The organism is Desulfitibacter sp. BRH_c19 (genome assembly GCA_001515945.1).
In the GTDB taxonomy this organism is placed as follows: Bacteria; Bacillota; DSM-16504; order Desulfitibacterales; family Desulfitibacteraceae; genus Desulfitibacter.
Genome location: LOER01000003.1, coordinates 57,672 through 115,342, shown reverse-complemented (window position 1 = coordinate 115,342; position 57,671 = coordinate 57,672). Strand labels below are relative to the sequence as shown.

Annotated in this window: 53 protein-coding genes (2 of these 53 cut by a window edge); 12 read left to right on the top strand and 41 right to left on the bottom strand. The window is 36.2% G+C overall.

Annotated elements, in window-relative coordinates; translation table 11 throughout:
• From APF76_12435 to APF76_12415, 5 genes are all read right to left on the bottom strand, one after another.
• Positions 1–84: the 5' portion of a molecular chaperone DnaJ gene (locus APF76_12435; protein ID KUO53609.1), read on the bottom strand. Its footprint begins 711 nt before the window's first position; the window shows 84 of its 795 coding nt (coding positions 1–84); it begins with the start codon at positions 82–84; its stop codon lies beyond the left edge, outside the window.
• 51 nt (positions 85–135) lie between these two features.
• Positions 136–528, bottom strand: coding sequence for a hypothetical protein (locus tag APF76_12430; protein ID KUO53608.1), 393 nt, complete (start codon positions 526–528; stop codon positions 136–138).
• 655 nt (positions 529–1,183) lie between these two features.
• Positions 1,184–3,847 carry a phosphoenolpyruvate synthase gene (locus tag APF76_12425; GenBank protein KUO53607.1) on the bottom strand — a complete coding sequence of 888 codons (2,664 nt, stop codon included), beginning with the start codon at positions 3,845–3,847 and terminating at the stop codon, positions 1,184–1,186.
• A 577-nt stretch (positions 3,848–4,424) separates the two neighbouring features.
• Complete coding sequence (locus APF76_12420) at positions 4,425–4,832, bottom strand: hypothetical protein (GenBank protein KUO53606.1); 408 nt, start codon at positions 4,830–4,832, stop codon at positions 4,425–4,427.
• A 396-nt stretch (positions 4,833–5,228) separates the two neighbouring features.
• Positions 5,229–5,975: a hypothetical protein gene (locus tag APF76_12415; GenBank protein ID KUO53605.1), complete on the bottom strand. Its 747-nt coding sequence runs from the start codon at positions 5,973–5,975 to the stop codon at positions 5,229–5,231.
• On the opposite strand from APF76_12415, the gene APF76_12410 reads away from it, so the two are divergent.
• A complete protein-coding gene (locus tag APF76_12410) occupies positions 5,959–6,288 on the top strand; it encodes a hypothetical protein (GenBank protein KUO53604.1) in 330 nt (109 codons plus the stop codon). The two genes, APF76_12415 and APF76_12410, sit on opposite strands and share 17 nt — an antisense overlap.
• 71 nt (positions 6,289–6,359) lie before the next feature.
• Here the strand turns inward: APF76_12410 and APF76_12405 are convergent, their stop codons facing one another.
• The 5 genes from APF76_12405 to APF76_12385 all read right to left on the bottom strand — a co-directional run bounded on the left by APF76_12405 (position 6,360) and on the right by APF76_12385 (position 11,690).
• Positions 6,360–7,079 carry a hypothetical protein gene (locus APF76_12405; GenBank protein KUO53603.1) on the bottom strand — a complete coding sequence of 240 codons (720 nt, stop codon included), beginning with the start codon at positions 7,077–7,079 and terminating at the stop codon, positions 6,360–6,362.
• 45 nt (positions 7,080–7,124) lie between these two features.
• Positions 7,125–8,624, bottom strand: a complete 1,500-nt coding sequence (locus APF76_12400; protein ID KUO53602.1) for an FAD-dependent oxidoreductase — start codon at positions 8,622–8,624, stop codon at positions 7,125–7,127.
• Complete coding sequence (locus APF76_12395; protein KUO53601.1) at positions 8,624–9,199, bottom strand: TetR family transcriptional regulator; 576 nt, start codon at positions 9,197–9,199, stop codon at positions 8,624–8,626. Before APF76_12395 ends, APF76_12400 begins: the two co-directional genes overlap by 1 nt.
• 495 nt (positions 9,200–9,694) lie before the next feature.
• Positions 9,695–10,615, bottom strand: a complete 921-nt coding sequence (locus tag APF76_12390) for a resolvase (protein KUO53600.1) — start codon at positions 10,613–10,615, stop codon at positions 9,695–9,697.
• A gap of 142 nt (positions 10,616–10,757) precedes the next feature.
• Entirely contained in the window at positions 10,758–11,690 is a 933-nt protein-coding gene (locus APF76_12385) for a transcriptional regulator (GenBank protein KUO53599.1), read from the bottom strand.
• 117 nt (positions 11,691–11,807) lie between these two features.
• On the opposite strand from APF76_12385, the gene APF76_12380 reads away from it, so the two are divergent.
• Positions 11,808–12,317, top strand: coding sequence for an isochorismatase (locus APF76_12380; GenBank protein KUO53598.1), 510 nt, complete (start codon positions 11,808–11,810; stop codon positions 12,315–12,317).
• A gap of 39 nt (positions 12,318–12,356) precedes the next feature.
• Entirely contained in the window at positions 12,357–12,995 is a 639-nt protein-coding gene (locus tag APF76_12375; protein KUO53597.1) for a glutamine amidotransferase, read from the top strand.
• Between the two features lie 621 nt (positions 12,996–13,616).
• On the opposite strand, the gene APF76_12370 is transcribed toward APF76_12375, so the two are convergent.
• A complete protein-coding gene (locus APF76_12370) occupies positions 13,617–14,954 on the bottom strand; it encodes a hypothetical protein (GenBank protein KUO53596.1) in 1,338 nt (445 codons plus the stop codon).
• A 135-nt stretch (positions 14,955–15,089) separates the two neighbouring features.
• Between APF76_12370 and APF76_12365 the strand changes: the two genes are divergently transcribed.
• A complete protein-coding gene (locus APF76_12365; GenBank protein KUO53595.1) occupies positions 15,090–15,713 on the top strand; it encodes a hypothetical protein in 624 nt (207 codons plus the stop codon).
• 11 nt (positions 15,714–15,724) lie between these two features.
• On the top strand, positions 15,725–16,831 hold the full coding sequence (locus APF76_12360) for a hypothetical protein (GenBank protein ID KUO53594.1): 1,107 nt from the start codon (positions 15,725–15,727) through the stop codon (positions 16,829–16,831).
• A 2-nt stretch (positions 16,832–16,833) separates the two neighbouring features.
• Here the strand turns inward: APF76_12360 and APF76_12355 are convergent, their stop codons facing one another.
• Positions 16,834–17,526 (bottom strand): hypothetical protein, encoded by a 693-nt coding sequence (locus APF76_12355; protein ID KUO53593.1) that lies wholly within the window; start codon positions 17,524–17,526, stop codon positions 16,834–16,836.
• A gap of 284 nt (positions 17,527–17,810) precedes the next feature.
• Between APF76_12355 and APF76_12350 the strand changes: the two genes are divergently transcribed.
• Complete coding sequence (locus APF76_12350; protein ID KUO53592.1) at positions 17,811–18,524, top strand: hypothetical protein; 714 nt, start codon at positions 17,811–17,813, stop codon at positions 18,522–18,524.
• Positions 18,517–20,100 carry a glycoside hydrolase gene (locus APF76_12345; protein KUO53591.1) on the top strand — a complete coding sequence of 528 codons (1,584 nt, stop codon included), beginning with the start codon at positions 18,517–18,519 and terminating at the stop codon, positions 20,098–20,100. The genes APF76_12350 and APF76_12345 overlap by 8 nt, the downstream gene beginning before the upstream one ends.
• Before the next feature lie 87 nt (positions 20,101–20,187).
• Here APF76_12345 and APF76_12340 read toward each other — a convergent pair whose 3' ends face one another.
• From APF76_12340 to gatC, 6 genes are all read right to left on the bottom strand, one after another.
• Complete coding sequence (locus APF76_12340; GenBank protein KUO53590.1) at positions 20,188–22,659, bottom strand: hypothetical protein; 2,472 nt, start codon at positions 22,657–22,659, stop codon at positions 20,188–20,190.
• A gap of 12 nt (positions 22,660–22,671) precedes the next feature.
• Positions 22,672–23,952: a glycosyl transferase family 1 gene (locus tag APF76_12335; protein ID KUO53589.1), complete on the bottom strand. Its 1,281-nt coding sequence runs from the start codon at positions 23,950–23,952 to the stop codon at positions 22,672–22,674.
• A gap of 106 nt (positions 23,953–24,058) precedes the next feature.
• Positions 24,059–24,427 carry a carbohydrate-binding protein gene (locus APF76_12330; GenBank protein ID KUO53588.1) on the bottom strand — a complete coding sequence of 123 codons (369 nt, stop codon included), beginning with the start codon at positions 24,425–24,427 and terminating at the stop codon, positions 24,059–24,061.
• Positions 24,428–24,516: 89 nt separating this feature from the next.
• Positions 24,517–25,965, bottom strand: a complete 1,449-nt coding sequence (locus APF76_12325; GenBank protein ID KUO53587.1) for a glutamyl-tRNA amidotransferase — start codon at positions 25,963–25,965, stop codon at positions 24,517–24,519.
• A gap of 15 nt (positions 25,966–25,980) precedes the next feature.
• Positions 25,981–27,444 (bottom strand): glutamyl-tRNA amidotransferase, encoded by a 1,464-nt coding sequence (gene gatA, locus APF76_12320; GenBank protein KUO53586.1) that lies wholly within the window; start codon positions 27,442–27,444, stop codon positions 25,981–25,983.
• Positions 27,445–27,459: 15 nt separating this feature from the next.
• Positions 27,460–27,744 (bottom strand): glutamyl-tRNA amidotransferase, encoded by a 285-nt coding sequence (gene gatC, locus APF76_12315; GenBank protein ID KUO53585.1) that lies wholly within the window; start codon positions 27,742–27,744, stop codon positions 27,460–27,462.
• 194 nt (positions 27,745–27,938) lie between these two features.
• Between gatC and APF76_12310 the strand changes: the two genes are divergently transcribed.
• The 3 genes from APF76_12310 (at position 27,939) to APF76_12300 (ending at position 29,725) form a co-directional block, all read left to right on the top strand.
• Entirely contained in the window at positions 27,939–28,628 is a 690-nt protein-coding gene (locus APF76_12310; GenBank protein ID KUO53584.1) for a rhomboid family intramembrane serine protease, read from the top strand.
• Positions 28,629–28,736: 108 nt separating this feature from the next.
• A complete protein-coding gene (locus APF76_12305; GenBank protein ID KUO53639.1) occupies positions 28,737–29,423 on the top strand; it encodes a hypothetical protein in 687 nt (228 codons plus the stop codon).
• Positions 29,423–29,725 carry a branched-chain amino acid transporter gene (locus APF76_12300; protein ID KUO53583.1) on the top strand — a complete coding sequence of 101 codons (303 nt, stop codon included), beginning with the start codon at positions 29,423–29,425 and terminating at the stop codon, positions 29,723–29,725. Before APF76_12305 ends, APF76_12300 begins: the two co-directional genes overlap by 1 nt.
• Here APF76_12300 and APF76_12295 read toward each other — a convergent pair.
• From APF76_12295 to APF76_12200, 20 genes are all read right to left on the bottom strand, one after another.
• Complete coding sequence (locus APF76_12295) at positions 29,710–31,728, bottom strand: aromatic ring-opening dioxygenase LigA (GenBank protein ID KUO53582.1); 2,019 nt, start codon at positions 31,726–31,728, stop codon at positions 29,710–29,712. The two genes, APF76_12300 and APF76_12295, sit on opposite strands and share 16 nt — an antisense overlap.
• A 34-nt stretch (positions 31,729–31,762) precedes the next feature.
• Positions 31,763–33,925: an ATP-dependent DNA helicase PcrA gene (locus APF76_12290; GenBank protein KUO53581.1), complete on the bottom strand. Its 2,163-nt coding sequence runs from the start codon at positions 33,923–33,925 to the stop codon at positions 31,763–31,765.
• Positions 33,926–34,060: 135 nt separating this feature from the next.
• Positions 34,061–34,423 carry a hypothetical protein gene (locus APF76_12285; protein ID KUO53580.1) on the bottom strand — a complete coding sequence of 121 codons (363 nt, stop codon included), beginning with the start codon at positions 34,421–34,423 and terminating at the stop codon, positions 34,061–34,063.
• Between the two features lie 304 nt (positions 34,424–34,727).
• A complete protein-coding gene (locus tag APF76_12280) occupies positions 34,728–35,078 on the bottom strand; it encodes a hypothetical protein (protein ID KUO53579.1) in 351 nt (116 codons plus the stop codon).
• 498 nt (positions 35,079–35,576) lie between these two features.
• Complete coding sequence (locus tag APF76_12275) at positions 35,577–35,840, bottom strand: hypothetical protein (GenBank protein KUO53578.1); 264 nt, start codon at positions 35,838–35,840, stop codon at positions 35,577–35,579.
• A 43-nt stretch (positions 35,841–35,883) separates the two neighbouring features.
• Complete coding sequence (locus tag APF76_12270; protein ID KUO53577.1) at positions 35,884–36,465, bottom strand: hypothetical protein; 582 nt, start codon at positions 36,463–36,465, stop codon at positions 35,884–35,886.
• Positions 36,466–36,661: 196 nt separating this feature from the next.
• Positions 36,662–37,675, bottom strand: coding sequence for a hypothetical protein (locus APF76_12265; protein ID KUO53576.1), 1,014 nt, complete (start codon positions 37,673–37,675; stop codon positions 36,662–36,664).
• A gap of 19 nt (positions 37,676–37,694) precedes the next feature.
• Positions 37,695–40,952, bottom strand: coding sequence for a hypothetical protein (locus tag APF76_12260; protein ID KUO53575.1), 3,258 nt, complete (start codon positions 40,950–40,952; stop codon positions 37,695–37,697).
• Positions 40,953–40,976: 24 nt separating this feature from the next.
• On the bottom strand, positions 40,977–41,972 hold the full coding sequence (locus tag APF76_12255; GenBank protein ID KUO53574.1) for a hypothetical protein: 996 nt from the start codon (positions 41,970–41,972) through the stop codon (positions 40,977–40,979).
• Positions 41,950–43,002 carry a hypothetical protein gene (locus APF76_12250; protein ID KUO53573.1) on the bottom strand — a complete coding sequence of 351 codons (1,053 nt, stop codon included), beginning with the start codon at positions 43,000–43,002 and terminating at the stop codon, positions 41,950–41,952. Before APF76_12250 ends, APF76_12255 begins: the two co-directional genes overlap by 23 nt.
• A gap of 43 nt (positions 43,003–43,045) precedes the next feature.
• Positions 43,046–44,083 carry a hypothetical protein gene (locus APF76_12245; protein ID KUO53572.1) on the bottom strand — a complete coding sequence of 346 codons (1,038 nt, stop codon included), beginning with the start codon at positions 44,081–44,083 and terminating at the stop codon, positions 43,046–43,048.
• A 41-nt stretch (positions 44,084–44,124) separates the two neighbouring features.
• The gene (locus APF76_12240) at positions 44,125–45,123 is read right to left on the bottom strand and encodes a hypothetical protein (GenBank protein KUO53571.1); all 999 of its coding nucleotides are present in this window, start codon (positions 45,121–45,123) and stop codon (positions 44,125–44,127) included.
• A gap of 31 nt (positions 45,124–45,154) precedes the next feature.
• Positions 45,155–46,300 carry a hypothetical protein gene (locus APF76_12235; protein KUO53570.1) on the bottom strand — a complete coding sequence of 382 codons (1,146 nt, stop codon included), beginning with the start codon at positions 46,298–46,300 and terminating at the stop codon, positions 45,155–45,157.
• Positions 46,301–46,331: 31 nt separating this feature from the next.
• Positions 46,332–47,063, bottom strand: a complete 732-nt coding sequence (locus APF76_12230; protein KUO53569.1) for a hypothetical protein — start codon at positions 47,061–47,063, stop codon at positions 46,332–46,334.
• A 39-nt stretch (positions 47,064–47,102) separates the two neighbouring features.
• The gene (locus APF76_12225; GenBank protein ID KUO53568.1) at positions 47,103–48,302 is read right to left on the bottom strand and encodes a hypothetical protein; all 1,200 of its coding nucleotides are present in this window, start codon (positions 48,300–48,302) and stop codon (positions 47,103–47,105) included.
• A 137-nt stretch (positions 48,303–48,439) separates the two neighbouring features.
• On the bottom strand, positions 48,440–49,195 hold the full coding sequence (locus APF76_12220; protein KUO53567.1) for a hypothetical protein: 756 nt from the start codon (positions 49,193–49,195) through the stop codon (positions 48,440–48,442).
• Positions 49,196–49,207: 12 nt separating this feature from the next.
• Positions 49,208–50,311 (bottom strand): transcriptional regulator, encoded by a 1,104-nt coding sequence (locus APF76_12215; protein KUO53566.1) that lies wholly within the window; start codon positions 50,309–50,311, stop codon positions 49,208–49,210.
• Positions 50,308–51,054, bottom strand: coding sequence for a hypothetical protein (locus tag APF76_12210; GenBank protein ID KUO53565.1), 747 nt, complete (start codon positions 51,052–51,054; stop codon positions 50,308–50,310). Before APF76_12210 ends, APF76_12215 begins: the two co-directional genes overlap by 4 nt.
• A 13-nt stretch (positions 51,055–51,067) precedes the next feature.
• Positions 51,068–52,093, bottom strand: coding sequence for a hypothetical protein (locus APF76_12205; protein KUO53564.1), 1,026 nt, complete (start codon positions 52,091–52,093; stop codon positions 51,068–51,070).
• Between the two features lie 212 nt (positions 52,094–52,305).
• Positions 52,306–53,664: a UDP-N-acetyl-D-glucosamine dehydrogenase gene (locus APF76_12200; protein ID KUO53563.1), complete on the bottom strand. Its 1,359-nt coding sequence runs from the start codon at positions 53,662–53,664 to the stop codon at positions 52,306–52,308.
• Between the two features lie 585 nt (positions 53,665–54,249).
• Here APF76_12200 and APF76_12195 point away from each other — a divergent pair.
• On the top strand, positions 54,250–54,801 hold the full coding sequence (locus APF76_12195) for a hypothetical protein (protein KUO53562.1): 552 nt from the start codon (positions 54,250–54,252) through the stop codon (positions 54,799–54,801).
• 692 nt (positions 54,802–55,493) lie between these two features.
• Here the strand turns inward: APF76_12195 and APF76_12190 are convergent.
• The 3 genes from APF76_12190 to APF76_12180 form a co-directional block, all read right to left on the bottom strand.
• Positions 55,494–55,709 (bottom strand): hypothetical protein, encoded by a 216-nt coding sequence (locus APF76_12190; GenBank protein ID KUO53561.1) that lies wholly within the window; start codon positions 55,707–55,709, stop codon positions 55,494–55,496.
• A gap of 190 nt (positions 55,710–55,899) precedes the next feature.
• A complete protein-coding gene (locus tag APF76_12185) occupies positions 55,900–56,481 on the bottom strand; it encodes a hypothetical protein (GenBank protein ID KUO53560.1) in 582 nt (193 codons plus the stop codon).
• A gap of 48 nt (positions 56,482–56,529) precedes the next feature.
• The gene (locus APF76_12180; protein KUO53559.1) at positions 56,530–57,165 is read right to left on the bottom strand and encodes a transcriptional regulator; all 636 of its coding nucleotides are present in this window, start codon (positions 57,163–57,165) and stop codon (positions 56,530–56,532) included.
• A 448-nt stretch (positions 57,166–57,613) separates the two neighbouring features.
• On the opposite strand from APF76_12180, the gene APF76_12175 reads away from it, so the two are divergent.
• Positions 57,614–57,671, top strand: partial view of a hypothetical protein gene (locus tag APF76_12175; GenBank protein KUO53558.1) — the start only. Its footprint extends 284 nt past the window's final position; only the first 58 of its 342 coding nucleotides appear in the window; it begins with the start codon at positions 57,614–57,616; its stop codon lies off the right edge, out of view.

The window sequence follows — 57,671 nt, the reverse complement described above, 5'->3', positions numbered from 1 at the left end:
CTGTATTAAAATTTCCATTATTATAGATAATGTCCTAGCTATTGCATATAAAATTTTCCCTGATAACTTCTTAATTAGTCTCATCTACAGCTAACCTCTCCCTATTGCATTAAGTTTTGCTAAACACTATTTTTCTTATTTCTTTGTAGTAAACTTTGTTTTACATTTGGGGCATGTAACCAAGATTTTTCCTTTGCCTTTTGGAACCCGCAGAATCGTCTTACACTTGGCACACTTAAAATATTTATGTGTCTTTGAGCCTTTAATACGATTTTGGGCTTTTTTTAACTTAGAGTAAATAGGACTTACAAGCATGGCAAACTTATAATTCTCCATTCTGCGCTTTTGCACGTCGTTTGAAAGGATTCTGTAGATAGCCACAAATAAAGGAATATAACTTATTGTCATTAATATTGGTATTTCAGCAAGTTGACCTATCAATGTTAAAACTATTGATAACACAAATAAAAAAATAGAGAGCTGATCCCCTCCATATCTCCCAACCATAAACTTCCTTAACCAATTCATCATAATCACTCCAATTAAATATAAAGTATAAAAAAACTCTTATGTTAAGACAAAACATACTTAACAAAACGAGAAATCATTTTTATAAATACCATTAGTATACAACAACTTAACAGAATAAAGTAGTGAGCCTAACAAATTTTTTCTTATAAGGGGGTCGTTTTCCTTTATTACTATAAACAGTACACAAAAAGCTTATTCTTTTCGCTTATTTGTTTTATGCGTAAAAGTACGACCCCATAAAAGAACAATTCCCCCAAACCATAAGTTAGAGAGAACATGAAAATACTATTCAATATTAACTTAAAATTCTTCAATGCCCTTATATCAACCTATTTCCTCTCTATCAATACGACTTAGTAAAATAAATACTTCAGAAGCTATAAATTAGTTTCCGCCAAAATGGTATCGCATACCCTAAGTGTACTCTTTGTAAATTGGCCGTAGACCGATTGAACAAATCTAAACGTATTGCTGCTTGAATTTTCAACAAAGTTATGTGAAATTCTGGGGGACTAATCTTTAGCTATTGACAACATAATGAATTTGCTCATGTAATTACTTTTTTCCTTCTGAGAAAGCGACCCTGATTGGGCCGCCTTCCTAGCTTTCATCTTTTATTTTACTCCTCAGGAGGAAGACAACATCTTCCCCATTATAGGATTTCTACATACCCTTCTGTTCCATGCACGCGAATTCGTTGCCCATCTTTTATCAGTTTGGTGGCATTTTCCACTCCGACAACTGCTGGCAAGCCATATTCACGGGCGATAACTGCTCCATGGGTCATCAGTCCGCCAACTTCAGTGACTAGACCTTTTATGGATACAAACAATGGTGTCCAGCTAGGGTCAGTAAAGGAGGTGACTAATATATCTCCATCTTCTAGATAAGCATCTTCCATGTTTAAGATGACACGTGCCCGTCCCTCTATAATTCCGGAAGAAACAGGCAAACCTATAATAGCTTCGGCTGGGAGATTTTCTCGTTGGTACTGACCTGTAATTATTTCACCATCAGAGGTGATCACCCGGGGGGGAGTTAATTTTTCATATAATTTGTACTCGTCTTTTCGAATCCTAAGGATCTGGCGATCCAGTTTATGGGTGCCTACGACTTCGCGAAGTTCTTCAAAGGTGAGGTAGTATATATCTTCTTTTTCATGAATAACGCCCACTTGTACGAGTTGTTCGGCTTCTTTCATTAAAGCCTGCTTATAAACAAAGTAGCGATTAATCATGCCGTATTTTGGATATTCACGATAACCGAGGTAATTCCGCATTAGGTCGATCATTCCTTTGGTTTCTTTGGCTTTTTCTTCACCCTCCGGCAATTGCTTCAATCGCTCTAATAACTCTTCTTCTTTTTGCAAAGCAACACGCTGCCCTTGCTCAAATTTCCGCTGGCCAGCCTTAGGCTCAAAGTTTTTGACATTACTAAGAATCAAGGGGACAAGTGTCGTTGGTTTTTCACTCCAACGAGTTTTCGTAATATCGATTTCTCCGGCACATCGCATTCCGTATTTGTTGAGATAAGCATAGATAGCGTCTTGGGTAACTTGTCCACCATCAAACTTAACCAGTTCATCTAAAAAGTTATCATCTTTAACATGTTGTAAATAATCAATTACTTCCGGATAAGGACGAATCACATCTGCGACACCCAGTAGCTCCATACCCATTTCCGAAGTAATATTGTCTGGTACAGATTGAGAAAGTGTGTCTGCTACGTTCTTTTCACCTAGCCACTCATCCATTTTTTCATTGATCCATGATGAAGCATCTATAGCGGCCATAATCACACCTAAACTTTGTGGGTCAAATAAAATCTTCTTTAACACCTGGATATCTTCTAGGATAAAATCAAATAAATCTGATCCTGATTTCGTTTGGATGTTCTGTTTTAACTCTTTTATCGACGTTTGACTATTCTTTATCAAATCTGCAACGATTGTCGGATCGTTTTCGATTTGTGCTTGAGACCCCGAAGACGAAATACCTTTATTGCTTTTACTGGGACTCTGTTCTTTCTTATCTTCTGGTAACGATTTTATAAAATCTCCTCGCTCTACTATGGCTATGAGTGCGTCTTTTATGAGCGGATTGTGTTGTCCCATGGTATTTAATAACGTTTTTCTGCTTTCAGGGAAAGCCAGCATATGTGTAACATCAACAAACAACCTTCCACCAGCTTTATACATGGGTCGAAAAGCTGTTAACTGGAATATCGACATTCCCAATGGTTTCATGGAGTCAGTCATCATTTGTTGATGACCGACAGATACATAGACGTGATTTTCTTGATCATTCGCTTCAGGGATGGGGTATAAAGTAGTGATTGGCCGACTCTGGACAACAAAAAAGGTAAGGGGACATACCTCATCTAACTGGCCGGCTTCTAGGTCGGAGGAATGTCCCCTGGCCAAACACCATTCGATATCTTGTGGGCAACCGAAATAAGCTTCGATCTTTCTTCCTAGGCGTGCCAGTTGTAAAATTTGTTGATCAGTAAGTGTTTGAGTCTTTTGCTGATCAGGATGGATCTGCTGAGTCTCTGTTCCGCCTTCTTTAAGTCCATAGATAGCCATTTTTTTGGTTCCTATCATCTTATCGACGATTTCCTCTTCCTGTACTTTATAACAATCGGCAGATACCAAGCCGGAGACTAGTGCTTCTCCAAGTCCAAAACTGGCATCGATTGATAGCAGCTTTCGGTTAGAAGTAATCGGATCAGCGGTAAACAAAATCCCTGAAGCCTGTGGGAAAACCATCTTTTGAACGATAACGGATAAGTAAACTTGGCTGTGGTCAAATCCGTTTTGCATTCGGTAAATTACCGCACGACCCGTAAATAGGGAAGCCCAACATTTGCTGATATGCTTTAGGATTGCCTCTTTTCCGATAATGTTTAAATACGTATCCTGCTGGCCGGCAAAGGAGGCCGTCGGTAAATCCTCTGCTGTTGCGCTGGATCGTACTGCATAGGCATCTTTTTCTCCAAGCCTGGATAGGTGACGGGTGATCTCTTCATTAATGTCCTGAGGGATGGCTATCCCTTCGATGACCCTACGAATCTCACCGCAAAGTTCACCGATTTTATTTCGGTCTTCCACCTTTAGAAGGGATAACTGATCAAGTAATTCGTTAATCGACAACGTTTCCCCAATAATTCTTTTAAAGGCTTCAGTAGAAATACAAAAGCCATCTGGTACGCGTATTCCTTCAATCTTGGAAAGTTCCCCCAGGTTGGCGCCTTTACCCCCAACAACCATGAGTTTTGTTTTGTCAATATCCTGAAAACCAAGCACAAAGGAACTCATTAGTTTCCCTCCTCCTCTAAGGCTTTTTTACTGCATTTAGTTTTGTTTCTGGAATCATATTATTTCCTTTGGATTCCATAATAATGCCCCTCCAACAAATCGCATAACGTGCTATTGCATTTTAGCAGTAGCAACTGGGAACAAATAGTCTATTTTTACAATTTTTTATATTTTATAATTAAAGTGGAGATAATTCAATTTTTAAAGAAGTAAACCTTAAACGATAACCCAATGCCAATGTACATCCTTTTATAAGCAAATGAAACTGTCTTTATGATAATCCCCTGAAACCCTTGATTTCTCAAGCTATTTTCTCTCCAGCAGTACGACCGTCTCAACGTGGCTCGAGTTGATGGCATTGATGTCAGAGGGTGATTTTTATACCCGGCGTATGAGGAAACATATCAACCGGTTTTTTGCTGTTTTTAGAGAAACCGTCGTATGAGGGAACATGTCAATCAATTTAAGTGTAGCCTATCCAACACTTAACTATCCTGTATCTAGCTAATCAGGCATAGTCTCAATTAATGTAATATTGCAATATCGGTAAGTCAAACAAAGCCCTAATTTTGCTCACCTACTTTTCTGGTTCAAATGAACAATGTACATGCTTTATCTTCCATTTCCATCCATTTTTCTCTAAATACATTGTTGTTCTTACTGCTGGTTTTGGAAAACTCTTATACCTAGCGTAAAAACACATACAAGCAGCACTTTCTGTCTTAAAATAATGAACATTTTCCATTGTCAGCTCTTCAACTGCTCCTGATTCTGTTTCTTTTCCTTTTTGAAAAAAATCATTTAATAATTTTAAATGCTCATCTACCGAATATGTATCATTATTTTTATGATTATCAAAATATACTAATTCACTACTATCGTCAGGATAAAATAATTTCAATTTTTCTATATTTCTTTCTAGAAAGCACTTATCATATTCTTTTATAAAATTATTCAGTTCAACATCCTCAATTTTATTCAACATTTTTATACCTCCAATACCATTAAAGTTTCCGGAAAAGTGTCTTTTTTAACATATAAACATCTGCTTTATGTTCTTGTATATTACACTAAACCAGACCTACTGACAGAGATTTTACTGAATCCAAGCTACCATGAAGATGGCGGAGCACAATAATACCGCCGTCTTTTATTACACAGTAGATATTATTTAAGCTTGTTATATCTTCTGATCCTTTTCAAAATGTAGAAAAAAGCTTTTGCAACAAGTGGTCCTCAGCTGTCTTGACATCAGGATCTCTTTCTTTAATAATATCTTCAATCTGCCAATCCACCAAAATATAGGGTTTAAAGCCTACGCCCTCTATTCTAGGGCCATCTATCCTGTGAAGATCTCCGGTGGAAAACCGTGCTTGACCACCTAGGTTACAGGGTTACCACTAGAGCCAGCGGTAGGGCGTCCTATAATTGTAGCTCGCCCAGAATCTTTCATGGCAGCAATGAAGTTTTCTGCCGTACTCATGTTACTTGTGTCTACTAAAACAGCTATGGCTCCTTCATAAGTATCTCCCCGGGGCCTTACTCCAAATTCATACTCCTTTGCCCATCCTCTTAATGGCAACCGATTTTTATAATACTCTACACCATAAATAAAAGGTTCCGCAAAAAAACGCCCGGCTATTGGGTGAGCTATAAAAGTACTACCACCACCGTTACCCCTGAGATCTATTATAATTCCGGGAGCATCCAAAAGGTTACCTAATGCATCATCAAGCTCCTTGATCATCTTACTTCTATCCCCTTGAAATGTAGGGATTTCAATTAAGCCAATACCTGAAGAAAGCCTTTCTCCTTTAATATTATGAGTGTATTGAGATACTGCATCCCTTTTTGCTGTTTCGGGATTAATAATATGAATAAGCTCTTCATTTAGAACAATTTCATATATTTCTCCATCTAATGCCTTTAAGGTAACTACTTTCTCTTCCTCTAAAGTGACAGTTAAAAGATGAGTAAATGCTCTATACCGTTGTTGTCTAGCTGTTGACCCTGATCGCAGCCAAGGAGGCATCTCTTTTATATATAATTCAATATCCATACCATCTATCCGCTTAATAACTGCACCTTTTTCCAACCCGGGGATGTTGGGTTTGATAATCGAAAGCATTACCGGTGAACCATTTCATGCTGCATTAACAAAATACATTTTTGAATCTCTTGATATGAGGCACTCATATATGTATCACTATTCCGAGCCAACGGAAAAACCCCAGTTTCCTACTGCTGATTTTTTTATTAAAGAAACCAGATTAAATGATATTAAAGGGTATGCCGGCCTTGACTATTCCGGTGGTGGAGTAGTGGCTACTACCCAAGACTTGTTAAAATTCATGAAAGCTTTGGTGACATATCAAATAGTGACAAAAGATACCATGCCGATAATTGTTGAAGTAAACAATTTTCCCACACTAGCCATATAATTTGGCTGCTGTGGGTGGGCAGGCATATTACCCGTAGATGCATTATGTCAAAATCTGCTTAACTGAGATTCTCAACCACATTTTTTGCCCTTAGGTGAAACCGTTCCAAAGCGGGTGGTCACAACTGCTCCCAGAGCAACAATAAGAAGAACCAAGGCAAGGAGCCAACCTAGTACTGGAACGATGGTCAATACTCCCACAAGTAGCACTCCCACTGCTGTAGCGACGATAGAGTTGCTACCTCTCAGCATCTTTTCACCTATAATCCAAGCGATGGCAGTATAACCCATGATGCTAGCAGCCCCAAAGAGCAGCATTACCGCAGGAATACCTATAATTGTAATTGCGAGAAGTAGCATTGCGGGACCCATCAGAATAGCAGCTAAAAGCCCCCTTCCTAACACCAGGCCAAGATCCGTCGTTATAGCCTGCCCCACTAATTTGACGTTACGTGGGAAAAAAGTAATATTTAGGACGGCCAGGGCTAAAAAAATCACCATAAAGAAAAAATTTGCTGCCAGGAACCAGTACCAGTTAATAAATGGTATGAAGGGGCGTCCCAGGTAAAAAAACAGCTCATTACCTGAAATAGACGTAATCTCATGAATAGCACCATCGACAGATTGGGTAATGTTAGAGAAAAAATCTTCGATAATTGCCTCTGAGGAATTCTCTAGGTCATTCGTCTGTGTGTTATCTCCCTGCGTAACTTGATTTTGCGCAGCGACGTTTACCGCCCCAACCAGGACTAACACCACGCACAACACTAACGTTAATAGTAAGTTTCTCATCAATAATCACTCCTTGGTTTCTATATCATTTTAAGATAAGTATATTTAAGCACAAATAAAAGGCTGTTTTACTTTCTTACAAAGTCGCATAATTGTGTCTTTTCCAGTAATCAACGCTATGGGAAGCCCTCCTGGTGGCTGCAACCACTGCCCACTTAAGACTATGTTACTTAGACCCTTTATGTAGCCGGTGTGAGCCAATGACTTCCCGGGAATGGTAGGCCAAAAGCCCATGAAGGCACCGCGGTAAGCGTTGCAATACCGTTCGTAGGTTTGCGGGGTGGCCACATCAAGTAATTTGAGCTTCCCAGTCATATGTGGAAAACGAGTTTCCATTGCCTGGATTACTACTTCACCTATCCGGGTTTTTTCCCAGGTGTAAGCTTCCCTGTCTTTTGCCAAGACTTCCCACGCATCTAATTCCGCCTGGAACTGATTAATGGCAAAGGTTATCACGGTATGTCCCTTTGGAGCAAAGCCTGGCTCGTAAGCGTAATGAGTCATCTGTAGATGCTCTACTGGCTTCTGGTTTTGGTTGATATCCAGTGAATCTACAGGAAATTTAAGGGTCCGGGGAATATCGTCCATTGTACCCTCGTACCCAATTCCAACATAGATATTTGAGGCCAAAGGATGAACCTCGGGATTGTTGTACCGTTTCTGAAACTCTGGATCAGGATATTGTCCCTTTAGCAACCGCTCATATAACACCTGGGCATCGCAGGCCACAATAACGTAATCGGCATCGAAGGATTTGCCGTTCTTACATTTCATACGCCGTACTGTATCCCCTTCAATATCTAAATCCACCACTTCATTGGAGGCTTCGACAGTTCCACCCAGGGAGAGATATCTTTCCACCATGCGCATGGCTAAGGCCTTAGAACCCCCAATAGGAATGGAAGACTGCCCCCCGGTAAAGGTCCCGAGAGGAAAAATAACTGAGGAAGCACTGTATTCTCCTTCCGGCATAAAGGAAGATATGGCTTCTCTCAGCGCCGGGTGCTTGAACTTCTTGGAGAGTTCCTGGACACTGATCTTATCATATTTTTGCATGATTGGGCCAACATCCTTCATTGAAAGGATATACTTTATCTTTTCAATTATATTCATCATATCCATTGGCTTTTCAACTGGAAGGGAAAAGGATTGCAACTGCTTGATGTCCTTGCAAAACTCCTCTATGGTGTCTTTGTCTTCCGGTGATATCTCCAGCCAGCTCGACTTGATTCTATCAATATCACGATGGAAGTGTACAGTAACGCCGTCGTGTTCAACAGCCATAAAGCTCTCGGGGTCATAAATATCCACTCCATCCAAAGCACCTACAGTTTCCCAAAGCTTTTTGATAGGAGTTCCTTCCTTTGTGCCTACTAGCCAATGTATACAGCCATCGATATGATAACCCTGACGATCCCAGCCGGTACACTCTCCACCTAAAGTATGGTGTTTCTCCAGAATAACGCTGTCAAAACCATTTTTTTGGGCAAAAATACCTGCGCTTAATCCAGCGACTCCTCCACCAATAATAACTATCTTTTTCATTACAAATTCTCCTTTCGTTTTATTTGATGCGCTAGCAATACGTCATCTCCTACTTCCATAAGCAACTCGTCAAGCTCTTGATTATCGAGCCATGAGGGCACATGACCGTTGGCCACCATGACCGACAGTCCCATTTGAAAAACTCGCAATTTCAGAAGCAGTCGTTTACGTTCCTCAAGAGTCCAACCCCGCATAGCCTCATCTTCAGACAGGGCCTCAACCATGGCATTTTCTATGGTTTCATACGAAGCCATATATGGATTAGGCTGTATTGAAAATTCCCGAAACAAGATCGGATACTCCCGGGCAAATGCCAGGCTGGCTTTCCCCATGTTTTCAAACATACTTTGCCCTTTTTGTTTTGCAAGTAATTCTTCCGATATGGCAAAAACCTGATGAACCACAGCCTCTACTAAATCATCAACAGTAGCAAAATTGACATAGATAGGAGCAACCGAACTATTAAGCCGTTTCGCCACACTGCGGGCAGTGATTCCGGAAAAACCTTCTTCTTTTGCGATCTCTAAAGCTGCATCTACAATAGCGTTTTTATCAAATTTTGTTTTTGGCGGCATGTTAATCTCCCCTTAAACTATATTATATAACTTTAGTTATATAATATAGTGTAAGGTATTATTTGTCAAGTATTAATTGGAATTCTCTTTGATATTTCGCAAGGTTTGGAAGGGTAAGGATTTAGATCAAACTTAGAGTATTCTATCCAACCTGTCTCCTAACCTATGTAAAAATGGGTATTATCTAGTCTGTCAACTCTACCCTGCCAAATTATAATTGTAATTTCACCATAAAAAAAGCCTCGATATGTTCCCATGAACGTCTATCGAGGGCTAAAGTCGAGTGGACAGAATTAATTTTATATTTTCGAACTCTTAAAACGTAGTGTTTTCAATCCTTCGCATACTTTACTTTCTTGTCAGTAAACAGACCGTCTCAACATGTAATTTTTAGGCTATTTTTCACATTGTACTTTTTTCAGTAAAAACCCTGTACTTAAGCGGTTTTAATAGTATTTCTGTCATGTCGAGTTAATCAATCCCGATTAGGCTATTTTACTTTTTGGAACTATATTTCTTGCTTTTCCTTTGGTTTTCATTATCGACTTGCGTCACATTACTCCGGTGAACCTTTTCAATCTGCACTGCTTGGAACGTTTCTTTTGATATAATTGCCGGATTATTATTCTCAGATATATACTGAACTTCATGTTTATCGGAATCCAAAAGCCGAACTGTACCAGTATATTTCTCGTTACTCAGCATCACATCAATGGTACGCTTACACCATTTGTCTTTTCCGGTAGGGGATTTGATCCCTCGCTGTTCTAACTCTTTAAGAATTCCAAGAACGCTCTTGCCGTGAAGATAAAGATTAAAAATCATTTTTACATTTTTAGCCTCGATATCATCTGTGATAAGGCTTCCATCAGAATCATGTGTATAGCCATAACACTTTCTATCGTAAAGTTTAGAACTGCCATTGGCAGCTCGTTGTTTTATTCCCCATTTTATATTTTCACTTCTTGATTCGTTTTCTGATTGAGCAATTGCTTCTATAATAGAAATCATCAAGTCACTATCTGTATTCGCAGTATCCAAATCTTCTTGTTCAAATATTACACGAACACCGAGAACCTTTAACTGATTTAAAGCCTCCAACATCTCAACGGTATCTCGCCCAAAGCGACTGATATTTTTCGTAAGAATAATTTCTATTTTATGTGCCTTACAGTCTTCAAGCATACGGGCAAATTCTTTTCTTGCCGTGCCAGATTTACCAGACGCTGTATCCATGTAAACATCAACCAGTAGCCATTGTGGAGTGGAGGCTACCAATCGTGTAAATGCAGATACTTGTACAGCAAGACTTTTTAATTGCTCCGCATCGTTTGTACTTACCCTAGCATAAATAGCAACTCTTTTCTCCCTTTTAGGCATAGCAGGTATGAAATGTATTTTAGAGTTTCCAGACATATTCCACCTTCTTTATAATATGATTCTAACCCAAGGCAAATTGGAAGTTGTAGAGAGATTATTTATATTTCCTACGCAGTAGCGATGCTAAAATCAACTCAGAATAGCCACCTTTCTATTTTGCTATGAAAATATCCATGTTTTAGTTTTTGTATAAGATAGCTATATCATGTATTCTGCGCTTTATTTCTGTGCGGATATATAACGGCTCTAAACACTCGCATTTATCTCCAAAACTTAAAAGAATATTGTAGTAGTAATCGTTCTCTATGAAAGGAAAACTAACAATGTAATGCTCATTGCCATCTGGAGAAAAGTCCTCACAAGAGCAAAAATCAAGTACCCTGTCCATCACGGATTTATGAATACGAATTTTGATTTTTGTTTGCATTGTTTCCAGAATTTCCGTAAAGTCTAAAATCGGCTTTTGATAATCTCGTGGTGTAAAAGTTTCCTCTTGCATTTGTAGGTTTGATATGCGGGATAGTTTGAACAAGCGATAATCACTTCTTTTATGGCAATACCCTTGCAAATACCAATGACTATTTTTCAATACAAGCTGATACGGTTCGGCTATTCGTGTGGTTTTATTTCCGTAGCGGTCTGCATATTCAAACGAAAGCAGCCTGCTTTCCTGCAAAGCTGTTTTGACAATTTCTAAGTACAGCTGTATGTTTCTGTTGCCCATCCACGGACTTAAATCAATATATATTTGATTTACTTTTATTTCAATGTCTTTCGCTCTGTCGGCAGGGATAAAGCTCTTGATTTTCGCAAGAGCATTTGCCAGTTCATCACCTCGTATCATGTTTGAAAGACCGGAAAGCCCCATCAATATAGCGGAAAGGTCGGCAGTTGAAAAAAACTTATTATCAATTTTGTATTTCGGCATAATTTCAAAGCCGCCACCCACTCCCGATATTGAGCGAACAGGAATACCCGCCATGTTGATAGTGTCTATGTCACGGTAGATTGTGCGAGGTGAAACTTCAAACATATCTGCTAATTCCTGTGCACCTATACGCTCTTTATCAAGGAGTATCATAATAATGCTAATAAGCCTGTCAACTTTCATCTGATAGCTCCATTCAAAATTTTGTTATTGTTATATATTGTTGCCACACTGATGTCAACAATTACATGATACAATAAAAAAGCAAACAAATCAATCTACTTATCAGGAGGAGACACTATGCAGAAAAAAGCATTAGTAATAATTGATATTCAAAATGACATAACAAAGAATTACAAGGATATTATTGGAAATATCAATAGAGCCATTGATTGGGCAGTCAATAATAATATTCATGTTATTTATATAAGACATGAAAATTTATCAGCCGGCACGAGAACTTTTAAACCCAATACGTATGGGGCTGAATTAGCTTCAGATTTGAAAATAGTATCAAAAAATGTTTTTACAAAATACAAAGGAAACGCATTAGCCAGTGAAGAATTTGCAGACTTTATTAGTAAAAATGAAATATGTGATTTCTACATAGCAGGAGCAGATGCTGTTGCGTGTGTTAAATCAACCTGTTACAACTTATGCAAAGCAAATTATGGCGTTAATGTACTATCAAATTGCATTACCAGTTATGATAAAAGGAAAATTGAAGAAATGCTACGCTATTACGAAAGCAATGGCAGTAAAGTCATTAGTTTAAACGACTTATTACCTAATCACATCTTTGAAGCATAAAAACAATAATTGGAAAAACAATGAAAATGGAGGAAATTTATGTTTACAATCTATGTTTATGTTCTTGATACTTTAGCCGACTGGGAACTGGGATATGTTACTTCGGAGTTGAATTCTGGTCGATTTTTCAAAAAGGAGGCACAGCGTATATCAATTAAAACGGTTAGTTATTCTAAAGAACCAATCAATACAATGGGTGGGATGACAATAATTCCTGATTGCTTGATTGATGATATTGTTGTGGATCAAACAAGCACGTTGCTATTACCGGGCGCAGATACATGGAACGACCCAAAGCACAGCGCTATTATTGAAAAAGCAAGCGAATTTCTCTCTTTAGGCGCTATGGTGTGTGCAATCTGTGGAGCTACCGCTGCGCTTGCCAACTTTGGGCTACTTAATAACCGTCCGCATACCAGTAATGGACCGGGATTTCTTGAAATGGTTTCTTCTGATTATAAAGGGCAAAGTTTTTATATAGACAAGCCATCTGTAGCGGATAACAACCTTATTACTGCAAGTTCCACCGGAGCTTTGTTATGGGCCAAACAAATTATTGAGCATTTAGGTGTTTTTCAATCAAACACACTGGAATCTTGGTATGAATATTTTAGTACCGGTGAGCCTAAACATTTCTTTGCCCTCATGCAAACTTTGCCGTCTAGCAATCAAAACTGATCCACCTTTGTCTTAATTTAGACCCGATGTAGTTTATTGAAGTAATTAATAAAAGGCATGTGTCTTGTTATTCATATACAGGATATGAGCATAATCAGAAGTATGACAAATTCAAACTTATTGTTCATTCTACAACTTGATAATACCGTCCTTTAGAGTTAATATGTGATACTACCAAAGGAGGTATTATCATGAATAACATCAGACCTATATTGTATATATAAATTTATTATCAAGGCAGTTCGCAAATCAAAAATGAACTTCGCAAAAAATTATCAGCATATTCTAAGCGACTAGCTGAAAACTCCTGCACCCCTCTTGTGTATATAAGAATTGATACCTTAGACACGCAAATAAAAGAAAATGATGACATCTATAACATTCACTGGTCGTCAGGCTATAATTGTTGCTCGGCTAATTATCATTAACCTACATTTTAAAAATGTTAATTAGCCTATTTTTACAACATTTCTATCTACACAACCTACCTAAAAGCAATCCTGTCTACACAACCTTATGCTTTTTGATAAGTGGATTTATTCCCGTAAACAAGCGATTTGACGCAATTCTGCAAGTACTCTCAAACGTCAAATGCCCTTGTTTTCTACACTTTCGAGCCTTTTACTTTTCAACCTTTGACATCAATGCTACCGTCTCCACATGTGCCGTATGTGGGAACATGTCTACAGGTTGTACTTCTTTTGCTGTATATGATTGGGAAAGTATCGTTAAGTCTCGTGCTAATGTTGCTGGATTGCATGAGACATAGATAACTTTTTTTGGATTAACTGTTAATATTGAATTTAGGAGGTCAGGATGGCAGCCTTTCCTAGGGGGATCAACCACTACTACATCTGGTTGTAGACCCTTTTCGAATAGTTTCTTTGCTTTTACTTCTGCTTTTCCTAATAAAAATTCTACATTAGTTGTTTTGTTTAGGTCGGCATTTCTTCTAGCATCCCCTAATGCCTCTTCTAAAGTCTCGATTCCATAGACCCTTTCTGCCATGTCACTTAGTTGTATAGCGATGGTACCCGTTCCACAATATAAATCGAAAATAGTTTTAGCATCTTCAGTTCCTACAAATTCAACAACAGTCCCATATAACTTTTCTGCCTGAAGTGAATTCACTTGAAAAAAGGAATTGGCTGAGATTATAAAACGTTTGCTATTAAGCTCTTCTATAAAATAATCTCTTCCGTATAAAACTTTACTTTGTGCTTTCCAAGGCAACTTAGAGTCTGCCACTATAAATTCAATGATTGAAATAAGTTTATCTGAATGATTTTTAATTTCTCCTACCATTTTTTCTAGCTTAAATCTATCATGGGTTTTTCCCGAAAATATAAGCCCCAGTAATATTTCTTTATTGAAAGTTGACTGCCTTATCAAAATTCTTTTTAATTGCTTTAAGTTATATACATTTATAAGTTTCTCTACTTTATCCGCTAATCTTCTAACATCTAAAGATACAAGTAAACAGCCCTTACCTGGAACAAAATCATTACTATTCTCCTCATAAAATCCTAACTTAAGCCCCTTCTCTTTGTCTTCCTTTCGGCCCACCTGAAAAATAATCTTATTTCTATATCCCCAGGGGTCGTCCATACCTAAACACTCATTAACTGTAACCTTACTAAAACCACCTATCCTTTGTAATGCATTAATAACTATATTTTGTTTTTCCTTAAGCTGTTCTCGGTAATTTAAATGTAACAATTGACATCCGCCACATTTTTTGTGATTAAGGCATTTTCCATCAATACGAAATGGAGAAACCTCCAGAATTTCTTCTAGAATCGCTTCAGCGTAATTTTTCTTAACTTTATGTAATCTGGCTCTTACAATTTCTCCCGGTAAAGCATCTTTTACAAAAACAGCTAATCCATCATGCCTGCCTACTCCTTTACCTTCATGGGTCAAGCCGGTTATATTTAACTTTATGCTAGAATTATCCATAACATCACATCCTGTTGGTTGAAGTTGTACCTATGTATTAGTAAAAAAATAAGGGGAAAGTTAATAATGTAATAATTAAATTGTTGTTTATAAGACAAACGAAACGTCCCCCTGTCACCCTTCTGGAGGTATAGCATGGTAGTTAATAGTATTTCGTTTTTTCTGGAAAAGTTGCAACGATATCTAGCTCAAGTAGAAGTGTCACCTGATAGTGAAGATAATATGAAGACGGCTTATTTAGATTTGGCTGAGTGCTACAAGCTTTTAGAAGATGATTTGAGTAGATCAGAGAAGCTACCCTTTGAACCATTATCAGAAGCTTTTGCTCTTATAGTTAATGGGCTAAATAGAAATAGTCTAGATAATACAAAAATCGGTATTAATGAACTCCTTAAATTTTATTTACGCAAAATCCAAAAAGCTAATCAAGAGAAATGTACCCATCTCTTTTTAATTAGGATTAACTGTGTCTTTGTTTACAGTCTTCTACCATCTTTTCCTTTTACAGATATGCTCTGGCAATATATATGTAAGTGTATCCAGCCTGTTGGATTTTATCTATTAGAAAAACAGTTAACCGAAGCATGTCTCATATTTTCTGATTATATAGCAATAATGGGAAAAATAGCTGCCCGCGAGGGTTTGCCGACTGATAAGCTCCAGCATTATCTTAGAATGACTGAAACAAAAGCCCTGGAGATTGGTCTTGATCAACTAGCCGGCCATGTAAAAAACCATAGACACAATCTTGAATTATAGGAGAGATTTAATTGTTTGACACAAATTTTTACATATTAATCCTTTTAACCATTAGTGGTACTTTACTTGGTTTATTAGGATCTACAAGTATTTTTGTATCATTGATTGTGCAAAGGAGAGTAGAAAGGCTCCAGGAAATTTTTGAAGACCTTATTAACCTTTCCTTTAACGAAGAAAAAAACTTAACATCTGAAATATTTCAGTTAATAAACCGTTATCAAATGCATTATATATTGCCCCATGGTCCCAGCAATACCATAACCTGGTACATTGATTTCTCAATTGTAATTACCCTTAGCATGTGGATTATATCCATAATATTTGCTATTAATGGCTCCATTACATCTATTACTTTGTTACTACTTTTACCTTTAACTTTTTGTTTTTTTATTTTATTGTTTTTTCGCAAGCTATTGATTAATGCAATAAATCCATTAGATAATCAATTGTTTAATTCTATTCTTCCATCCCCAGTAAAACTTAGAAGTATCTCTTATCTTAGTAATTATGTAAATATATCCGTAAAAGCATTGCTTAAGCAATCAAGACTAAATATTAGTATTGAAAGGAAGACCTCTGAAAGAGATCATCCTAGTATAAAAGGGAAAGTGGTTTTGAAGCAGGAACTCTCTTTTGACGATTTTTATTACTACATTAGTATTTACGACGATAGAAAAACAAATTTTGTTGGCTATGGATACCATGACCTTACTTTTGCTCCAGATAATATTACAAAAAAACCTATTCCCATCTTGAGGAATATTAATATAACACTAGGTTATCTTCTTTGGGACGATCTTAATAACCATTTAATTGTGTCTCTTCTCATTTTTCCTTTAGGAGAAAAAAATCCTATCCAGTTTAACTATGACATGCAGAGAGATGGCAGTTTTTTTGTGCCAAATAAAGATACTAGATGTTTTATAAACCAAAATATTGTTTATAAAATCGAAAAGAAACAGATAAGGCTATTAAACCACGAAAGTAATCTTCCTTATCTTGCAAAGGTGTTTACTTTCTTTAGTAGGAAAAATGAACGTTGTTTTGTACAAGAACCATATAAGGGCTTTAAAAGGCAAAAAATACAAGTATGTAGTGAACAAGCTAAGGTCCTGTAGTTTTAGGTAGTTGAAACATATAAAAGTATAATCATAACTCCATTCCAAAGTCCATGGGCTAACATACAGGAAAACAAGGACCTAGATTTTTCATAAATATAAGCTAACCCTACTCCGCCTAGCAATAATGGAAAGAATCTTAGTACATCAAAGTGCAACAAAGCAAAAAACATTCCTGAGACAATCATTCCAGCTTTTAAACCCCATTTTTCCTTAAATACAGGATATACCATACCCCTAAAAAAGATTTCTTCTCCTATGGGAGCTAGAACTGAACCTATAAAGAGTAAAACAATTAAATCTTTAAAATCTTTTGCCTCAAGCACAAGGCTAGCAAATGGTTGTAATGTAGGGCTAACGGGGAATACTAATTCCATTATTACTCCCGCAAAAACGACCAAGCCAAAAAGTAGGAAACCACCCAATACACCATAAAATATTATCCTGGCAGGCTCCTCAGCTCTTATACCAAGTTCCTTCCAGGTAACTCCTCTGATAATATTAAAATAAATTAAAGCTAGAATAACAGCAGTTGTTTGAAATACAGTACTTATAAGGTATTTTTGGGTAATGACCAAAGTTTCTATAAGACCAGCGGTTAACCAAGTGAAAATATTCGTTAAAATAAAAATAAAACACAATACCAGTAATATATCTAGAATACCCCACTTACCTTTTTTTTCCTTAGTATGCATTCAACCTGCCACCTTCCTATGGGAAAACAACTACATTATAGTATATAGTATTTATTTGGATTATAAAAGATACATATACCGTTTAAGTTAATATGGAAGTTAATGTTTGCTAATGGAGATTAGTTTCTACTTTGCAAAAAATTACAATTTAGTTTATTTGCTTAGACAAATAAACTAATGTCATCAGGGCATACTAAGTTATAGATTTTCGCTATTTTTAGTTACTTCAATTAGTCTGTAACAGATTGTACCAATAAAAATTATACAAAGGAGCTGCATCTTGCATGGAAAATATTATGACTATTATAAGTGTACTGCTACTTATAATTCTAACTATCTATGTAGCATATAAGGCAAAGAATTTCATGGGTAGAAGATTTGAAGATGATGACAAAGAAGAAAGCAGTTTTAGAGCTAGTTCAGAGATGATAAACAGAACATCTCCCTTCAATGCTCAGGCTGATTTTGAGGCTTCTTTAGAACTTTCAGCAAGAAGTGAAACCATTGAATTTAGTCCAATTGAATTTAATATAGAAGATCATACGCAAATAACACTTCTAGTGAGAAACCCTTATTGCCTTTATACCTATTGGCATATCCATCAAGATACAATTAAGAATTTTAAGGCTAAGCGGGGTGAAGGAAGTTGGGAATACTTTCCTTTATATTTAAAATTAGTCAATTTGACTACTCATAAAGACTATTTATTGCCCATCAATAACTATGCCGATAGTTGGTATATTAAAGTGGGTGATCCACAATCGCAATGGCAGGTGTACCTAGGAAAAATGGTTCCTGAAGAAGGATTGGAAATATTTGCTGAGTCCAATATAGTAGTAACTCCCTCTGCTGAACCATCTCCCATCATTGATCCTAACTGGCAGCCAGTTGATGAATTATGGAAGGAACTTTTGGCTAAAGGTTATATAACAGATCTTTTGACAGGAATTAATTCTGAAGAGTTACTTAAAAATAGAAAGGATGCTGAAATTGACTAAAGGATATTTAGCTTTAGTACTTCATGCCCATCTTCCTTATGTACATCATCCATTACAAGAAAATATGCTGGAAGAAAGATGGTTTTTCGAAGCTGTTACTGAGACATATATTCCTCTCATTACGGCCTTCCAAAGTTTGAACAATGAGCATATCGATTATAGAGTAACCCTCTCTTTAAGTCCTCCGCTACTTTCCATGTTTAATAGTCCATTATTGCAGGAAAGATATATTAATCACCTAAATAAATCAAGGGAATTAGCAAATTTGGAATTAGATAGAACAGCAAGTCAGCCAGATTTTCACTATGTAGCCCAGATGTACAAGAAAAATCTAGATACAGCTTATAGTGTTTATCACGATAAATACCAAGGAAATCTTATTAAGGCTTATAAAGACTTAGAGAATGCTGGTGGATTAGAACTAATAACCTGTGCAGCTACTCACGGATATTTGCCATTATTGAACATACACAATCCATCTGTAAAAGTACAATTGCAAGTCGGTGCTGAAGCTTTTGCTGAAAACTTTGGCCATTATCCCAAGGGTATGTGGCTTCCAGAATGTGGTTACTATAGCGGTTTAGATTATGAATTAGCCAATCTTGGAGTTAAATACTTCTTTGTTGATAGTCATGGAATTGTTTTTGCTAGTCCGCGTCCCAAGTATGGTACATTGGCTCCAATAAAAACCCATTCCGGAGTGGCAGCTTTTGCCAGGGATTACGAATCATCAAAGCAGGTTTGGAGCTCAAGTGAGGGTTACCCAGGTGATTGTGACTATAGAGAATATTATAGAGACATTGGATATGATTTAGAACATGACTACGTTAAAAACTATATTCATCCTGACGGCATTAGGGTTAACACAGGATTTAAGTACCATAGAATAACCGGTAAGACAGATCGGAAAGAGTGCTACCAGCCCGATTGGGCAAAAGAAAAGGCAGCAATCCATGCTGGAAATTTTATGTTTAATAGACAGGAGCAAATTAAACACTATGCACATGTTATGGATCTTCCACCTATTATAGTAAGTCCTTACGATGCTGAGTTATTTGGCCATTGGTGGTATGAAGGACCCATGTGGCTTGAATTCTTACTTAAAAAAATACATTATGACCAAAATATTGTTGAAACAATAACACCTGGTGATTATCTTGATAGACATCACAATATTCAAATTAGCACACCGTGTTCATCAAGTTGGGGAAATTCAGGGTATAACGATGTATGGCTTGAGGGAAGTAATGATTGGATATACCGCCTGTTACATAAAGCCGGAAAACAAATGGAACATGTGGCAAAGCAAGCTAAAGGTGCTCAAGGTATACAAAAACGCATTCTCAATCAGGCAGCAAGGGAACTCCTGCTAGCTCAAAGCTCAGACTGGGCTTTTATAATGAAGACAGGTACAATGGTAGATTATGCTAAAAGAAGAATTATCTTGCATTTAGATAATTTCAATCGCTTATTGCATTCTCTAAAAGAAGGGAATGTTGAAACCAAATGGCTGGAAACTATAGAGAAGGAAAATGATATATTTCCAAAGATAGATTATCAAATCTACTGTAGTTAAGTAATAGATTGTTGTTATTCTCACATATTAAAAGGCTATGGATTAATCAATTAGATCCATAGCCTTTGTTTTATTTTTTGTTTTATTTTATGTTTGTAGCATTCTTTGTATTTTATCCTGATAAAATACACCTAATTCTTCAGCTATCTCTTGTGATAAGCCTTCTGTGTATATATTATACTGCGGCTCTTCACAATGGGGTAGTACAAGCGCCCAGCCTTTTTCATGTCTAATTTTTACTCCATCAATTAGCTCAACTGGATATTCCGTGACTTCACTTATTAATGCCCTCATTATTCTGCCCTTTTGCTCCCATGGACAATTAGCAGTTTTCACCTCTAAATGAAAGTCCGGAATTTCGTTTATTAAATCTGCAAGGCTTATATTTTCCTTTACTATAAAATCCATCAGCATAACTGCTGCATAAAGAGAGTCATTTTGCATAAAAAATTGGGAATAGGGCTTTTGTAATTTAGCGATCTCTTCTCTTAAGAGCTCACTCATTACTGCCCATGGTGCCGTTTTAGTTCTAATAACCTTACCGTTGTATTCTTCTCCAATCTTCTCAATTGTTTCCGAAGCTGTTACAGGAACAACTACTGTTCCCCCCTTATTTGCTTTAAAAAGCACAAGAGCCATAAGTACAGTAAACAAATGTTCATCAATTCGCCTGCCGTGGTTATCAATGAGTATTATTCTCTCGCCATTTGCATCAAGAATAATACCAAAATCCATACCTGTATCTGTAATCTCCTTGGACATTTCATCTGACATTAATATCTGCTTTTTAAAGCTTTTATCTTCAAGATGATCATTATTAACGTATTGGAAATCACACTTTAGCCGGCTCGACAACTCCTGGAAGAGGTTCTTCATTACTGCTCCTCTGGTATTTACTAACAGTTTTAAATCTCTTTGCCCTATTTTATCAAAATCAATGCTATTCATTAGATTGTCAAGGTATGAAGAAATAGAGTGCTGCATTAGTACAGTTTCTCCAATCTCCCCTTCCTGGACTCTTCTAAAGTCCTCTCTTATGTAAGTTCCTTCAATTTTTCTTTCCACATCTCTATTTATATTTATTCCCTTACAGTCTACAAACTGAAGCCAGCATTTATCTAGACTATTGTGATCAATCTTAATATGCACCCCGCCTTGGGCGCCAATTCCCCTAACAGCAAACCGATGTATGGGCATTGTTAAATCTCCTAGATCTGATACCTTAACTCCTGTGGACATGAGACCAGAAACAAAGGATCCTTTTAACATTTTAGTTACCAGCTTGCCATCACAGCTAACAGCTACCTGATGCTCCTTTTTGAGAACACTACCGTAGGACGCTCCCAGCTTTGCAGCAAGCTCAGGGGTTATGTCCCAGTTGGTTAATCCTGGAATTCCTTCAATTCCAAATAAGTTTCTATTAGCCTTTTCTCCCCAGACCAAGCTTTCTGACACAATTGCTCCTGTGTTTACTGTCTTAAATGGCCATATTTTTACCCCGGGCTTAATTGTGCTCCTTGAGTTTATATTTGTTCCATCACCTATGGCAGCATCCTGTAGGATTGTAACATTATCTTTAATCGTAACCCTATTGCCAATTAAGGCTCCACTTAGAGATGTCTTCTTACCAATATATACATTGTTCCAAATTACAGTTCGCTTTATTGTCACTTCATCTTCAATTATCACATTATCCCCTAATATAGTAAAAGGTTCAAGGCGTACACCAGCTCCTAACCTGCAGTTATCACCAATCAGCACAGGCCCATTAATGCGTACAGAATTTGCTTTGTTAGCTGCTACTTCTCCATTTAGGGTTCCTTTAATTAAGGTGCCCTTGGGGTTGACATCTACCTTGCCAGCTAAAATATCTTTATGAGATTGTAAATATTGTTCCAGATTGCCTATATCACACCAGTAGCCTTCTAACAAACATCCAAACATGGATTCCTTGTTTTTTAAAAGTAAAGGAAATAAATCTTTACTAAAATCAAATTTCTGCCCCATTTCAAAATAATCAAGTGCTTCTGGTTCTAGAACATAAATACCTGTATTTACCCAATCACTAAAAACTTCACCCCAGCCTGGTTTTTCAAGAAACCGTTCAATACTTCCATCTGGATTTGTAATGACAACCCCATACTCAAGGGGATTAGTTACTGCTGTCAGTACAATGGTGGCAAGCGATTTCTTTTGTCTATGAAAAACTATTGCCTCTTGGAGGTTTAAATCTGTTAGAGCATCTCCACTAACTACTAAAAACGTCTCATCCAAAAATGAACCTGCATTCTTTACACTACCTGCTGTACCAAGAGGAACATCTTCAATAAAGTAGTGTAAGTTGACACCCCACTGTTTTCCATCTCCAAAGTAGTCTGTAATATGCTGTGGTAAGTACTGTAATGTTACTCCAATTTCTGTAATATTAAGCTTTTTAAGCAATTCTATTGCATACTCCATTACCGGCCTGTTTCCTACTGGAACCATTGGTTTGGGTCTGTCACAGGTTAATGGTCTTAGCCTAGACCCTTCACCACCTGCCATGATAATTGCCTTCAAAATAGCTACCTCCTAATTTAGTAAGTTTGATGGTGTATTCCTTGATACATTTAATGTTGGTGATACAATTAATTTTTTTGGTAGGTTCTTTTCCAGGTACCAGTCACTCTTTTCATATTCTTCTTTTATACTCTCATATACTGCATGAGTCTTTTCTGCAATTGATGACCAGTCATATTTGCTAATTACATTTTCACTTGCAGTTCCTGCTAATTTTTGTGCAAATTTCTCGTCTCTTAATATTACTTTTACCTGATTTGCAAGGGAATTCGGATTCCCTGGAGTAAATTTTAATCCATTTTCACCATGCTTGACTATTTCACTTAAACCTCCAGTATCTGAAACAATTACAGGGGTTGCTGAAGCCATTGCTTCTAACGCAACTATCCCAAACGGCTCATAAAGACTTGGAAATATAGCGACATCTGCTCTTCTGTAGAACTGCTTGAGCAAATCATCATCTACATAGCCTGTAAGCTTTACATTTTTTTCTAAGCCCATTCTTATAATTTGATGGTTTAATTGCCCTTCCATGGGACCAGATCCAGCTATAACTAGTTTAATATCTGGTACCTCACGAATAATTAGAGGAATGGAGTCAATCAATACATGAACTCCTTTTTCCCGGACAAGTCTGCCTACGAAAAAAATCATTTTTTCATTTTCATTTACGATATTTTGAACAGTTTTACTAAATTCAATGTTTTGGCTATGTATTTCAGCAAACTGCTTCACATAGACACCATTGGGTATCTTTTCAACTTTATCCTGGGGTATACCAAATAAACCTTTAACTTCCCCTTCCATATGATTGCTACACACTATTAGCTTCCATGACTCGTAACTAAGAAACCATTCAATACTATGAATAAAATTCTGAAGTGGAGAGTGTAAACCTTGGTTCCGCCCTGCCTCTGTAGCATGAATAGTAGCAATCAAAGGAAGTTTATAAGAATGTTTTAAAACTCTCGCAACATATGCTACAAGCCAATCATGAGCATGAATAATATCAAAACCATCTTCATTTAAAACTTCTACTCCTTTTTCTACAAGAGCAAAGTTTAATTGGTTTACCCAATGCATAAAATCTGGAGTCTGTAGTGGAAGTGAGTATACCCTGTGAATATGGATTCCCTGATTTTCTTCATAAAATGGAGCTTCTTCAGCACCCCTTGTCAATATATGTACTTCGTTACCTTTATTAGCGAGTGCCAGAGATAAATCTTTAACATGTCTAGCAAGACCACCCACACTTTGAGGTGGATATTCCCATGACAACATTAGAATTTTCAATCCTCAAACCTCCCAACTCATGTATAGTATATTGTTTGAGAAGGAAGGTTTTTTTATCCGGCAAATCCTATTTTTTGGCAAAAAAAAAGCGAAGTTTCCCTCGCTTTTATCCATTATGAATTTCAAATGTCCAGTTTAATCCATTATTATTATCCCAGTTGTCTGCACTATCTTTGAAGCAAAAATTGAATCTATCTTTATCTTCTACCGGAATAGTCTTTGCCCAACCTCTGGCGGTCCTTTCCAATCTAATGTCCTTAGTTTGATTCCAGTTTTTTGGGCTACCGTATCCACAATGCATATAGACCTGATCTGCCCCATCATTTGCTAATAATCCATAATATAAAAATGTTATTTCTTCACCTGGTGTAACAGGCATGGGATCTACAACGACTCCACCATAGTAATCAGCATCTCGCATCCCTTTTAGTCTCTCATCTGTAGCTGCAAAGCTACTCTTCCTATGATCAACCATCTTTGAAAAACCTCCTATAATTTTTTAAAAGCAAATCCTGTTAATATTATTTTTGATTTGCACTATAATTATAAGAGGAAAAAATATTATTAGTTAATTTTTAAACTGCTTTTTAAAATGGTATTAACCAATTGTGGATTTGCTTGACCCTTAGTTTCTTTCATTATCTGACCCACCATGTAGCCCAATGCTTTTTCTTTTCCAGCAAAATAGTCCTCAACAGATTTCGGATTGTTAACAATTACCTTATCTATTATTTCCTTTAATTTATTTTCATCACTAATCTGACCTAACCCTTGCTCTTTTACTATTTCATAGGGATCTTTTCCGGTTTTAAACATATTTTCAAAAACATCTTTAGCTATCTTTCCACTAATAATTCCTTTTTCTATCATATTTAATAACTCTGCCATTTGTTCTGGTTTGACTAAGCTTTTGCTAACAGGCATTTGTTCAACATTGAGGAGCCTTAAAAAATCAGCCATTATCCAGTTGCTAAGCTTTTTAGGGTTATTATAGGTCTTAAGACCTTCTTCAAAGTATTGCGCCAATCCTTTATCCTTAGTAAGGACCTCAGCATCATAGACAGGGAGCCCAAATGTTTCTATAAATCGGGCCCTTTTCGCCTCTGGCAATTCGGGGAGAGAAAGTTTAATCCTATCTAACCACTTATTATCAACCTTTATAGAAACCAAGTCTGGTTCCGGAAAGTACCTATAGTCATGAGCCTCTTCTTTACTTCTTAATGGAAGTGTTATACCTCTCCCATCATCCCAGGTTCTAGTCTCCTGTATTATTCTTTCTCCCGCATTTAAGAGATTTTTCTGTCTTTCTATTTCATACTCTAGTGCTTTTTGTAAGGTTTTAAAGGAGTTAATATTCTTTATCTCGCTTCTAGTCCCATAATCTTCTGACCCACGAAGTCTAATGGATATATTTCCATCACACCGTAAAGAACCTTCTTCCATTTTACAATCAGATATATCTATATATTGCAGAATTGCTTTAAGATTGGCCAAATATTCTACTGCTTCTTCTGGAGACCTTAGGTCAGGCTCAGAAACTATTTCTATCAATGGAACGCCACCTCTATTAAAATCAACCAATGTAGTTTCTGATTGGGAAATGGTATCTCCTTCATGGGTTAATTTACTCGCATCCTCTTCAATATGTATCCTGGTAATTCCAATTCTCTTTACTGTATTCTCTGTTTCAATTTCTAAATAACCATCCTGGCAAAGGGGCAAATCGTACTGACTAATCTGATAAGCTTTTGGTAGATCGGGATAAAAGTAATTTTTCCTATCTAGCTTACTATATCCTGCAATCTTACAATTCAGGCTCACACCAGCTAAAACCGCATATTCTACCACCTTTTTATTAAGGACAGGCAATACACCAGGCATTCCTAGGCAAACAGGACATACCTGAGTATTAGCCTTGGCACCAAACTCAGTACTACAACCACAAAATATCTTACTTTTAGTTTTTAATTCTACATGTACCTCAAGTCCTATAACAGTTTCATACATTATCATCACTCCCAACCCTGATTAATCTTCTATACTTGGCTTGCTTTTATACCAACTGTTATTCTGTTCATATGCATAAGCAGCCTTGAGAATTGTACTTTCATCAAATGGCTTACCCATTAACTGTAGTCCCACAGGTAACCCATTGCTAAAACCACACGGAACCGAAATAGCTGGGATGCCTGCCATGTTTGCAGGTATTGTAAATAAATCTGCTAGATACATTGATAATGGATCATTAATCTTTTCACCTAAATTAAAGGCAACAGTTGGGGATGTTGGCGTTAGTAAACAGTCATATTTTTGGAAAGCCTTATTTAAATCATTTTTAACAAGTGTTCTTACTTTAAGGGCACGTAAATAGTAAGCATCATAGTATCCAGAACTTAAAACGTAGGTTCCCATAATAATTCTTCTTTTAACTTCAGTACCGAAGCCTTCTTGACGTGTCTTGCGATACATGGTTAATAAATCATCTGCAACAGGAGTCCTATACCCATAACGAACACCATCAAATCTAGCAAGATTAGAACTTGCCTCTGCTGGAGCTATTATGTAATATGCAGTTAGGGCATGCTCAGTATGTGGTAAACTGCATTCCTCCACTAAAGCACCCATACTCTCTAGATCTGCTGCAGCCTTCATCACAACATCCTTAACCTGAGGGTTAAGTTCATCTGGAAAGTATTCTTTGGGTATGCCAACTTTTAGACCCTTGATACCCTCTTTTAGATTTTTACGATAATTGTCAACTGGAATATTAGCAGAAGTAGAATCAAATGGATCTTGTCCAGCAATAGTTTCTAAAACAATAGCTGCATCTTCTACACTCTTTGTAATTGGTCCAATCTGATCTAGGGATGATGCATAAGCTACCAATCCATATCTCGATACCCTGCCATAAGTAGGTTTAAGTCCCACAACTCCGCAAAATGAAGCAGGCTGCCGAATACTTCCACCAGTATCTGAACCAAGTGCAAAGAAAGCCTCATCAGATGCAACACTAGCAGCTGAACCTCCACTTGAACCTCCCGGGACCTTTTTTAAGTCCCATGGGTTGCAGGTTTTGAAAAATGCTGAGTTTTCTGTAGAAGAACCCATTGCAAACTCATCCATATTCAGCTTACCTAAAAGGATAGCTTTTTGTGCGTTAAGTTTCTCTATAACAGTAGCATTATATGGAGACACAAAGTTTTCAAGGATCTTGGAGCCACATGTGGTTTTTATTCCATCTATACACATATTGTCTTTTATAGCCATTGGAATACCGGCTAGCGGAGATAGCTTCTTCTCACTATGTATTTCATCGTCGATTTCTTTCGCTGCCTGAAGTGCTTTTTCTCCAGTAACTTCTATATATGCTTTTACCTTACTATCACTTTTTTCAATTCTTTTCAAAACAGATTTTGTAACATCTGTAACGCTTATTTCATTACTTTTTAATTTATCTTGTATTTCTGTGATGGTATAATTATATAACTCCATACCCATACCTCCTATTTAGACAATCTTAGGGACCCTAAAAAAGTTTTCTTTAGAATCAGGTGCATTTGCCAGCACTTTTTCTATTCCAAATGACGTAGTAACTTTATCTTCTCTAAAAACATTTGACATGGGAAGCACATGGGATGTAGGCTCTACCTCGGAAATATCCAACTGATTTAGTTTTTCTACCCATCCAAGTATGGAGTTTAACTGTTCTGTATAATTATCTGCTTCTGCCTTTGATAATTGAAGTCTAGCTAATAAAGCAACATGTTCAACTTCTTTTTTATTTATTCTCATTATTTCACCCCTTCTAGAGTTGTGCTATTTTTTGACAAAATATCTAATTAATTATAGCAAAACAAGCTTTATGGTGCAACTAAGGGAAACATTAAGGAGAACTTTTTGGGAATACTAGTATCATCTATAAGTAGTATAGTAAAATAGTTGCGTAACGAAGCTTTGAATCAGACAATAGAATTGGATGTGAGATTATTATACCTTTACGAGATAGCACAAAGGCTGAGAATTTTCCAATCGTTAATGTTAGTTTGATCTTAATTAACGTAGTAGTATTTTTTTATCAGTTAAGTCTCCCACAAGAGGAACTAACGCTTTTAATATACAACTTTGGAGTAATCCCACAGGTTTACACAACTAATTTTTTGCCAGCTCTTTTTCTTAATGAACCCTTGTGGGTAATACCCTTGTTTTCCTCAATGTTCCTTCATGGCAGTCCATTACATATTATCGGGAATATGCTTTATTTGTGGGTTTTTGGTGACAATATTGAAGATAAATTAGGTAAGTTAAAGTATATTTTCTTCTACCTTTCAGTAGGATTTATTGGGAATTTAGCTCATATAATCACTAATCCTACCTCTACTGTCCCTACTATAGGAGCTAGTGGTGCCATTGCAGGAGTATTGGGAGCATACTTTTTGGCCTTTCCCAAGGCAAAGGTTCTAGCCCTAGTACCTATAGGCTTTTTCATTACAATTGCTAGAGTTCCCGCACTTTTATTCTTGGTGCTTTGGTTTGTTTTACAGCTGCTAAGTGGCTTAACTGCATTTGGAGCCGGACAGATGGTTGCCTGGTGGGCACACATAGGTGGCTTTGTAGGCGGGGCTACTTTCTGGTTTATCCTGAGACCAGAATCTATGAGAAATAGTTTAAAAAACTAATAAACTACTACCTAAGGGTAGTAGTTTTGTTGTATCATAGAAGAATACTGAAGTGAGAGCGGGGAAAGAGAAATGACAGTAAAAAGTATACAGCAAAGTGAACTAGATATCTGTTCTAAACAGAGAGGACTTAAGGATGGTATTGTTGCTTCTCTGCCCATTGCAATAGGTTATATACCAATTGCAATTACCTTTGGAGTTCTTGCCCAGGCAACAGGATTGACATTATTCCAAGCTTTATCCATGTCTCTATTTGTATTCGCTGGAGCTAGTCAGTTTGTTGGTATAAACCTTATTGCCATGGGAGTTCCCTTTGCAGAAATAGTTGTTACCACTTTTATATTAAACTTTCGACACTTTCTAATGAGTTCTTCTCTAGTAACAAAATTTGCTCCCATGAAAAATGGACTACTGGCAATAGTGGGTTTTGGAATAACTGATGAAACATTTTCCTTAGCTTCACTACAGCCCGGGCAATTAAGTGGCCCTTTCCTGATAGGGCTTAATTTTACAGCTTATGCAGCATGGGTTGGAGGTACTGGTCTTGGAGTGATTCTTGCTGCAGGTATGCCCCCTGTCTTACAGTCTAGTATGGGAATTGCACTTTACGCTATGTTTATAGGTCTGCTGATTCCTAGCATGAAAAAATCCATAAAAATAGCCTCTGTTGCAATCATTGCAGGGTTAACTAACATAGTACTATACAATTATCTTTCTGTTGGATGGAGCATAATACTTGCAACTATTACAGGAGCATTTATAGGAACATTTTTCTTTAAAGGGGGAAAAAAATAATGGAAAAATATTTTCTTTTAATTATGGCCATGACACTAGTAACATATTTGCCAAGGGTATTTCCCCTATTATTTTTACATGAACTAAAGCTTTCTCCAAAAATACAGGAATTTTTGAGCAATATTCCATATGCTGTCCTTGGTGCTTTAATTGTACCTGGAGTCTTCTACTCTACAGGAAATCTTTCCTATAGCATGGTTGGTGCAGCTACCGCTGTATTAATGGCATATTTTAACCTTAACCTTTTGTTGGTAGTCCTTGGTTCTATACTATCTATTTTTCTTTTTCAAATCTGGTTGTAAAATAGCTTTGTAAACTCAGCTTCACTAATCATCTTCAGGGAGGGGGCTTTCTCTTCCTGAATTAACTGCATTGCCTTCTCGGCCTTTGATCCAGCGTCTTCACCAACAACAACATAATGCACAGCTTTACTTACAGAGCCTACAACTATTCCTCCAGCTTTTTCAATAAGTTCAGTAGCTTCACTCCTCGTATAACTATCTAATTTGCCAGTTAAAACAAATTTCTTGCCTGCCAATGCTAATTCTTCATTTGTGCCTTCAGTTACACTTTCTATAGTCTGGGGCGAAATGCCCTTATCCAAGAGGTTATCAATGCTCTGACGTATTCTTTTATCTTTAAAGAAATTAATTATACTAGCAGCTACAACATCTCCAATGTCGGGTATTTCGCTTAACTCTTCATAGCTTGCATTGATAATGCAGTCCAATCTCTTAAATCGTTCTGCTAATGCCCTGGCAGTATTTTTGCCAACATGATCAATTCCAAGAGCATAGATAAAGGATGACAGGGTGGGTGTCTTACTCTTTTCAATTGAATCTAATAGATTTTGTGCCTTCTTTTCTTTAAATCCTTCCAGCTCATAAAGTTTTTGATATTCTAGATTATACAAATCTGATATATCTCTTAAATCAAGCACATCAAATAAGAGCTCCGCGGTTTTTTTACTAAAGCCTTCAATATCCATAGCATCTCTGCTGGTAAAATGAACGATTCTAGAGACAAGCTGTGGTCTGCATGAGAGAGAATTCTCACAAAAAAGATTTGGTCCCTTTTCAATTAATATACTTCCACATGCTGGGCATTGGCTCGGTTTCACTATGGGTATTTCGTGTTCACTTTCACCTTCTTCTACACGCCCCATAATTTCAGGAATAACATCATTTGACCTACGAAGCCATACTCTAGAACCAATGGCAACTCTTTTTCTTAAAATATCTTCCCAGTTATTAAGGGTAGCCCTTTGTACAGTTACACCACCAATATCAATTGGCTCAAGTAAAGCAATAGGGGTTACCTTTCCAGTTCTGCCAACATTCCAGATAATTTCGTTTAAAATAGTAGTAACTTCTTCGGCCACAAATTTATATGCTAAAGCCCAACGTGGAAATTTACCTGTGCTTCCCAGTTGGTCTCTTAGTTCTAGTTGATTTACTTTTATAACTATCCCATCAATTAAAAAGTCAAGGGTATTCCTATTTCTTTCAAGTTGTGATAAATAATCAATAACCTCTTCCATATTACTGCATTTTTTTATATATGGGCTGACAGGTATCCTGTTATCCTTTAGAAACTCTAAAGTTTCCATATGGGTAGAAAAACTAATACCTTCATAATAACCAATATTGTAAAAGAAGGCACTTAAATTCCTCTTGGCAGTTACCTTTGGATTAAGGTTCCTTAAAGCACCTGCAGCTGCATTTCTAGCATTTTTTAAAGGCTCTTCTGCCGTCTCGTTATATTTTTCCAAGACAGAAAAGCGCATGAGTCCTTCTCCTTGGACTTCGCATTTGCCTTTAAAATCTATTGTTAAAGGAATTGACTTTATTGTTTTTACTTGCTCCAAAATAACTTCTCCAACCTCACCATTGCCCCTGGTTGCTGCCTGCATAAGAATGCCATTATCATAAGTTAGGCTAATAGTTAAACCATCAAATTTTAATTCAACTACATACTCTACTTCTATTTCATTACCAAGTAGTTTCTTAATCCTTGTTTCCCAACTGAGTAAATCTTCTTTGGCTTTTGCTTTATCTAAACTTAGCAGAGGGGTAAGGTGCTTATGATTAGTGAAACTTGACAACACATCTCCACCAACTCTTTGGGTGGGAGAATCTAGTAATAATATGCCGGTTCTTTTTTCTAATAAATCAAGCTTGTCATAAAGCAGATCATACTCTTTGTCACTAACCAATGGAGCATCTAAAGTATAATAGTAATAGTTGTATTCATTTAATTTATGAATTAACTCTTTCATTTCTTCCAATTCTTTGTTTTCTTCCATTACCTGCACCACCTCGATATTTTGGCAATGTATTTTACTTCTTTCTGGGTAAAACTGTAAGAGGGGCAAAGCTAATATCCAGGGTTTTAATACCCTGTTCGGGAAAAGCCACCTTAATCACAGTATCTCCAGCTTTAACTCCTACAACTACACCTTCACCCCATTTTTTATGGGAAACTTTATCGCCTAGAATGAAATCATTTCTTGGTTTTTCTTTTGCAGGTCTGCTTGTAAATAAATTACTTGCTGGTACCTCTTCTTTTTTTACTGGGTTATCAAGGTATTCCTCAGGAATCTCATCTAAAAAACGTGAAGGTAATTTAGAATGAGTTTCACCATACATGAACCTTCTCTTTGCAAAGGATAAGTGCAGCTTTTCTTCTGCCCTAGTCATGCCAACATAGCATAGCCTTCGTTCTTCCTCCATTTCATGATCACTTTCTAGTGAACGAAAATGAGGAAAAGTTCCTTCCTCCATACCCAGGATAAAAACTACTGGATACTCTAGGCCCTTTGCAGTATGAAGGGTCATAAGTACTAAGTTGTCTGCCTCATCAACATAGTTATCAAAATCTGAAACTAGTGACACTTCTGCTAGAAATTCCTCCAGGGATCCATTAGGATTATTTTTTTCATAATTTGCAGTTACATTCAGAAATTCTCTTAAATTATCACGTCTGGTTTCTGATTCCACAGTATCCTCTATTATAAGAGCTTCTAGATAGCCTGTCTCATTTAAGATTTGGGAAGTAATTTCCGTTACAGAGGAGGTCTTCAATTCCTCATGAAACTGTTCCATTAGTTCTTTAAAACCTTGTAATTTTTTTATAGCCCTAGCTGAAAGACCAGGTATTTCTTCAATAAAGGGCAGCACATCATATGTCGATATTCTTCTATCGAGTGCCTCTCCTTCAACCCTTGCCCAACTCGTTGAACCTATACCCCTTTTGGGAACATTTATAATACGTGCTAGCCCTATATCATCATCCTTATTTACAAGAATTTTGAGATAGGCTAAAATATCCTTTATCTCTTTTCTGTCATAGAATTTAGTTCCACCAAATATCTGATAGCTAATATTATTTTTAACTAGTTCTTCTTCTATTGCCCTTGATTGGGCATGAGCTCTATACAAAACAGCCATATCTCCATAGAGGATATTACTAGATGACTTTAAAGTAACTATTTCTGACACAACCTTTGCAGCTTCATCTTGTTCATCCTCTGCATGTATCAGATAAACCTTATCCCCTATGGGTTTATCGGTCCATAGATTCTTTTCTTTACGTCCAAAATTATTTTTAATAACCGCATTTGCGGCATTTAAAATACAGGCAGTAGACCGATAATTTTGTTCCAATTTTACAACCTTTGCCTCTGAGTAATCCCTTTCAAAACTCAAAATATTCTTTATGTCTGCCCCACGCCAGCGATATATGGATTGGTCTGGGTCTCCTACTACACAAAGATTTCTGTGTTTCTTCGCCAGAAGATTTACAAGTATGTACTGAGCATGGTTTGTGTCCTGGTACTCATCAACTAAAATATATGAAAATTTGTTTTGGTAGAACTCTAAAACTTCTTCATTAAATTGAAGTAGCTCTACTGTCTTCATTAAAAGATCATCAAAATCAAAGGCGTTGTTTGCCATCATTTTTTCTTCGAATAATGTGTAAACCCTAGATACAACCTCGGTATAATACTCGTCTGCTTCTCTCGAAAACTTCTGGGCATTTTTTAATTCATTTTTAGCATTACTAATTGTGCCTGCTATTGCCTTAGGAGGAAACTGCTTAGGATCTATATCTAGACTCTTTAAGCATTGCTTTATCAATGTTTCCTTATCTGCTGTATCATAAATAACAAAATTACTATTGAAGCCAATTTCCTTGGCATGTCTTCGTAAAATACGCACACAAGCTGAATGGAAGGTGCTAACCCACATCTCATTTGCAGTAGGTCCAATAAGATTTGCTAATCTTTCCTTCATTTCACTTGCAGCCTTGTTTGTAAATGTAATAGCTAGTATCTGCCAGGATGGGGTCTTTTCTACTTCCAGTAGATAGGCAATCCTATGAGTAAGAACTCTTGTCTTTCCCGAACCGGCACCGGCTATAATCAAAAGTGGTCCTCTAGTATTAGTTACAGCTTCATGTTGAGCTTCATTTAATCCGTCGAGAATTGTAGTATTATTCAAAAAAAATCCCCCCTTCTTCGGAGGTATTATAACATATTATGACTATTTAAGAATAGTAGCGTTCAACGAACTGATACAAAAATATAGTAGAGGAGTACAACGATTATGTTAAACCTTATAATATAGATACTGCTGTTAGCGTATTTTCGCACCAAATGGTATGAGTCCAAGTTTAGCAAATTTAAAATGCTGTAATCCAAATGGTATGCCTATAATTGTTATAGAGAAAATTGCACCTATTACAAGATGAGTTATGGCGACCTCCCATCCCAAAAAGATAAGCCAGATAATATTTAAAAGTAATCCTCCTGCTCCGAAATGGCCAAGTTCTATTTCCTTCCCAAATGGCCATAATACAAATTTTGCAATCTTAAAACATTGAATACCAAATGGTATACCAATAACTGTCACACACAAAATCAGGCCAGCTATAGACCATAAGATAGCGGCAATAATACCGCCAAATAATATCCAGATAATATTACCAATAAAATTCATCGTCTTCCTCCTTATGCCAAGTTAAATGCTTTGCTTTGCATCCATATACTTCTTTAAGATGAGATTAAAACATATTCCAAAGTTCTATCTTTTTCAATAATCTTAGCACCATATTTTTGGAACTTCTCTTTTACAACTTCCTTAGCCTTTTGATTTAATTCCCTGTGGATTCATAATATTACTAATTTATTTTATCGGATTACTGGACTCGTTTGCCTGAAGTTTCAAGATTATTGTCGATTCAACAAAAAAAACACCGATTCTTTTATGTTTTATGGAATCAGTATTTTTTCGTTATTAATTATTATTTCCGCAAAATCTTATCCATCGCTTTTCCCTTTGCTAACTCATCGATCAGCTTATCCAAATAGCGAATTTCCTGCATAGTTGGTTCTTCGATGTCTTCCACTCGGACACCGCAGACCACACCTTTGATCAAAGCCCGCGAAGGATTCAGTTGGGGAGCTTCCGCAAAGAAGGTCTCAAAGTCTGTTTGTTTTTCCAGTTGCGCTTCTAACTCTTCCTGGCTATATCCTGTCAACCAACGGATGATTTCATCGACTTCTGTTTTCGTCCGTCCTTTTTTCTCCGCCTTCGTAACATAATGGGGATAGACACTTGCGACACTCATTGTATAGAGATGATGTTTGGTCATGATACATCCTCGCTTATATGGTTTTCTTTATTATATCACGAAAAATAGTCGGGTCCAAAACGAGGGTTACCTTTATTTTTTATTATTCATATTAAGAGTTTTTAATCCATATTTTTTATATAAAATAATGACGAGCTCCTTTATATTCACTTCACAGTCTAGTGTGATTAATTAAAAATATTTATCAAATAAAGTTTCACATATCATTTCAACATGAATTCTTTCAAAGAAAACAGCCATCATGACTGTATTCTAATTCTAATCGCTTACTCATTAATTTACCGTACTGTTTATTGAATGAAATCCAGTATTTTTTCATCAATGCAAGCAAATAATATAGGCTTTGGAATTATAACTTGAGTTTATGATATTTTCTTGATATTCCAAGGCCAACTCCAGACCCTGTATTACCAATCTTCGGTTGATACGCTGCTTATTAAAATAACTATCTTTCAATTTTGGTTCCTAAAAAGGCATCGGCTATTGATGAAATTGACTTTAATCCAAAATAAGATAAATTCTATAGACTACAGTATAAATAAATATAAAGAATAAAGAAGCTACATAGATATTTATTATTTGGCCTAAATAGTAAGGATTTTTTGAGTAGCTTAAGTCAATGGGTTTGGGCAATGATAATAAAAATTCTCTTACAATTAACAATATTATAAATGAAAATATAACAATTTGACCCATTTCTAATACCATTGGTAAATCGGATAATATAGTTTCTATTGTCGTAAAGTTAACAATTGTACTCATGTACAATACACTCCTCATATGCATTGAGTTATAGCATCTTTCCCTAGTAAAGTAAAGCCGGACAAATGACGTATAAAGTAACAGTCATTAAGCCGTGAGCTAGAGATATCCCAATGATATTTTTTTGCCAGATTAATATTTTTGTAAACAGTATTGCTACCAAAAAAACAAATATAACATTCACTAAAGAGCCATGAGCAATATGCATCACTGAATAAATACAGCTTACATATAATAAGGCTTTATTTCCTACTACTTCCACTGATGCCCGAAACAATATCCCTCGAAATATGAACTCTTCTAGAAACCCGGTGCAGATTATAAGTACTAAAACAGTAAACCATAGTTCATTTGCAACCAAGTTTAAATCACTATACACAGGTTTTAAGATTTGATAATGAATTACCCCCAAAGGAATACCAATCGTTCCTATAATTAATTGGGCTTGGAAATTACTGAAAGAATACCCCATCTCACGAAAGCTGATTCCCATTAGGCTCTTTATTAAAAACGCTGCAACAAGTAATGGTACGCTTATAATAGGATACCATAGGATAAAAGTAATCTCCGCCAAGGGTAATGAAATACTGGATATTCTTATTAGCGGAGCAAGTGCTAAAGCCATGTATAACCAAGGTTTGCTTTTATCAGATATAAAATAACATGGTACTAAAAGGGCACCAAGTAATAATATATGAAATAATATACCCAGTTTTTGGCTCCAATAAGTAAATACGAGTTCGTTTATGGCAATGATAGCGCAAAATAAATAATATAAGATAGGGCATCTCCCCTTTGTACTTCATAATAAGGATTTTGTGTTAGTGTTGGACAGTAATCAATTCCCCTTTCACTTTAACTGGTAGAACAATTTCCTGTCCAGGATGTATTTTATTAGGGTTTTCAATTTGAGGATTTATCAAAAATAACTCATTTAAATCTATGTCAAATTTATCAGCTATTAAGTTTAATGAATCCCCACTTTGCACTTTATATATTAGATTAGATAGTTGTTTTAGTTCCGGTTGGCTAATATTAACCCACAGCCGAAGCTTTCGGTAAGGCATTTCATTGGAATTATTCTCTTTTAAAAGCATTAATTCTAATTTGACATTTTCACCAGGTTTATCTGCTTTAAATGCTACAACGTTCTCCCATTTTTCTCTATGTTCTAATACAATAGGAGATACTGTCTTAACTAATTGACTGTCCATCCTTACTTCTATTTGATAGATAACCCGCTGATGTTCATTATTTATGACACCAACAATAAGCTCTTCGTATTTTCCAACTTCTAACTTTTGGGGATAATCAGCAGCAATTCCTTGCTGACCAATAATATAAAATTCCGTAAATCTGTCCACGGCTTTTGGTGATGCCAGTATATAAACAAATGTAACTACCATAAGAAGTAAGCACGCTACTACTGCAGACTGTTTTAACCATTGAAAATTAAAATCAAAATTTAACATGAACCGGTCCGCATCAGAAAGCTTCTTCCTCCTGTACCAAGCCAGCAGAGCCATTATCATAATGAAAATTATTATGGAAGCAAATACCGGAAAAAGAATAATTCCCCAAGGAGTATAGTTTAGAAATAACCCTATGACAGGTACAACTACAATACTTAAGCCAAAACTTAAGGCTAATCTATAAAGTCCTTCTAAATCAGAAGCACAAGGAAAAAGAGCAACTGATAATGAATAACCCGGAAGTAACAATACAAATGGCAATCCTAAACCTAAAAGGATTATGCTAAAATCAGTAAATGTTATTATTAAAATCAAGGAATATATAAAAATTAATGGAAATTCATTTTTTACTTTTATTCTCACTTAGCGTACTCCTTAATATTTAATACTTTAAACCCACCACAGCACCTGAATCATAAATTATATTTAGGGAATCTAATGTATCCCAGACAGGTAGATAATGGTAATAGTAATCTATGTGCGATGTAAAAGAGGGATCTAGTTGAAAATCCCCATTGGAAGAGCTAAACAGCCTTAAAGGTCTCGTGGCTAACTCTTCTTTTCTAATGACCAAGATATCACTATTGTCATTAGTAAGTATCCGGCTTCCTTCATTATCTATTTCAAGTATATGACTCTTATGAGCGTAACTGGAGTTTTCTAAATACCGAACAGCTGCAAAATCAGACATGATATAACCTTCAACTACTTCTGCTAAATGATTTAAGGAAATTATTTCTTTTTCTTTGAGGTAAAAGGTATAAAAAGGCCTTTTGACCACTGGGTTATCCGAGGCAGTAAAGTCGTTAGAGACAGATAAAAAGGCCATGATCAAGAATATAAAAACTACACAAACTCTAAAATGCTTTCTAAGCTTGTAAAATAAAATATAAAATCCTGATGCACCAGCTAGAGAAATAAAGAAATACGAGTATTCGCCAAATCTAAACAAGTTTAGATTTCTCGCAAATTTGTTAATAAGTAAAGCAGGTCCAGGAAAAGTAACAAATACTAAAACCAAAGCCAGTATGAAAAACAGTTTGTTTGCATTTTTAATTCTTTCTGACATAACAGCCCATAAAACTCCACATATAAGGAAAAATAATAGTGGACTATATTGAAGATAGTTAAACAGTTCATTTAGCGGGGTGTTAACGATAGACTTGGTTAAGACCCCACTAGGACCACTAGAATAAAAATTTTTAACAATGGCATTAAAGACTTTTTCTCCATAATACATCCAATATGTAATTGTAACGAAAAAAACAGTTATTAAATAATTAAAGCTAATAATATAGTCTTCCTTATCTACTTGATAAATTTTTTGAAAGACATATATTAACAAAAATATTAACCATATAAATGGCATTGAAGCAGGATGGTACATTACTGTTGCAATAGTTACTACGATTAATAATAATGATTTTACTGAATTCTTTTTATGTAGCAATAAAAGCATCAGAAGGACCACGATACAAGCCACAACACTCCTTGGGATAGAATACATACCACAAAAAATTACATCTGGATTAAAACACATAAATAAAGCTGATAAAAATGCTATTTTTGTATTGTTTGTTATTTTATCTGCTGCTAAATAGACCATGATTGGTAACATACTATAGATTAGACCATTAGTTATAAACATTACTTTATAGGGAGCTAGCGTAACATTACAAAGCTTATAAATAATGGTACATAAAATGTGCCATAACGGAAAAGCTTGATAAAAATTGAAAATTTCTGTGACTTGTCCTTGGTTTATTAGATTTTGTATAAGCCAGGAATGCACCAATGTGTCTGTTCTACCAATGAAGTAGTAGTACTTTAAGTTAACACCCCAGATAATATTTAATAATAAACCTGAGATTTGCATTAATATTACGACTTTTTGCTTATTATCTAAATTATCAAAAAATACTATTTGACATAGTATTAAAAAGCCCATAATTGTTACTATAATGTAATAGACCAATGTCCTGACAGCAAAAGCATGCAAAACGTATACTGAGAGGCAATAACATAGTAAAAATAATATTGCAAAGCAATACATGATGTTCTTATCTAGACTAAAACCACTTTCCTGTTTTTCTTTTATTTTTAACCAGACTATAGGCGCACATATCATTGGTATACCTAGATAAACTCCTAAAAGAGACAAATTGTATTTCCCAAGGAACAATGGAAATGATATTCCCCCAATGGCCAGGCAGATAAGTAGGTATGCAATTATTCTCCCGGTTAACCTGAATCTATTATCTTCACCAAAGAAATGGGGCACCTTGGTTTTACCTCCTTGAAAAATGAAAGCACCTACAGTACTTAATAATATTCTGAAGGCAGATATAGTATGCATATAGACTGTTTTATACTGATATTTAAATCTATTTAGTAGCCACCGACTATCAATCTTTATTGTTTTATCCCGGTAAATTATTAACATTATTACTAGAAGTAACAGGGCATAACTAATAATCCAAGCCATACCAACTCCTATTAACTTGAAATTAATAATAAATAAATAACTAAACCCTACTATCAGAAGAAAACGAATTAGGTTTATTATCACGTTATTATGTACCTTCATCCTAACATTCTGAACCGTCATAAAAATCAAATGTAGTGCAGCAAAAAAACTTGATAATACAATTAACCTTAATAGATTCATGGCATCCATATACTCTTTGTTGATAAATCCCAGCATACCTTTACCGAATAAACAAAATGCTGTTACTAGTGGGATTAAGTAAACAAATACAGCTAAAATGACTTTTGGTATATTCTCTTTCAATGGTTTATCATTACTACCTTCAACAAATAATGAGGTGCTTAAAGCACTTGGTACAATAATGGTTATATTGCCGAGCATAAATGCCATATAAAACTTGGCTGCTTGATCTTCACCTAATAAATGTAAAACCATGATAGGTAAAACTAATGCTGGTGCTTCATATAAAATATTGGAGAAGTAGTTTCCTGCAGAAAATTTATAGGATTCATTAACAAAACTTCTGTCAATGTCCAATAAGTTTATTTGAGTTTCTTTATCTAATATCCATAAGGCAAAAACAGAGGAGAGAAAATAGCTTATACCAAGGGCTAAAAAAATCCCAAAGCAATTAAAAATGACTAAGGGAAATAATAATATAATTCTCAGAGATAAAATAAAGTTTTGAATAAAAAACAAGTGGGCTTTTCTTAAGGCACAAAACATATTTCCTGTTATTAAAGTGATCGAATTAGCTAATACAACAATAATGAATAGGATGGTATAGTCTAAGTTTAACATGGGCTCTAAAACAAATATTTTTTCAATCAATTTATATAAAAAACTAATAGTTAGTGCTGCCGTTGTAGTAATAAATAAACTTGTATTAAACACCTTAGCTTTATCGTATTTATTAATAAAACGAATCAAAGAAAAGTCAAAGCCAAATCTTGATGAAAGCATAATAAGACCTAATATAGATATCAATGCAGTTCCTAGTCCAACATCTTTAGTAGGGTAAAGCTTTCCTGCTATGATCCAGAAAAAAAAGCCAGAGGTCAAATTCAGAACTCTGCTTAAAACTAGAAACATCGAATTTCTATATAGAGAACCATTTAATAATTTTTTGAGTTTAATAGGTATGTTTAGCATTATATTTCCTCTTAAGTAAATACATTATATTTTCTTAAAAAAATTAAGATATATACCTTCGGCAGCTTTTCCAATGATATCGTTTTTATATAGTTCAAGACAAGTTTCCAACTTGGGATTAAATTTAGATCTATACTGACAAAGTTTTTGTTTGTTTGCACCGCTTATTTCAAACTTACTGAATCCAAGCTCTTTAGCTTCTTCAATAAACTTCCAAATCATATACTCATTCACATATTTATATTTTTTATCTTTCGCCTTCACTAATCCTATCCAACCCAGATACCATTTATATTTATGATTTAAAGTGCCTCCGATAATTTTATTATTATCGTATAAGCAGTATAGCCCTAAATTATCCGGGTAGGTATTTATTAGCTCTTTTAGATAATCTGGATTTATTAAATAATTCATGCCCTGTTCATTATACCTATCTTTTAGCAAATCTGTTAAAACAGAAGTATCTTCACTTATCTTCACCTTACATTTCAAATCCTCACCTTTGCGAATATTCTGCCTACAATTACTATTAAAATTTGCCCATATATCCTTAAGTTCCTGATTAAGATCAATCTTGTAAGTATAGCTAATATTCACCCCAAAATTAAGCCATTTAAAGTGTCTAACATCCATAAGTCCAGGAACTAAGAAAGCTGAAAAGTAATTTGGTGCCAATTTTTTCATTTCATCACTAATTTCTGCTGCTAGAAGATTTAGTATTGTTTCTTTTGCAGTCTGTTTTAAACAATCATATTCTCTACTTAGAACATAACCTAGGTAGGGAACACCTGATTGCGGGGGAGGAGAGAATAAGAATTTTAAACCAAGCACTTTTTTGTAAAACATTGGAAAAATACATGCTAACTGCTCACCCTTATAAATAGAATAAGGTAGAAGCTTATAATTAGTATATTTTTCTATTAGTTTAAGAAAATCCCATTTATGATATAGTAATCCGTATGGACTCTGATCAACAAACTGATCCCACTGAATTTTATCAACCATGAGTTTGATAACCATTGTTTTGCCACCACCTCCAAATCTCCTCTGCAGAAGTCATCCAGGCATTCTTTTGGCTACCATACTGTAGGATTTTTTCATATAATAATTTCCATTCGTTTCTAAAAGGGCAGCTAAAAACATTGTTATGCCATAAAACAGTTAGAAATCCTTGATATTTTTCAACGGTATCGATGAGATTTTTTGTAATATCCCAGGCTCTATCGAATGAACTAGCAATATCAAATAAAGTACCATCCATGAGATGTAAAGGTATTTGGTAAATATCCATCAACTTTCCAGTAGAGATATTATAGGGTCTAAATGCGTGACACATTCCATTCCTGAAGCCAACCATATTAGTATATCCATATGTTGTATCATACTTAAAGCCGCATCTTTCAAGTATAGACCAGGTGTCAGGAACCTTGAGCCTTAAATAATGGTTCCTATAGCCAATAACTTCTTTGCCTACTACCTTTTCTAATCTATGCTTTTCAAATCTGATTGCTTCAATATCGTTAAACGAAAAATATCCGCCATGTAGTCCAATCTCCCAGCCATTTTCAGCGATACTTGATAGTTCTTCAGTAATATCTTCAATATTATATCTGAACCTTCTTGGGTCCTTGGCTGTTGTTATAAAATAAAAGCTTGATTTAGCTTTATATTTCCTTTCTATATCAATTATTTCTTTAAAATTTATATAGGGGCTGAATTGTTTACCTTCGGTTTTCCAAAATAAGTGTTTCTTAATACTACTCCAATCAAGTTTTTTGAGACTATAAAGGCAAACCAACACCTTGTGGGTTAAAGGGGGATAGATATCATCTACATCATGGGTCAAGCATATTGCAAATTTCTTCCCCTCTGGATAGCTGAAGTTATACCCATGCTTTAGTAAATGCTCGGATACCTTCGGTATTAAAACATCTCGGCTCTTAGTACCTTCATACCGGGAAATGGTTGTCATGTAATCCCCTTTATTAATAAATTGGTCCCAAAGATTTGGGTCTTGTTTGATTAGAGCAACCAACTGGAAATCCTTCATTAAAACCCACCACCGTTTTGTTACAAGAAGATTAAAAAACTTGTTATGGTTTAATAATTTTCATTTCATTAAAACTATCTGGATAATTTTCTACAAACCAGACCATAAATGTTGTTACATCAATTTTATCTCTTAATAGATGCTGTTTTTTCTTTTTCCACTCTGATTTAAGGCCATCTTTTTTTACCAGTTCAACAGCTTTTTCTAAAGCTTGGTCAGGATTTCGATAATTATAGATTAATTGATATTTATCTTCTAGTTCTTTGAAGTTTCCCATGTCATCCTCACCTACAAAAGAATTACATCTTACTGCAGGAGTTCCCAAGATAGAAGCTTCCGTTGTCATAGTCTGGGAATCACTAACCAAGAGCTTAACATTAGAAAGCAAATCGTGAATTTGGTCCGGTTTGATATTTATCCTATATTGTTCTAAATCTTCCGGCATCGAGGATTCTGATGAAATATAAACTTTCGAATACTTTTCAAGCTCTTTAACCAGTTTTCGTTTAAAATCCAGGTCAAAACCACTACGCCCAAAATCATGAAACGCCGTCCAAGAAACAAACCGTAGTAAAGTAATTCGTTCTTCTGTGATAATGGATTGCTTCGGTGTAAACCAATGGGGATGTAAGTAAGCAAGCTCTTTAAAACCGGGTACTTTTATTATTTTTTCTCCTAATAACTTAAATCCAGAAAAGCCACATACAGTTTTGACAAACCAGTGATAATAGGGGTAGGAGTATTCATCATCATCAAAAATAATACAGGGTTTTCCTATTAACCAGGAAACATGTGCTGCACGAATTGAGCCGAAACCTATGAACAAATCAGGATTTAATTCTTTTACTGCTTTGTACATCTTAAAGTTCAAAATTGGTATCTTTACAACTTTCTTGAACAAGGTATTACCGTAGTAGCTTAAGTCCATAAAATCAAAACCATAGGTATCTAATAGTTTTATGGTGACATCCTTTGCTGCTGCGGTAATAAATACTCTGTGAGCCCTCTTCTCCATTTCAGAAATGAAATTTTTAAAAAAGTGCACATGTGATGGATGACCTATGTCAACTATTATCATCAAAACCCTCATCTCCAAAAAAGTTTTACATAAACAATAATATTTTAATTAATGAGCTTGCTACAAATTAGAGAGGGGATACCTCCTCTACTCCAGGCATATCTTAATGCAGTAAAGGTCGAATGGAGAAAACAATTCCCTCGTGTTATTTCCATATAAGACGCCTGCACACCCCCAAACCCCCTAAAAACTGGTTCAATATTGCTATGCATTGAACCTTCAAAGTCAAAACTTTGTGATACTGTAGAAGCGAATTTAATGGCTTCCCATAATGCTAGATAATGTGCATCGCTAGCACGTAAATCTGGATCAGCACCACCCATTAAATAATAGGAAACCCTATTATCATAAACAATATAAACTGCCGCATGGAGTTTATATTCAGAGTCTATCGCAAAAAATATTTTCCGTGCATTATTCTTTTGACAGGCTGCGTCTATTGCTTTTACATATTCTTTTGAATAGGGAACTACAAGCCCTTGTCTTTTATACGACATTTCATTAATCTTAAGAAACTCCTCTAGAGCTACATTTGTAACTACTTTAATGCCCTGCCGAAGAGCTTTTCTAATTTTCCTTTTCGTATTAGATCTAATATTTTCCCATACTAAATCTAGGTTCGATAAATTGTCTATTAAATAAGTATACCTTGTTGTTTGTTTAAAATTAGCCCAGTATAAAGGAAGCCAGTTTGTAAATTCTCTGTGAAAGCGCTGATAAAAATAGGAATGTTTTGGCAAGATATCAATAAGTTTGGTTATTAATCTTATCTCTTCGGATAAACTTTCAGAATATTTACTTTTAGAACTTGGCGCGAACATAATTCCTAGGATTGGAGTAAGCTGCGGCTCTAGTATCATGCTTATTTTCATTATTTTTCTTTGAACAAGGGGCCATGCTGCTAGAATATTATCCTTTTCCTTTATATAAACTATCTTATACTTATCTGGTGCTACCGCATCTAACCACCAGGATTTATGAAATAAACTACCCTGCGGACTAGCATCTACAAAATTATCATAAAGTTTCATATCATCTAGCATAAACCAGCCCCCTTCGGAACAATTTAGCCAGTTAGGCATATTCAATTAAAATTTTAATAATCCGCTTTGCCGCAGATCCATCTCCATATACTTTATGATTTATATTTCTAGGAGTTCCAAAAGGGAAGCATTTTTTCAACTGGGATGCCCCTATACCAATTAGGTGATTCCATCCTGATTCAAGAGTTTCCGTCCACTCAGTTTCATCTCGGCATGTTAAACAAGGAACCCCCAATAGGTAAGCTTCTTTCTGAACCCCTCCCGAATCAGTAAATACAAACTTAGCATTTTTCTGGAGCGAAATCATATCTTTATATCCTACCGGATTAATAGTTTGAATGTTTACTGTGCGACTAATATCTTTAATTAGATCAAACTCTTCTAACCGATTTTTGGTCCGTGGATGAAGAGTCCATATTACCCTATACTCCAAGAAAGAGAGAACCCTTATGATATTTTCGAGATGTTCTTTATAATCAGTATTTTCAGCACGATGGATAGTTGCTAGGATATATTCTCCTTTTTCAATTTTATACTCATGTAGTATTTTGATGCTATTCTTATCAATAATATGGTCAGTTTTTCTTAAAAGGTCATACATAACATCTCCAACATTTATTGTTACTGGCTGATCTGACACTGTATGCAATTTGACTATTGATTTTATGTCAATTAATTCACCATTATCAATAATATTCGTAAACCCTTCCTTGTCGAGATTATCTACTGCCTGCTTTGTAGGACACAGTAATAATCTCGACATGTGGTCTGTAAGCCTCCGATTTATTTCTTCAGGCACATTAAAGTTATAGCTTCTTAAACCTGCTTCTATATGGACTACCGGGATACGCAATTTTACCGCTGCTAGGGCTCCTGCCAGTGTAGAATTTGTATCTCCATAAACTAAAACCCAGTGAGGTTTTTCTTTCATAAGAATCACCTCAATAGCCTGAAGCATCCTCCCGGTTTGCGTACCATGGCTTCCCGAACCTACCCCTAGATGATAATCTGGCTCGGGAATATTCAATTCCTTAAAGAAAATATCAGACATTCTCATATCATAGTGCTGCCCAGTATGTACTAATATGTTTTTAATGTTCTTTGCCCGCAATTCTAAAGATACAGGGGCTACCTTAATAAACTGCGGTCTTGCACCAACTATGGTTATAACTTTCATTTTTCCTTAGCCCCCTAGGTGATTAGTAACTTTAGCCTTGTGAAATGTACTTTTTTTTAATACGCCAGATAAAGTTTCTAAGTAGTAATACCGAAACTTTCCCGATGAAACTGCCGTACTTTATTTTAGATTTTTCGTTACCATATCGAGCAGGTATTTGCACATCCATAACTCTTAATCCTAAAACATTTAACTTTACTAAAATATCATTACAGTATCCATACCTTGGGTAAATATCATCTAAATCTAATTTAAGCAAGCTTTCCCGTGACATTACCGTATAACCATTTTGCGGGTCCTGCAGATTCCTGAAGCCTGAGGAAATACGAGTAAGTCTTGTCAGTAAGAAGTTACCAAATTTTCTCCAATTACTCATTCCTACTGTTAAATGGGCCTTGGACAGTCTATCTCCTTTACAATAATCAGCTTTACCTTCCACTAGGGGACCAAGGAGCTTAGGTAGTTCCATTGGGTCCATCTGATTGTCACCAGCCATTACAGCAATTAGATCCAGATTATCAATTAGGGCCTGTTTATAACCTGTTACTATTGCAGCGCCTACACCTTTATTTGTAGAATGTCTTATTAAAATTACCTTGGGATCAATATAATTTTGGACAGTTTCCACAGTATTATCAAAGGAACAATCGTCCACTATATAAATCATATCTACATAGGCAGGCATTGTTTCAATAACTCTACCAATAAGTAATTCTTCGTTATATGCAGGGACTACCACCCCAATTGTTTTGCCTTTATACATTTTCTGTCTCTCCTCTTATCCCCTTATAAACTGCTTTTATTATATTTTGTCATAACCAGCAACTTTCATAGCCACCTTAAAGAACCGTTTATTCCAGGGTTTAAAACTTAAAAGCTTATGTGACAACTTAGAAGGATAATCGATGTCCCCGTGCTTTAAAATAATGTTTTTTACAATTGGTTGCCTTGAAAACTTTATAATAAAATCCATATCTTCATCGGTCATATCCATAAAACTTTCTCGGTGTTTCATCCCACATACTATTTCATCCTTCATTTCCTTTTCCCAAAAGACCTGATAAAGTGATAGCCTTTCCTCAGAAAGATCACCCTCAAGTAACGCCTTTATTGCTACTTTGGCGCATAACAATGCTCCTCGCAGACCTAAATAAATACCACCACCTGAGATAGGCTTGTTCTGACATGCCGCATCCCCTACCAACATAGCATGCTGCGTATAAATTTTAGACATTAGACCTAGAGGGACTGAGCCACCTGTATACCTTAAAACCTTAAAACCACTAAAATATTGGGGGTATTGATTTACCATTTGTTTGAAATAGTATTGGGGAGAACAATTTTGCCTTTTTATTGCATAGCCTGATCCCACCCGGCATGTATTTTTATCTAAGGGGATAACCCAACCAAACCATCCAGGAGCCAAAGATCGACCCAAGAAAATATCTATACGACTGGTATCAGGACAGTAGAGTTTTACATCGGCAGCATACATTACTGCTCTAGGGTTAGTATTCTTCAGTGCCAGCCACTTTGCTACTTTAGAAAAGCTACCATCAGCACCTACAATAAGTCGAGTATCCATTGTCATTTCAGTATTATTTAGAAGTACCGATACCCTATAACCTTCTGCTATCCTCTGAAGTCCATAAACCTTAGCACCAGTAAGCAGATTTGCTCCAGCCTTTTCTGCCTTAACAGCTAAACATCTATCGAACGCAGCCCGGTCAATTGCACAGGCATAATTTGAGCTGCTGCTTATACATAGTTTGCTACCAAGGGGTGAAAAGACCCTTAAATCTGTTAGGCTATTTATTATTATGTTTTCAGTAATCCCAACTAACTCCATGACCCTTGGTGAAATTAACCCTGCACATTGTACTGGCTGGCCTACGTTTTCGTGTTCTTCTAAAATAGCAACCTTAAATCCTAATTCAGCAATCAGCTTTGCGGTAAAACAACCGGAAGGGCCGCCACCAACTATAATTACATCCCAATCCATCTTTATTTTGACCCCTTTCGGCGAAAACTTAACCTTATTTATCTTATGACTATTCATGTAGATTGACCCGAGTAATAATTATTAATTTTTCGAACTCTCGGAAACTAAAATATTAAAATGGTTTTTTATGGTTTTGCCTAAATTTTATTATTTAGATTCCTCAGTACCCTCTTGCAGAAATTATAAAAATTGTCCCTGACCAGCGCCCTGTGCCATGCCCAAAATCCCGGGCTCCACCGCTCAGGGTGGCAGTTAATGTATAAGCTTTCTTGTAGATTTTTATTCAAGTAGTCAATTAGCTCTGCAGTTTTTTTTAATCCTGGGTTGCGATTTTCCGTGCCGAATTTATCCTTAACATTGTTTTGGCCCTTCCAGTTCCTCCCCGTATCAGTTAAATATATAGGGATATCTGTGCAAGAGAGATACGCTTCCCCAAGTAAATCAAATTTTTTGTAGTCATGATATTTCCATAAATCTCTACCATCCCAATTGGTAAGCGGATTGCCATGCATACAAATTGTTTTCACCGAGGAGTATTTTCGAAAATCAGCTAACTCTTGTTCAAAAATATTTAAGGCCTTCTCGTAATCACCTTTGGCTTTGTCCAGGACCTCATAGTGATAGCCAATCTCATGTCCCAGCTTATTTATTGCATATATAATTTTACTATTTGGTGGATACCGGAAATAGTAAGTGGAATTAATTCCATATGAATGCTCAAGCTCTGCCATAGCTAGTGCATTCATATGCTCACGGTCTACATCGTGACGTAGAATGATAATGGGGTTATTTGTACCTTTGGAAATATATTGTTCAACTGTTACAACATTATGGACCTTTAAAGCTTTACAAATCTCCTCATACATATCAAGTGAATAATCCTTTTGTTTCACTTTACACCCTCACTAGACATTTTTTAGAATTTCGGACAACTGCTCTACTACAAAGGTAAACTGTTCGTCATTCATTTCAGGAAAAAGTGGTATTGCAAAAGTCTCCCGTGAAACAGCTTCAACTACTGGCATAAAATCTTTAGTAAAACATCCTTGATAGGCAGTCTGCTGGTGCAGAGGCACAGGATAATAAATACCGCAACCAATACCCCTTTCTTTCAGAGATTTTGTAATCTTCTCTCTTTCCTTATGTCTTATAATGTAAAGATGATATATGTGATCAGCTTCTTTCACAGCTTGTGGAAGCTTAATGTCTAATTCACTTAGAAAATCATTGTAACGTTGTGCCCCTTTTTTTCTTGCCTCATTCCAAACATCTAAATACTTTAGCTTTACCCTCAGTATTGCAGCCTGCAGTTCATCCAGTCTGCTATTGTAACCAATAACCTCGTTAAAGTATTTCGTCCGGCTGCCGTGTGCTCTTAGTATTTTCACCCTATCAGCAAACTCCTCATCACTAGTTGTAATCATTCCACCATCCCCGTACCCCCCTAAATTCTTTGTGGGGAAAAAGCTGAAACAGCCTGCGTTTCCCCAAGAACCAGCTTTACGACCTTTATAGGATGCACCAATAGCTTGACAGGCATCTTCTATTACTATAAGATCATTGCAATTTGCGATATCCATAATTTTATCCATTAAAGCAAGCTGTCCAAAGAGGTGTACAGGTAAAATGGCCTTTGTGGATTTAGTTATTTTATTTTTAATTTTTTCAACATCAATGTTATAGCAATCTTCATCAATATCTACAAATACTGGCTTTGCCCCCACACGGGAAATGGCCTCGGCTGTTGCAAAAAAACTGTACGGGCTTGTTATTACTTCATCTCCAGGCCCAATGCCGTAGGCATCCAAGCACAATACCAGAGCATCGGTTCCATTAGCTACACCAATTGCAAACTTAGTTCCACAGTATTCAGCTATTTCTCTTTCAAAATCTGTAACATTAGGTCCTAGAATATACTGCCCGCTTGCCAATACATCTTCGATGGCCTTATCTATTTCCTCCTTTATTGATAGATATTGTGCTTTTAAATTAATTAAAGGTATATTCAATTTCCTTCCCCCTCTAACAATTCATGAACTGGTACAGCTCTAAACTCACGGGCAGGCAAGCCCTTATAAACCTTCTCGGGCAAGGTATCCTTTGTTACGACTGCACCTGCAGCAATAAAGCTCTCCTCAGCAATCTTAATCCCGGGAAGTACTATCGATCCCCCTCCTACCCTAGCACCATTTCGAATATCTGCGCCTTTAATAAACTTAAATCGTTCCTGAGTACGGCCCATGAAATTATCATTGAGGGTCGTAACCATAGGTGCAATAAAACAGCTTTCCCCTATGGTGGTATATGCGGTAATATAAGAACCACTCTGGATTTTTGTCTTTTGACCTATTTCAACCACATTCTCTACTATCGAACCAGTACCTATTATTACGTAATCACCTATTGTACATTTTTCACGAACTACTGCCCTATCACCAATAAGACAGTAGGAACCTGTAATAGAACCGGCATAAATAACAGCACCGGCACCAACGATAGTCCCAAGTCCTATTTGAGTTGGCATTAGAGTATTTGTTATTCTTATAGTGCTGGTCTTTGCAGGTCTTGGCTGACGTCCGATTACGGCATTTGATTCGATAGTAACATTCTCAGCTATTGTTGTCCCCTGATAAATGGTTACCCCATTCAATATGGTTACATTGGAGCCAATTGTTACGTTATCACTAATTACTGAAAAATAGCCTATACTCACATTTTCCCCTATCTTTGCACTAGAACTAATGTATTGCATTATCATTACCTCTCTAAAAATTAGTTATTTTAATTGGCTGTTTGCTTTCTATGGATTGATAAACTGCCTTTATAAGATATAGTGTATTGAGCGCTTCCTTACCGGAAACCAACGGTTCTTGGTTTACACTAATTGCTTCCGTAAAATCTCGTATAACCTCTCTATGCCCAAAGGCACTCAACTCAGCCTGGCTATTTAGGGTTTCTATCTGCTCTTTTCTTTGCTCTTCCGATAAACATGAAAATTTCCACTCCAGTACTCTTGACAAGGATTTGCCGCCTAATACCGCTGTCCCTTGGGTTCCAAAGATAGCAAGACTTTCCTCCAGGTTTTCCGGATATAGAGTTATAGCTGCTTCTAATACACCTAGTGCTCCACTTGAAAGCTTTAAAACAGAAACACATACATCCTCATATTCAATTTCGTGAAGCCTTTTTGCACCATAGGCAAATATCTCCTTAACGGGCCCTACTAACCAGTTAAATAAATCAATATTATGAATAGCCTGATTGAAAAGAATACCGCCGTCAAGCTCCCGCGTTCCCCTCCAAGATGCGTCCTGAAAGTACCGGTTGCTCCTATTCCACCTAAGTACTGCACTAGCATGGGTAACTTTACCGAACCAACCCTCATCTATAGCATTATTTAGCACTTTAACTACTGATTTGAAACGGTTGGGATGAACTACACCAAGCTTAAGACCCTTTACCCGGCAGAGATCAACTAATTCCTCTCCTTCAGCAATATCTAATACAAAGGGCTTCTCTACTAATACATGTTTGCCAGCAAGAACCGCCTGTTTTCCAATTGAACCATGAAGTCCGCTAGGTGTACAGATAATTACAGCATCAATCCTAGCATCGGCAAGAAAATCACTATACCTTTCATAGGGGATTACCTCGTATTTTTCTATAAATGGGTCAGTACGCGTAATATCATTGTCACATACTGCCACTAACCGGGCATCTTCAATTTCTTGTATTCCAAGGGCATGTTTATTAGAAATGTGTCCGCAGCCGACAATACCATAGTTTACCATTACCATCACTCCAAGCTCAGATTATCGGTTAATTTTTTCATACAGCATTTTACCGGAATATAAATCTACCTTCCAAACGGTTAAACATTTTCCTGAGCATCTTCAGTTAGGATTTAGTTCCACTTCCAACAACTACAGATTTCCCCCGCTGAATTCCTATGTTTACTATCTCGTCTGATAGAGCACTTATTATTCTCTTATAACCACCTTATCTAGATAAGAATGATCTTTTCGCGGTCATTCAGCACGGCTTTTGTTGCATTCCTAGTATCTATTACAACTTTAGCTTGAGCCACTATTTCTCCATAGTTAATAATGGAATGATCTGTAACTATAAGTATGCAGTCACTTTTTTTAATCTCGTTGTCCGTCAGACTTACCCATTTAACATCTAAAAGTAAACTATCATCTCCTTCTATATATCTTATATATGGGTCATAAAATACGACCTGGGCACCGAAATCTGTTAATTGCTTAATTATTCTAATAGCAGGAGACTCACGGTAATCATCTACGTCTTTTTTATAGGCCACTCCCAAAATAAGTATCCTCGCTCCATTCAAAGACATACCCTTGCTATTTAGTACCTGGATAACCTTACTGACAACGTAATGAGAAACTAGAATATTAATTTCACCCGCTAACTCTATAAAGCGGGTTGAGAAATCATATTGACGAGCTTTCCAGCTTAAGTAAAATGGGTCTATGGGGATACAGTGCCCTCCTACACCGGGGCCAGGGTAGAAGACCTGAATACCAAAAGGTTTAGTGCTGGCGGCATCAATAATCTCCCAAATATTTATTTTCATTTTGTCACAAAGCATCATCAGTTCATTAACAAGTGCAATATTTACTGCCCGATAAGTGTTTTCAAAAACCTTTGTCATCTCAGCCACAGTAGGTGATGAAACAGGCACCACATTGGTAATTGTCTGAACATAGAAAAAACAGCCAACTTCCTGACATAGTGGTGTTACTCCACCTACCACTTTAGATGTATTTTTTGTAGTATACCTCTGGTTACCAGGGTCAACCCTTTCCGGTGAATAAACTAAAAAAAAGTCCTTCCCTACTTTTAATCCAGTTGATTCCAAAAGCGGCAGTACTATTTCCTCAGTTGTACCTGGATAGGTAGTGCTTTCAAGGATAACCATTTGCCCAGGTCTTAACCATTGTATTAATTCTTTTATAACATTTTTTACGTATGAAATATCAGGATCCCGATTTATATTTAGGGGAGTAGGTACACAAATAACTAATATATCCTGTTCGGATACTTCCGAGAAATTGCAAGTAGCCTTTATAGTTCCCCTATTTACAAGCTGTTTTAGTTCCTCATCATTTACATCATTAATATAGTTCAATCCTTGGTTTATTTTATCTACTCTACTTCCATTTTGATCAATACCAAGCACAGTAAAGCCAACTTTCCCTTTTTCAACTGCTAAGGGAAGACCAACATAACCAAGGCCAATAATACATACCTTTGCAGTTCTATTTGAAATTCTATTTTTGAAGCACTCTACCAGGGTGTTTCCTTGATATGGATATTTATGTTCGATATCTTTCATAATCTTTTAACCTCTTTTACTTTAAGAAATTATTTATGCTATCCCAACATCTTAATTTGGTCTTATATATATTAAGCTTTGATTACTAAAAGGGTGCATGTAATTGGTAAAAAAAAAACGGCTTTACCGTATGACAGATGCAGACAAAATAATAATAATATTTTTTCAAACTATGACCTTCTATTTTGTAATTTCTAGTAATACCACAACGTAACCTTATTTAATTTGATAAAATTTCATTGCACTTAATATATCACTGCTGAATAACAATGTAATAGTAAATAGTTATGTAATGTAGGAAGTTAAACAATGACTGTACTTAAGAACTAGAAATTTGGTAAACAATGTGATAATTTGTATAGTACTCAGTTGACAATAAAGTGAAACTTCAATCAGTGGGGGTTTTCTTTATCCCCCACTGATTGTTAGTTGAACCTATCGGGGTATTAGCATCCGTTATCCCCCACTTATGGTGTTGAAGTGGAGGTCTCGGAGTGAAACGTGCCAATTTATTGGCATAGTTGAACCTGTGCAAAGCTAGGACTATTACACAAGGATAAATAATTAAAGGAGGCAGATTGGGATATGCAACAAGAAACCATTAAGTCAAATGAATGCCAGTTCGCCATTCTTAAAAGTATAGCTGAAGGAAATGTCAAGGCTCCGCCAGCATCACTTATAAGACATATAAGACTGGCAATTAAAAGACATTTAACTCCAAATCAAGATAAAGCCATTCATCAGAAAGTTAATGCTGTAATTGACTGGTTTTATAAACTGATAGGAAAAAATATTTCTACTATTAAGTCGGTCCCTATTGTTCAAAGGGAGTTTCTAAAAGCAGGTGACCTGGTTCGAGTGAAATCTAAAGAAGAAATTGAGGCAACCCTCAACCATTTAGGACAGCTGAGAGGATGTGGCTTTATGGCTGACATCATGACACCTTACTGTGAGACCATTCAGCGTGTATTGAAACCAATGGAACGATTTGTTAATGAGCGGGACCTTCGGGTAAAAAAATGTAAAGGCTTAATCTTACTCGAAGGAGTGATGTGTGAAGGAACTACAAAATTTGGTCGCTGTGATCGTTCCTGTTTTATTTTTTGGCGAGAGGAATGGCTTGAAAAGGTAGAATAGTTAAACAAAACTGAAACCAGTTTTAAACTAGGTGGTCAAACTTAAATTCTGCATTCTCTCAGTTATTATAGAAATCTCACATTAGGTCAGAATAATTCCGAAAAAGGCCAGATTCAAATTCAAATAAATATTCTGGTAGTGTAACATCTTTTGTGTAAATGGAAATATCACATTGTCTTGGTTTAAGTAAAATTTCCACCACTTGGTATTGTAGTGGCTAGTTTAGTCAAAACTATACATGACTCTTGCCTACCAGGAGGATAGGGCAATGCTGGAGAGCAACCGGAGCGCCTGGTAGGGTTCTGTAAAGAGGCAAAATGGGGAGCTTTTGGCTGTTCCCCATATTTTATTTATTCTACCTCTTGGAGAACTAAAGTGGTAAACTCTAAGGTTTAAAGCTAATGGCAGTTTTCCATTCCTAATGGATGCAGCCATTTCTTAGAAGCATCCATGGTACCAAGATATATCATTTTTATTAAAGTGCTCGTCAGTAGGGAATATGGTTTTAGATTAAGGCAAGTACAGCTTAAGTATCTATTAAATTTTCAAGGTTATATATTCCAAAGCTCAATCATTTGCTTGAGCCTAGTTTTTCATTGGCTTTTTGACCTCCCATAACCGCGTAGTTTTCAGGATAGACATAATCTCCTCGCAAGATTGTACACACCATAATTCAAATGCCGAGATATTTCTCAGTCCTGTTTCTTATTTAATAACTGTTCCATTTTCTTTTCTAATTCTTCGATTCTAGATTCCTGATTCACAAAAGCTGTAATTAACACCGCTAACAGGAATGCGACAAAAATAATCATAGCCCAGATATTAGTAAAAATAAGACCAGCAAAGAAGAATGCGGCAACTCCGCAAACAACGAGGCAAGCAAAAAAAGTAGAAATAAAGTTTTTCAATTTTATACCTCCTACACAAAATATAAATAATCCTTTTATACCAAATATTATAATCATAGCATTCTTTGATTAGCTTAAAACATATACCCTAATTTCCTGGAGCTCATAAATGTTATTTATATTATGTTCTATTAAAAAGTTTTGTGTATCATGTTCTATATCAATGATTATACTAATCCAGGATGTACTACTACTTTTGTTTTATCTTTATATCATTTATCAGGGCAACTCTTAGACTTTGAATAGACAATCCTACAAATAGAGCTATGATGCTGGCCCCTATAAAACTCCATTTTAGAAAAGTAAAGATAGGTGCAAGTTCTGCGATAACAGGAGAGGGGAGAGGATAACGGTACATCACTATGGATGCCGTAGTGTTTTCTAGGAAATCGAAAATTACGCCAACAAATGGAAGCACATTAACCAGCCGCCATGAACTATCTGGCAAAAAATAACGAAATACTGCTGTAATGGAACTAACAAGAAAAAACAGATAGACAACAGGCCAGGCTAAATCAAATGTATACCTGGATTTTATGTAGTATGACCTTCCCTCAGCGCCATAACCTTCAGCCATACTGTAGAGATCCTGAGTTGAATAAATAAATGAAGTGTCCGGGGATTGCTCCATTCCAGTGATGGTTTTTGATCGTTCCGCCATTTCGGGTAGAATAAACATCATGAATACTACAAAAAGCAGTATGGATACAATCAGAAGCTTTGGTGAAACAGTTTTATAACACCATGAAGAGATATCCTTTATTAATCTCATATTACCTCCTATTACCAATAAAAAGGTATTAGTTAAGATTATTTTGAATTATTTACGATAAGCCACCGGATGCCTTAATACCGTCTTTAACTTTTGTGGTGCTGTTTTCCTCGGATCGGAGAAATATATCTCATGGTGTTTTCTTTGGCTACCAGTCCCATCCACTAGGTCATGCTCAGCCATAAAGTCTCGCATTAGTTGTATTGATTCTGGTTCATTGGCATATGGCCCTATATGCATCATTTGCACACACAGTCCTTCTGTAAAAGTTTCAAATCTAGCTTTTTCTATGTTAAGCTCAGGCTTTTTACTACTACATTCTTTACAAGCCCAGTCAAAAACATCTGGTGTTACAAATTCCGGCTGCCGAATCATTGAGGTCCATAACCAATTATCCCGCCTTTTAAAGTCAAAACTTCCTCCTGAGATCCACCATAGTCCTTCAAGTGGAGGAACTACGTACTCAAAGTAGCCCTGAGGCTGCATCTCATTCTTTTTGCTCATTTTTATGGTATATGCCAGACCATAAAGGGTACTTACTGCCAACTGGTATTCTTCATGTACAGGATCTCCCTTACCATCGATCATAATAAAATTCATAGTTGGAACATCGATGATAGTAGGCTTGGCCTTTGGTATGTATAGATCCTTATACTCTTTTTTATAATCAAGTTTATCCCCCATTTGGGTTACCTCCTTTTTATTCTAGCCATATCAGTAATTCTACTTAACGCTCACTTGTTTCCAAAGTACACCAACCTTAAGATGAAGTCAAGCCTTACATAGCTCTTATGTTAGGCTTGGGCGAGCCGGCCGCTGCCGCGTTTAGGTTGGGGGATGTGGCGTGCTAACCCCAAACCCTATCATCGCGTGCTCTTGGCGGTAACACATTGCTAGCTGGACGCCCCGAGATTCTCAGAGTCAGCCACGGAGGCTAACCCCTCATATAGTGGATCTATCTCATAGATAGGGACAAACTGGGTATAATATTGTTAACATTACAAATATAAGTTGAGGTCAATGATGTTTGATATAAATATAATTTACTTTCTATTTTTTTGCACTTACAGGAATAGCTACTGTCGTTCTGATTCCTAAGAATGCCTATAAAAACTTTTTTCTTTATAGCTTTATGTTCGGTGGAATAGGAGATGTTATTACAGTAGTTCTCCTGACAAATTTAAACTTAG

Coding starts and splice junctions, on each gene's coding strand:
- APF76_12430 (KUO53608.1), bottom strand. CDS start 528: ATGAATTGGTTAAGGAAGTTTATGGTTGGGAGATATGGAGGGGATCAG.
- APF76_12425 (KUO53607.1), bottom strand. CDS start 3,847: ATGAGTTCCTTTGTGCTTGGTTTTCAGGATATTGACAAAACAAAACTC.
- APF76_12420 (KUO53606.1), bottom strand. CDS start 4,832: ATGTTGAATAAAATTGAGGATGTTGAACTGAATAATTTTATAAAAGAA.
- APF76_12415 (KUO53605.1), bottom strand. CDS start 5,975: ATGCTTTCGATTATCAAACCCAACATCCCCGGGTTGGAAAAAGGTGCA.
- APF76_12405 (KUO53603.1), bottom strand. CDS start 7,079: ATGAGAAACTTACTATTAACGTTAGTGTTGTGCGTGGTGTTAGTCCTG.
- APF76_12400 (KUO53602.1), bottom strand. CDS start 8,624: ATGAAAAAGATAGTTATTATTGGTGGAGGAGTCGCTGGATTAAGCGCA.
- APF76_12395 (KUO53601.1), bottom strand. CDS start 9,199: ATGCCGCCAAAAACAAAATTTGATAAAAACGCTATTGTAGATGCAGCT.
- APF76_12390 (KUO53600.1), bottom strand. CDS start 10,615: ATGTCTGGAAACTCTAAAATACATTTCATACCTGCTATGCCTAAAAGG.
- APF76_12385 (KUO53599.1), bottom strand. CDS start 11,690: ATGAAAGTTGACAGGCTTATTAGCATTATTATGATACTCCTTGATAAA.
- APF76_12380 (KUO53598.1), top strand. CDS start 11,808: ATGCAGAAAAAAGCATTAGTAATAATTGATATTCAAAATGACATAACA.
- APF76_12375 (KUO53597.1), top strand. CDS start 12,357: ATGTTTACAATCTATGTTTATGTTCTTGATACTTTAGCCGACTGGGAA.
- APF76_12370 (KUO53596.1), bottom strand. CDS start 14,954: ATGGATAATTCTAGCATAAAGTTAAATATAACCGGCTTGACCCATGAA.
- APF76_12365 (KUO53595.1), top strand. CDS start 15,090: ATGGTAGTTAATAGTATTTCGTTTTTTCTGGAAAAGTTGCAACGATAT.
- APF76_12355 (KUO53593.1), bottom strand. CDS start 17,526: ATGCATACTAAGGAAAAAAAAGGTAAGTGGGGTATTCTAGATATATTA.
- APF76_12350 (KUO53592.1), top strand. CDS start 17,811: ATGGAAAATATTATGACTATTATAAGTGTACTGCTACTTATAATTCTA.
- APF76_12330 (KUO53588.1), bottom strand. CDS start 24,427: ATGGTTGATCATAGGAAGAGTAGCTTTGCAGCTACAGATGAGAGACTA.
- APF76_12325 (KUO53587.1), bottom strand. CDS start 25,965: ATGATAATGTATGAAACTGTTATAGGACTTGAGGTACATGTAGAATTA.
- gatA (KUO53586.1), bottom strand. CDS start 27,444: ATGGAGTTATATAATTATACCATCACAGAAATACAAGATAAATTAAAA.
- gatC (KUO53585.1), bottom strand. CDS start 27,744: ATGAGAATAAATAAAAAAGAAGTTGAACATGTTGCTTTATTAGCTAGA.
- APF76_12300 (KUO53583.1), top strand. CDS start 29,423: ATGGAAAAATATTTTCTTTTAATTATGGCCATGACACTAGTAACATAT.
- APF76_12295 (KUO53582.1), bottom strand. CDS start 31,728: ATGGAAGAAAACAAAGAATTGGAAGAAATGAAAGAGTTAATTCATAAA.
- APF76_12285 (KUO53580.1), bottom strand. CDS start 34,423: ATGAATTTTATTGGTAATATTATCTGGATATTATTTGGCGGTATTATT.
- APF76_12280 (KUO53579.1), bottom strand. CDS start 35,078: ATGACCAAACATCATCTCTATACAATGAGTGTCGCAAGTGTCTATCCC.
- APF76_12275 (KUO53578.1), bottom strand. CDS start 35,840: ATGAGTACAATTGTTAACTTTACGACAATAGAAACTATATTATCCGAT.
- APF76_12270 (KUO53577.1), bottom strand. CDS start 36,465: ATGGCTTTAGCACTTGCTCCGCTAATAAGAATATCCAGTATTTCATTA.
- APF76_12260 (KUO53575.1), bottom strand. CDS start 40,952: ATGCTAAACATACCTATTAAACTCAAAAAATTATTAAATGGTTCTCTA.
- APF76_12255 (KUO53574.1), bottom strand. CDS start 41,972: ATGGTTATCAAACTCATGGTTGATAAAATTCAGTGGGATCAGTTTGTT.
- APF76_12250 (KUO53573.1), bottom strand. CDS start 43,002: ATGAAGGATTTCCAGTTGGTTGCTCTAATCAAACAAGACCCAAATCTT.
- APF76_12240 (KUO53571.1), bottom strand. CDS start 45,123: ATGCTAGATGATATGAAACTTTATGATAATTTTGTAGATGCTAGTCCG.
- APF76_12235 (KUO53570.1), bottom strand. CDS start 46,300: ATGAAAGTTATAACCATAGTTGGTGCAAGACCGCAGTTTATTAAGGTA.
- APF76_12230 (KUO53569.1), bottom strand. CDS start 47,063: ATGTATAAAGGCAAAACAATTGGGGTGGTAGTCCCTGCATATAACGAA.
- APF76_12225 (KUO53568.1), bottom strand. CDS start 48,302: ATGGATTGGGATGTAATTATAGTTGGTGGCGGCCCTTCCGGTTGTTTT.
- APF76_12210 (KUO53565.1), bottom strand. CDS start 51,054: ATGCAATACATTAGTTCTAGTGCAAAGATAGGGGAAAATGTGAGTATA.
- APF76_12205 (KUO53564.1), bottom strand. CDS start 52,093: ATGGTAAACTATGGTATTGTCGGCTGCGGACACATTTCTAATAAACAT.
- APF76_12200 (KUO53563.1), bottom strand. CDS start 53,664: ATGAAAGATATCGAACATAAATATCCATATCAAGGAAACACCCTGGTA.
- APF76_12195 (KUO53562.1), top strand. CDS start 54,250: ATGCAACAAGAAACCATTAAGTCAAATGAATGCCAGTTCGCCATTCTT.
- APF76_12185 (KUO53560.1), bottom strand. CDS start 56,481: ATGAGATTAATAAAGGATATCTCTTCATGGTGTTATAAAACTGTTTCA.
- APF76_12180 (KUO53559.1), bottom strand. CDS start 57,165: ATGGGGGATAAACTTGATTATAAAAAAGAGTATAAGGATCTATACATA.